This is a genomic window from Kluyvera genomosp. 3, from assembly GCF_011765685.1.
Classification (GTDB): Bacteria; Pseudomonadota; Gammaproteobacteria; order Enterobacterales; family Enterobacteriaceae; genus Kluyvera; species Kluyvera georgiana_A.
The window spans coordinates 1,372,259-1,429,078 of the sequence record NZ_CP050321.1; the positions used below are offsets into that span (position 1 = coordinate 1,372,259).

A 56,820-nucleotide genomic window follows, 5' to 3' on the forward strand; every position below is an offset into this window, starting at 1 on the left:
GGCGAAATGCACGGCGATGCCGCATTGGTTGAAAGCATCCGTAACGACCGCATGCCGGATAGCCCGCTGAAAGGTTCGGCGAATATTCTGGTGATGCCGAATATGGAAGCTGCGCGTATCAGCTATAACCTGCTGCGCGTTTCCAGTTCCGAAGGGGTGACCGTTGGGCCGGTGCTGATGGGGGTATCGAAACCGGTACATATCCTGACGCCGATCGCCTCCGTTCGCCGCATCGTCAACATGGTGGCGCTGGCGGTGGTTGAAGCCCAGACCCAGCCGCTGTAAAACAAAAAAGCCCCATTTTGGGGCTTTTTCGTGATGCCTGATGGCGCTTCGTTTATCAGGCTTACGAAAGCCAGTCTTTCACTTTGATAAATTCGCTCAGCGCCGCTTCCGGGCTGTTTTCATCCGGCTGGTAGTTATACTCCCAGCGCACCAGCGGCGGCATCGACATCAGAATCGACTCTGTGCGCCCGCCGGTTTGCAGGCCAAACAGCGTGCCTCTGTCCCACACCAGATTAAATTCAACGTAGCGCCCGCGACGGTAGAGCTGGAAATCACGCTCGCGTTCGCCGTAGGCGATATCTTTACGACGCTCGACGATCGGCAGATAGGCGTCGGTAAAACCTTTCCCCACCGCCTGCATAAAGCCAAAGCAGTGATCGAAGTCTGGCGTATTCAGATCGTCAAAGAACAGGCCGCCAATGCCGCGCTGCTCGTTACGGTGCTTAAGATAGAAGTAGTCGTCGCACCACTTTTTGTAGCGCGGGTAGACGTCGTCGCCAAACGGCTGACACAGGTCGCGTGCGACGGTGTGCCAGTGCACGGCGTCTTCGTTAAAGCCGTAGTAGGGGGTTAAATCGAAACCGCCGCCGAACCACCACACCGGCTCTGCACCGGGCTTTTCAGCAATAAAAAAGCGCACGTTGGCGTGGCTGGTTGGCACATACGGATTGCGCGGATGGATAACCAGCGAGACGCCCATCGCTTCGAAGCTACGTCCTGCCAGCTCCGGACGGTGCGCCGTGGCGGAAGCGGGCATGGCGTCGCCGTGTACGTGGGAGAAATTCACGCCCGCTTGCTCAAACAGTGCACCGTCGCGCAACACTCGGCTGCGGCCACCGCCGCCGGCTTCACGCTGCCAGCTATCTTCAATAAATGCGCTGCCATCGAGCTGCTCAAGCTGCCGACAAATATCGTCCTGTAGCCCGAGCAGAAAGGCTTTGACCTGCTCTACGTTAATCTTCATCAGCGGCGCTTCGCGTGGGCTTTCTGGTTATCGAACCAGTGGAAGTAGCTGATGATGCCAGAAGCAATGGCATCGGCTATTTTCTGGCGAAACGCGGCGGTACCCAGCAGTTTTTCTTCCGCCGGGTTGGTGATAAACGAGGTTTCCACCAGCACCGACGGGATCGACGGCGACTTCAGCACCACGAACGCGGCTTGTTCAGTGCTGCGGCTGTGCAGCTTATGCACGGGCTTGATTTTCTTCAGCACGTGCGAGCCGAGCGTGAGGCTGTTTTTGATGGTATCGGTTTGCACCAGATCGAACAGCACCTGCTGGAGCAGATGGTCTTTATCCTTGGCCTTTTTACCCGCCAGTTCATCGGCGGCGTTTTCACGGTCTGACAGATATTTTGCCATGGCGCTACTGGCCCCGCGGTTGGAGAGGGCAAACACCGACGCCCCCGCAGCGGACGGATTGGTAAAACCATCGGCGTGGATCGACATAAACAGGTCCGCGCCGTGCTTGTGGGCAATCTCAACCCGATCGTACAGCGGAATAAAGGTGTCGCCTGAACGTGTCAGTTTGGCGTCGATACCGTTTTTCTGCAAAATGGCGCGCACGTTTTTAGCAATCGCCAGTACGACGTGCTTTTCTTTGGAACCGTTGTGGCCAATTGCGCCGGTATCAATACCGCCGTGGCCTGGGTCCAACATGACCAGTCGGCGATTCGAAGACTTTTTCGCCGGTTTGCTGTGACCATTGCTGGTTTTTAATGTTGTGTCTTTCGCGGCTGCCTGAGACGCGATTCCCGACAGCGTGAGCGCAGCCAATCCGGCTTTTAGCACCTGACGGCGCGAAGTCAGTATTTTTAAAGGTTTAAACGTGCTCATTCCGGCCTGAGTTGTAAAAACAAGAATCTGTATGTTATATCGTATCGCGATTTTGGTTACGACTGTTCGCGATGAGAATTGTTTTACTTTTCATTTCAATACGTGTCTGTACCTTATTATGCCATTTTTTTCACTGTGCCGCGTCAGATATTGGCTAAATTGGCCGTTCACGCCATAATCACTGTTTTTAAACCTGAAAAGGTGGGTAATACCATGGAGATACGCGTTTTTCGCCAGTCGGACTTTGAAGAGGTCATCACCCTGTGGGAGCGATGCGATCTGCTGCGACCATGGAACGACCCGGAAATGGATATTGAACGGAAGGTGAATCATGACGTCAGCCTGTTTCTGGTGGCGGAAGTGAACGGCGAAGTGGTTGGCACCATTATGGGCGGCTACGACGGCCATCGCGGCTCGGCCTACTATCTCGGCGTGCACCCGGAGTATCGCGGGCGCGGCATTGCCAACGCATTGCTCAACCGCCTTGAGAAAAAACTCATTGCTCGCGGCTGCCCGAAAATCCAGATTATGGTGCGCGAAGAAAACGACGTGGTGCTGGGCATGTACGAGCGCCTGGGCTATGAACACGCCGATGCCCAAAGCTTAGGAAAGCGCCTGATCGAAGATGAAGAGTACTGATTTCTCGCCCGCTGATTACGATGCGCAGGGTCGCCTGCGCTTGCCATTTCTGTTCTGGTGCCTGCTGTTGTTGCAAGCGCGGACGTGGGTATTGTTCCTGATGGCGGGGGCCTCCCGCGATCAGGGCGATGCGTTACTGAATTTGTTCTACCCCGACCACAGTCTCTTCTGGATTGGCCTGCTGCCCGGCGTACCGGCGGTGCTGGCGTTTTTGCTAAGCGGACGGCGACATGTCTACCCGCGTTTATGGCGTCTCCTTCATCCGGCGTTAGTTGTGGCCCAGTTGATCCTCCTGTTTTGGCAGCCGTGGTTGTGGCTCAGCGGTGAAGCCGTCTCTGGCGTTGGAGTAAGCCTGCTGGTTCTCGATATTTATGCTCTGTGGTGGCTGCTGAGCAACCGACGTTTACGCGCCTGTTTTCGTGATGTCACAGATTGAACGGCACTTTTTGTGTTTACTGGACTCCAATAGGCCTGACTTGAATTTATAGGAAGTAGGAATGAAATCGCTGCGTTTACTCTTGTGTGCACTGCCGCTGGCGCTGACCGGCTGTTCAACGTTGTCTTCGGTTAACTGGTCGGCGGCCTATCCGTGGAACTGGTTTGGATCTTCTGCAGGCGTGACTGAGCAGGGCGTTGGCGGCATTACCGGCACCACGGCGCTGAGCGAGCAGGCGATTAGCGACGCACTCGGCAGCGATTACCGCCTGCGTAGCGGCATGAAGGCGCATGACGGCAACATCGTCCGCTATTTTGAAGCGCTGCGTGGCGACAAGGTGGCAATGGTCATCAACGGTGACAGCGGTACCGTCAGTCGTGTTGATGTGCTGGATGACGGCATTGTCGCCGCCGACGGGGCGAAGGTCGGCACGGCCTTCAATACGCTCTACGACAAAGCGTATGGTCACTGCCAGGCCGCAAGCGGAGACGAGAGTAACGTCGTGGAATGTAAAGCGAAAGACAGCCAGCACATTAGCTATCAGTTCTCCGGCACCTGGCAGGGGCCGCAGGGCCTCATGCCACCTGACGACGCGCTGAAAAACTGGACGCTATCGAAAATCATCTGGCGACGCTAAATTTGATGTTGAATTGACCCGCTGCGGTGAAAAGCGGGTACAATATGTGAGGTTTTTCTATGCCACGACGTCGTGGCATTTTATTTTCAGGAGGAGCGATGTCTCAGGTTCAGAGCGGCATTTTGCCGGAACATTGCCGCGCGGCGATTTGGATTGAAGCCAATGTGAAAGGGGACGTTAACGCCCTGCGTGCCGGCAGCAAAATTTTTGCCGAAAAGCTGGCGGCGTTCCAGGATAAATTCCCGGAAGCGCATTTAGGCGCGGTAGTTGCGTTTGGCCACGACACATGGCGCGAGCTGAGTGGCGGCGTGGGTGCTGAGGAACTGAAAGATTTTCCTCAGTATGGCAAGGGGCTGGCGCCTTCCACGCAGTTTGACGTACTGATCCACATCCTCTCTCTGCGTCATGACGTGAACTTCTCCGTGGCCCAGGCCGCGCTGGCCGCTTTTGGCGACTCGCTGGACGTGCAGGAAGAAGTACACGGCTTCCGTTGGGTTGAAGAACGCGACCTGAGCGGCTTTGTTGACGGCACTGAAAACCCGGCCGGTGAAGAAACCCGTCGTGAAGTGGCGGTGATCAAAGACGGCGTCGACGCGGGCGGCAGCTATGTTTTCGTGCAGCGCTGGGAGCACAACCTCAAGCAGCTTAACCGCATGAGCGTGCCGGATCAGGAAATGATGATTGGCCGTACCAAAGAAGCCAACGAAGAGATCGACGGCGACGATCGTCCGGAAACCTCGCACCTGACTCGCGTAGACCTGAAAGAAGATGGTAAAGGACTGAAGATTGTGCGTCAGAGCCTGCCGTACGGCACGGCCAGCGGTACGCACGGCCTGTACTTCTGCGCTTACTGCGCGCGTTTGCACAATATTGAACAGCAGTTGCTGAGCATGTTTGGCGATACCGACGGTAAGCGTGACGCAATGCTGCGCTTTACTAAGCCGGTGACCGGTGGGTATTACTTTGCGCCTTCGCTGGATAAGCTGGTGGCGTTGTAATTCAGAGCCGCCCCTCACCCTAACCCTCTCCCCATGGGGGAGAGGGGACCGTTTGATGCGGTTTGATGTAACGAAACTGATGGTCAGGCTCGTTTTTCACCCTCTCCCTCTCAGGGAGAGGGCCGGGGTGAGGGTAATTGCGACACCAGAGCCTCCAGAATCTGCGCCAACACAGCCTCTTCATTGTCTATCAATTCGTTATTCCAGAATCTCAGCACTCTCCATCCTTGTCGCTCAAGCCACGCTGTTCTCCGCGCATCGTACCCGCTTCTTTCATCATGCTGCCCCCCATCCAACTCGACGGCAAGATGTGCCGCACAGCAGGCAAAATCAAGAATAAACGGCCCAACCGGATGCTGGCGGCGAAACTTAAACCGCGCAAATCGGCGATCCCGCAATTGATACCATAACCGGCGTTCCTCTGGTGTCAGCCTTTGTCTGAGCTGACGAGCAAAACCAAACGTATTCTCCATATCTGGCACTTTGCCCGCATGTTTGCGCTTTGTCAGAATGCAGTTACGATTCTGGAATTGTGCTCCAGAAAGTCGCATTCGCCGCTTATTCCCTTTTCAACTTCCAAATCACTAAACGGTATATAAAACCGTTACTCCTTTAGTACCCGTTATAAATACACTGATGCTCAGAAAGTCCTCACACTATAGGGTGCGCAATGGCGATTAAGTTACTGAAAAAAGGATACCTGACACTGGCGGCATCTGTGCTGCTGATGGCTCAGGCGCAGGCGACGGAACTGTTGAACAGCTCCTATGACGTTTCCCGCGAGCTGTTTGCCGCCCTGAATACGCCGTTTGAGCAGCAGTGGGCGCAGGAGAATGGGGGGGACAAACTGACAATCAAGCAGTCCCATGCCGGTTCTTCCAAACAGGCGCTGGCAATTCTGCAGGGCTTAAAAGCAGACGTTGTAACTTATAACCAGGTAACCGACGTGCAGATTCTGCATGACAAGGGCAACCTGATTCCGGCGGACTGGCAGGCGCGTTTGCCGAATAACAGCTCGCCGTTCTATTCGACCATGGCGTTCCTGGTACGTAAGGGCAACCCGAAGAATATCCACAGCTGGAATGATCTGGTGCGCCCGGACGTGAAGCTGATTTTCCCGAACCCGAAAACCTCCGGTAACGCGCGCTATACCTACCTGGCGGCGTGGGGCGCGGCGGATCAAGCTGACGGTGGCGATAAAGCGAAAACCGAGCAGTTTATGACCCAGTTCCTGAAAAACGTCGAAGTGTTTGATACCGGCGGCCGTGGCGCAACCACCACTTTCGTGGAGCGTGGTCTGGGCGATGTGCTGATCACTTTCGAATCCGAAGTGAACAACATCCGCAAACAGTATGAAGCACAGGGCTTTGAAGTGGTGGTGCCAAAGGTCAATATTCTTGCGGAGTTCCCGGTGGCATGGGTGGATAAAAACGTGAAGGCCAACGGTACCGAGAAGGCGGCGAAGGCTTACCTGAATTATCTGTACAGCCCGCAGGCGCAGACCATCATCACCGATTACTACTACCGCGTGAATAACCCGCAGGTGATGGACAAGCTGAAAGATAAATTCCCGCAAACAGAACTGTTCCGCGTGGAGGACAAGTTTGGTGCCTGGCCGGAAGTGATGAAGACGCACTTCGCCAGCGGTGGCGAGTTAGACAAGCTGTTGGCGGCGGGGCGTAAGTAATGTTTGCTGTTTCCTCCAGGCGTGTGCTGCCGGGCTTTACCTTAAGCCTCGGCACCAGTCTGCTGTTTGTCTGTTTGATTCTGTTACTGCCGCTCAGCGCGCTGGTGATGCAGCTCGCTGAGATGAGCTGGTCGCAATACTGGGAGGTGATCAGCAACCCGCAGGTGGTCGCCGCCTATAAGGTGACGCTGTTGTCGGCATTTGTCGCCTCTATCTTTAACGGCGTATTTGGTTTGCTGATGGCGTGGATTTTAACGCGCTACCGTTTTCCTGGCCGCACGTTGCTGGATGCCTTGATGGACCTGCCCTTCGCGCTGCCGACGGCAGTGGCTGGCCTGACGTTAGCATCGCTGTTCTCGGTGAACGGTTTGTACGGCGAATGGCTGGCGAAGTTTGATATCAAGGTGACCTATACCTGGATCGGCATCGCGGTGGCAATGGCGTTTACCAGTATCCCGTTCGTGGTGCGTACCGTGCAGCCCGTGCTGGAGGAATTAGGCCCGGAGTATGAAGAAGCGGCAGAAACCCTGGGCGCAACGCGTTGGCAGAGCTTCCGTAAAGTGGTGCTGCCGGAGCTGTCTCCGGCGCTGTTGGCGGGCGTGGCGCTGTCCTTTACGCGTAGCCTCGGCGAGTTTGGCGCGGTGATATTTATCGCTGGCAACATCGCATGGAAGACGGAAGTGACCTCGCTGATGATCTTTATTCGCCTGCAGGAGTTTGATTATCCGGCGGCGAGTGCGATTGCTTCGGTGATCCTTGCAGCCTCTCTGCTGCTGTTGTTCACCATCAATACTTTGCAAAGTCGCTTTGGTCGGCGTGTGGTAGGTCATTAATGGCGGAAGTGACTCAATTGAAGCGTTATGACGCGCCCCGCTTTAACTGGGGCAAATGGTTTCTGATTGGTACCGGGGTACTGGTTTCGGCCCTTATCCTGCTGGTGCCGATGATTTATATCTTCATCCAGGCGTTCAGCAAAGGATTAATGCCGGTATTACAAAACCTGGCCGATCCGGACATGCTGCACGCCATCTGGCTGACGGTGATGATTGCGCTGATTACCGTGCCGGTAAACCTGGTATTCGGCGTGCTGCTCGCCTGGCTGGTGACGCGTTTTGACTTCCCGGGCCGTCAGTTGCTGCTGACGCTGCTGGACATCCCGTTTGCGGTCTCGCCGGTCGTGGCGGGTCTGGTGTATCTGCTGTTTTACGGCTCCAACGGTCCGCTCGGCGGCTGGCTGGAAGCACACAACCTGCAAATTATGTTTGCCTGGCCGGGCATGGTGCTGGTGACCATCTTCGTCACCTGTCCGTTTGTGGTTCGCGAGCTGGTCCCGGTGATGCTCAGCCAGGGTAGTCAGGAAGATGAAGCGGCGATTCTGCTTGGTGCGTCCGGCTGGCAAATGTTCAGACGCGTAACGTTACCGAATATTCGCTGGGCGCTGCTGTACGGCGTGGTGTTGACCAACGCTCGCGCTATCGGCGAGTTCGGCGCGGTATCGGTGGTTTCCGGCTCAATTCGCGGCGAGACGCTTTCGTTACCGTTACAGATTGAACTGCTTGAACAGGATTACAACGCCGTCGGTTCCTTTACCGCGGCGGCGCTGCTGACCCTGATGGCGATTCTGACGTTGTTTTTAAAGAGTGCGTTGCAGTGGCGTTTGCATAATCAAGAAAAACGCGCGCAACAGGAGGGAAATCATGAGCATTGAGATTGCCAATATTAAGAAATCTTTTGGTCGCACCCAGGTGCTGAATGATATCTCTCTGGATATCCCTTCCGGCCAGATGGTCGCGCTGTTGGGGCCCTCTGGCTCCGGGAAAACCACGCTGCTGCGTATTATCGCCGGGCTGGAGCACCAGACCAGTGGGCACATCCGTTTCCACGGCACTGACGTCAGTCGCTTGCATGCGCGCGATCGTAAGGTGGGTTTCGTGTTCCAGCACTATGCGCTGTTCCGCCATATGACGGTGTTTGACAACATTGCTTTCGGTTTGACGGTGCTGCCGCGTCGTGAACGACCCAATGCCGCCACCATTAAAGCGAAAGTGACCAAACTGCTGGAGATGGTGCAACTGGCGCACCTTGCCGATCGCTATCCGGCGCAGCTTTCCGGCGGGCAAAAGCAGCGTGTGGCGCTGGCTCGCGCGTTGGCGGTGGAGCCACAAATTTTACTGCTCGATGAACCGTTCGGCGCGCTGGATGCGCAGGTGCGTAAAGAGCTGCGTCGCTGGCTGCGTCAGCTGCATGAAGAGCTGAAATTCACCAGCGTGTTCGTCACCCACGACCAGGAAGAGGCGATGGAAGTTGCCAACCGCGTGGTGGTGATGAGCCAGGGCAATATTGAACAAGCCGACGAGCCGGATCAGGTATGGCGCGAGCCAGCTACGCGCTTCGTGCTGGAGTTTATGGGCGAAGTGAACCGTCTGCAGGGTATCGTGCGCGGCGGGCAGTTCCACGTTGGCGCGCACCGCTGGCCGCTAGGCTACACGCCATCTTATCAGGGGCCCGTGGATCTGTTCCTGCGTCCGTGGGAAGTGGATGTCAGCCGCCGTACCAGCCTCGATTCGCCGCTGCCAGTGCAGGTGCTGGAAGCCAGCCCGAAAGGGCACTACACCCAATTAGTCGTGCAGCCGCTGGGGTGGTATCACGATCCGCTAACCGTGGTGATGCGCGGTGACGACGCGCCGCTGCGCGGCGAGCGTCTGTTTGTCGGCTTACAGAACGCGCGTTTGTATCATGGTGACGAGCGGATCGAATCCCATGAGACGCTTGCTCTGGCCGAAACGGCCTGATAGCTTAATCGCACGTGGTTTTGCCGGGGGGCGCTACGCTTGCCCGGCCGACGGCCCGGTACGCAAAACGCTGCCGGGTTTTTTATTGGACAGCAGAAGTGAATACATTAGAACAAACGATCGGCAACACGCCGCTGGTCAAATTACAGCGTCTGGGGCCGGAAAACGGCAGCGAAATCTGGATCAAACTGGAAGGTAACAACCCGGCAGGGTCGGTAAAAGACCGCGCGGCGCTGTCGATGATCGTCGAGGCGGAAAAGCGTGGTGAAATTAAACCGGGCGACGTACTGATTGAAGCCACCAGCGGAAATACCGGTATTGCACTGGCGATGATTGCCGCGCTGAAAGGCTACCGCATGAAGCTGCTGATGCCGGATAACATGAGCCAGGAACGCCGTGCGGCGATGCGTGCTTACGGCGCCGAATTGATTCTGGTGACCAAAGAACAGGGGATGGAAGGCGCCCGCGATTTAGCGCTGGAGATGGCCCAACGCGGTGAAGGCAAGCTGTTGGATCAGTTCAACAATCCGGACAACCCGTACGCACACTACACCACCACCGGCCCGGAAATCTGGCAGCAAACAGAAGGGCGTATCACCCATTTTGTTTCCAGCATGGGCACCACCGGCACCATTACCGGCGTGTCGCGTTTTCTGCGCGAACAGGAGAAAGCGGTCACCATCGTTGGCCTACAGCCGGAAGAGGGCAGCAGCATTCCGGGCATTCGCCGCTGGCCTGCCGAGTATATGCCAGGGATTTTCAACGCCAGCCTGGTGGACCAGGTGCTGGATATTCACCAGAACGACGCGGAAAATACCATGCGCGCGCTGGCGGTAAAAGAAGGGGTGTTCTGCGGCGTCAGTTCCGGTGGCGCGGTTGCCGGCGCGATTCGCGTAGCGGAACAGAATCCGGGAGCTGTGGTGGTAGCGATCATCTGCGATCGCGGCGATCGCTACCTGTCTACCGGCGTGTTTGGCGAAGAGCACTTCAGCCAGGGGGCGGGGATCTAAACCGCAGGACTATCCAGCAGGTCGGTGCCGTAGGAGTTGTCTACCGTGCACAGCCAACGCCCTTCCTGCTGGCGAAACACGTAGGTCGCACGGCGCGTGACCTGTGTCGTGCCCCCTTCGGCGAGCGGGATATCTAACCGCGTTTCCATAATCACCAGCGCGTTATCGCCCCCTTCAATAATCTCCATACGACCCTGCGTTACCACCAGTCGATGCTGAAAGTAATCAGCGATGGCGATAAACGCTTTGCGGATGTTTTCCTTGCCGCTGACTACCATCCCCGGCTTGACGACCAGGGTGGCGTCGTCGGCATAGTATTCCATCAACGTGGCGTAGTCTTCCTGCGAGATGGCGCGGTCGCAGGCTTCGATAACGGCTCTTAGCGATGATGCTGGCATGTATTCTCCTTATAACCGTGTGCGATCCCGGTGGCGCTGCGCCGTAGACGAACTGGAGGGCGATTGGGTCAGCTTATCAAGGAATTCCCACAGTTTCTGGTTCATTTCACGATAATCATGGGTACGCATCTCATCTACTGAGCGAATGAATGGCTTGCCTTTGGCCTCAGCCAACTCCTGTTCAGAGTGTTGAATCAGCCCTTCAACCGCCTCAGCGGTAAATTCCATATGGCACTGGAAGCCGTACACCTTATCGCCATATTGTACGATCTGACGTGGACAGCCATCACTTTCGGCCAGAATGACCGTTCCGGCGGCTAAGCCCGGCATGTCGTTATGCCAGTGGCCGACGATGAGCGGTGAGCCAAAGTGGCTGAACAGCGGGTGCTGTTGGCCTGCTGCGGTGAGGGTAATCGGGTAGTGACCAATCTCTTTTTCCGGGCTCTGACAAACGGCTGCGCCTAGCGCTTCACCAATCAGCTGCGAACCCAGGCAGATGCCGACGACGGTGCGCCCGGCGTCTATCGCCTGACGAATCAACCGCTGCTCGGCTTGTGAATCAAAGTAGGGGCACTCGGCAAGCGTAGTACGTGGCGACTGAGGTCCGCCGAACACCACCAGCATATCAAAGCCGTCAGCGTTGTCGGGGACACTTTCATACCGATAGACGTGAGTCCAGCTAACGTCGTGGCCGCGAGACTCGGCCCAGGGGAGGTAAGCGCCTGCGGATTCAAACGATTCGTGAAGCACAAAATGGACGCGCATGGATGTTCTCCTGTCAGAGGCTAAGCGCATGATAAATATCGGCCGCCAGACGATTGATGTCGTTGTCGTTAAGGGTTGAAAGGGTGATACGCAGGCCGTGCGCGGGCGCGTTGACGCCAAACGCTTCACCTTCGCGGACCAGCCAGCCAGCTTTTGCCAGCGCAAACGCTGTACGCTGACTGGGGGTTGCAAGCGGTAGCCATAGGTTCAGGCCGTCCCCCTGAAGCACGCCGTCTACACCGTGGCGGCCCAGTGCCTCAGCCAGTTTCTGCTGTTGGCCAGCATAAAACAGGCGGGATTCGGTGAGAGTACGTTGGTAGGCTTCGTCCGTCAGGCAGGCGTAAACCAGATCCTGTAACAGATGGCTGACCCATTGGCTACCGGCGTTAAGCCGTAGTCTTAGCCTGGCTGACGTGGCCGGGTCGCTGGCGACAAAAGCCAGCCGCAGGTCCGGGCCTAACGTTTTAGACATTGAGCGAACCACGGCCCAGTGCTGGGTTTGCGGCGTGAGTACCGGATGCCAGGCCGCGGACGACAGCAGCGCAAAGTGGTCATCGACAATAACCAGTACCTGCGGGTAGCGACTCAGCACCTGCTGGATAGCGGCGGCGCGAGCGGCGCTCAGGCTGTAGCCTGTGGGGTTGTGGGCGCGTGGCGTTAAAATCACCGCGCGCGCGCCTTTGGCGAGCGCCAGTTCAAGCTTTTCCGCCACCAGTCCTTCGCCATCAATCTCTACCGGGCTGGCATTAAAACCGCTGTAGCGCAGCATGCTAATGCTGCTGAGAAAGCAGGGGTCTTCCACAACCACGCTGTCGCCGGGGAGCAAGTGCGCGCAGAGCAGGCGCTCAATGGCATCCACCGCGCCGTTGGTCAGGTCGATATCGCCGGCGGCGGGCATGGCATCCTGCATCCATTCCAGCGCCCAGTCATACAGCGCTGGAGACACCGGCGCATCACCGTAAAGGCGTGGCGTGCGGCTGATGTGCGAAAGATAACGCGCCAGGTCAGGTAATCTGGTCGTCGCCGGATTGCCGCTGGAAAGATCGGTGAGCGGCGTATGCGGATTCCCACCTTCCAGTGCCGTTGGCGCAGGTGTCTCTTTCACAACGGTGCCGTTGCGTCCCAGGCTTAGCGCCAGTCCTGAGGTCACCAGCCGTTTGTAGGCAGACGCCACCGTATTACGGTTTACCCCCAGTCTTGCAGCCAGTTCCCTGACCGGCGGCAGCGTTTCACCCTTCGCCAGTTGGCCGCTGGTGATATGCTGACGAATACTGTCAAAGATTTCGTTGGCGCTTTTTCCGTCGATCATTATTGACCTATGACAAAATGAAATTTAGCATATGACGATAATAGTGAGGCGCTCGCCCGCTGTCCAGAGTCATGAGGAGAAGGAGATGGGGCAGGATAGTGAAATACAGTCGGTGCTCTTCAACGATACGCACCGCGCGCTGCAAACGGATATCGTTGCGGTGCAGTCTCTGGTGGTTTACGGCAGCGTCGGCAACAGCATTGCCGTTCCGGCCATAAAAGCGCATGGCCTACGGGTCACCGCGGTGCCAACGGTGCTGTTCAGCAACACGCCGCATTACGAGACGTTCTACGGTGGAATTATTCCCGGCGAATGGTTTGGCGGTTATCTCACCGCACTGAATGAACGTGACGCGTTGCGCGAGCTGAAGGCCGTGACCACCGGCTATATGGGCAGCGCTGAGCAGATTGCGCTGCTAGCGCAGTGGCTGAAAATGGTGAAGATCACGCATCCGGATATCTGCATTCTGGTCGACCCGGTAATTGGCGATGTCGACAGCGGGATGTATGTGAAGGCAGAAATTCCAGAGGCCTATCGTACGCACCTGTTGCCGCTGGCGCAGGGGCTAACGCCGAACGTATTCGAGCTGGAAATGCTCAGCGGTAAGCCCTGTGGCACGTTGAATGAGGCGATTGCGGCGGCGCAATCGCTGTTATCTGAGACGCTAAAATGGGTGGTGATCACCAGCGCGCCGGGCCAGACGACAGAAAATATTACGGTGGCGGTAGTGACCGCGGAATCTACGGCCATCATTGATCATCCACGTCTGGAAACGGACTTAAAAGGCACTGGCGATCTGTTCTGCGCCGAGCTGATTAGCGGCATTGTGCAGAAAAAAACGCTGTCCGATGCCGCCCATGATGCGGCACAGCGGGTGCTTGAGGTGATGAGCTGGACGCAGAAATGCGGCTGCGATGAATTAATTCTGCCGCCGGCAGAGGAGGTGCGATGAAGAGCTACCGTCTGGTTATTCGCCATAACGGGCGTCTGGTGGGCCATTTTGATACCAGTGGGCAAAATGCGCTGGAGGATGCCTGCGTCGCGCGTGCGATGTTCGGCGTCACCGGTGGTTATCAATGTGAGCTGCAGGTGTCCGATTCCGAACGTCGGATACTGGAAAGTGGCCCGGAGGGGATGAAAATCCTGATGCGCGAGCCGTGCTTTCGTCCGGTGACCTCGCAGCTGTAATTGGTAAGCCGGATAAGGCGCTTGCGCCGCCATCCGGCAATCGTATGGCATATTGCCTGATGGCGCTGCGCTTATCAGGCCTACAGGCAAAAAAAATGGCGCCAATCGGCGCCATTTTTATATGCGGTTAAGAATTACTTCTTAATGCGAATCACCGGAGTTTCACCCACGGTAACGCTACCGGAAAGCTTGGTCAGCTCTTTGATCTCGTCCATGTTGGAGATAACAACCGGCGTCAGGGTAGACTTGGCTTTCTCTTCCAGCAGCGGCAGATCGAACTCGATAACGGTGTCGCCAACTTTCACGCGCTGGCCTTCTTCCGCGATACGTTTGAAACCTTCGCCTTTCAGTTCAACGGTGTCGATACCGAAGTGAACGAACAGCTCGATGCCGCTATCGGATTCGATAGAGAAAGCGTGGTTGGTTTCAAAGATTTTACCGATGGTGCCGTCAACCGGCGCAACCATTTTGTTGCCGGTCGGTTTGATAGCAATGCCATCACCAACGATTTTCTCAGCAAACACTACATCCGGTACGTCTTCGATGTTGACGATTTCACCAGAGAGCGGTGCAATGATCTCAATGGTTCCGGTGTCTTTTTTATCATCAGAAACCAGAGATTTCAGTTTATCGAACAAACCCATGATCTTCTCCTAAGCAGTAATTTGGGCCGCGTCTCGTGGATTAGCAGATTGTTTTTTCTTCAATGAACTTGTTAACCAACGCCAGTAATTCGTCTGTTGTTGGTTGCGCAAGTGCTTGCTCTGCTAATACCTTCGCATCTTCGAAGTTCGTGTTACGGATAATCTTCTTAATGCGCGGGATAGAAATGGCGCTCATAGAGAATTCGTCCAGACCCATCCCCAGCAACAGAAGTGTAGCACGTTCGTCGCCTGCAAGCTCACCACACATGCCAGTCCATTTGCCTTCAGCATGAGAAGCATCAATAACTTGCTTGATCAAGTTGAGGACAGACGGCGACATTGGCTGGTAAAGATGTGAAATCATATCATTACCACGGTCAACTGCCAGAGTATACTGCGTTAAATCATTGGTGCCGATACTAAAGAAATCAACTTCTTTGGCTAAATGACGCGCAATTGTCGCCGCCGCCGGTGTTTCCACCATCACGCCGATTTCGATTGACTCGTCAAACGCTTTACCTTCGTCACGCAGTTCCTGTTTGTAGATCTCGATCTCTTTCTTCAGTGCACGCACTTCTTCAACGGAGATGATCATCGGGAACATGATGCGCAGCTTACCGAAAGCGGAAGCACGCAGGATGGCGCGTACCTGGTCACGCAGGATCTCTTTACGATCCATCGCGATACGCACGGCACGCCAGCCCAGGAACGGGTTCTCTTCTTTCGGGAAGTTCATGTACGGCAGCTCTTTATCGCCGCCGATATCCATGGTACGGACAATCACCGCCTGAGAGCCACAGGCTTCAGCAACGGCTTTGTACGCAGCAAACTGTTCTTCTTCAGTTGGCAGCGCGTCGCGGTCCATGAACAGGAATTCGGTGCGGTACAGACCAACACCTTCAGCGCCGTTACGCTCAGCACCGTCGATATCACGCACGGTACCGATGTTGGCACAAACTTCAACCTGGTGGCCATCAAGGGTGATTGCCGGCAGATCTTTCAGTTTTGCCAGTTCGGCTTTCTCAGAAGCAACCTGCTCCTGAACGGCACGAAGCTTGTCAATTTCTTCGTTGGTTGGGTTGACGTAAACCACGTTGTTTACGGCATCCAGAATCAGATAGTCGCCATTTTTCACCTGAGTGGTGACGCTACCGGTACCCACGATCGCTGGCAGTTCCAGGGAACGCGCCATGATGGAAGTGTGGGAAGTACGGCCACCGACGTCAGTGATGAAACCCAGCACCTTTTTCAGGTTCAGCTGTGCGGTTTCTGACGGCGTCAGGTCAGCGGCAACCAGGATAACTTCGTCCTGAATCGCGCTCAGGTCAATAATCGCCAGACCCAGGATGTTGCGCAGCAGGCGCTTACCGATGTCACGTACGTCAGCCGCACGTTCTTTCAGGTATTCATCATCCAGTTCTTCCAGGGCAGTCGCCTGACCTTCGATAACTTCATGCGCAGCCGCGTCAGCCGTCATGTTCTTATCTTTAATCAGGGCTATGATTTCCTGCTCCAGCTCCTCATCTTCGAGCAGCATGATATGCCCTTCGAAGATGGCTTCTTTTTCTTCACCGAAAGTTTCGCCAGCTTTAGTTTTGATAGCTTCGAGCTGCGCGGACGCCTTAGCGCGACCGTTCAGAAAACGCTCAACTTCCTGCTCAACCTTATCGGCAGAAATTTTCTTCCGGTCGATGACAATTTCATCTTCTTTCAGCAGCAATGCTTTACCGAAAGCGATACCCGGGGATGCTAAAATGCCTGAAATCATAACCCTACCTTACTTGTGACTGATATTTAAAAGAACTCGTTGAACTTACTCGAGTTCAGCCATCAGTTTAACCAGATGCTCAACTGCTTTCTGCTCGTCTTCACCTTCTGCGGACAGGGTGACAACAGTACCCTGAGTCAGGCCCAGAGTTTGCAGTTTGAACAGGCTTTTCGCGCTAGCGCTTTTGCCGTTGGAAGTCACAGTGATCTCAGAAGTGAAGCCTTTCGCTTCTTTAACAAACTGAGCAGCAGGGCGGGTATGCAGACCGTTCGGAGCGGTAATGGTAACTTCTTGCTGGAACATTATATTTCCCCAACTTATAGGTTTAGTGTTGTGGAACTAAAGTCTAGCCTGGTGGCTACACTTTAGCCTGTATTACTCAATTCAAGCGACGTCCACAAAATCAGCACTACCATCGGCGACAAACCTTCCGACGCAGACGCTTCTGGCCTTTGACGTTTCGCTTATCATTAAACATTATGCCGCGAAAGCAGGATTTGAACCAAATCATAAAATCGATTCAGCACAGGAAAAGCTGTAATGAATAATTTCGCGGCTCAAAATAAATATGATGGTTAAATACCAGACCTACGGAGGTGAAGCAATGCCAGGGGGGGTAAAAGTTTGACGTGCACCACAAAAAAGCACCCAAAAGGGTGCTTTTTTACACAATTTTAACGCGCTGGCATTACTGTTGCAGTTCTTTCTCAGTGAAGAGATCTGCGAACAACGCCGTGCTCAAATAGCGTTCACCCGAAGATGGTAGGATAACCACAATATTCTTATTGGTAAAGGTTTCATCTTCCTGGAGTTTCAGCGCTGCGGCAACCGCTGCACCTGAAGAGATCCCGGCCAGAATACCTTCTTCTTCCATCAGGCGACGCGCGGTGGAGATCGCTTCTTCATTGGTAATTGAGACGACTTTATCGATCAGCTTCAGATCGAGGTTGCCCGGGATGAAACCAGCGCCGATCCCCTGGATCTTATGCGGGCCTGGCTTCAGCTCTTCACCGGCCAGCGCCTGAGCGATAACCGGGGAGTCGGTAGGTTCAACGGCGACGGAAATCAGATCCGTTTTGCCTTTTGTGCCTTTAATATAGCGAGACACGCCGGTCAGCGTACCGCCGGTGCCCACGCCTGCAATGAAAACGTCAACCTGTCCGTCGGTATCTTCCCAGATTTCCGGGCCGGTGGTTTTTTCGTGAATTTCCGGGTTAGCCGGGTTGCTGAACTGTTGCAGCAGCAGATATTTTTCCGGGTTACTGGCGACGATTTCTTCCGCTTTCTGAATCGCGCCTTTCATCCCTTTCGCGCCTTCAGTCAGCACCAGGTTCGCGCCCAGCGCTTTCAGCAGCTTACGGCGTTCGATACTCATGGTTTCCGGCATGGTCAGCGTCAGTTTGTAACCGCGAGCGGCAGCGACATAGGCCAGAGCGATACCGGTGTTACCGCTGGTCGGTTCAACCAGCTCGATACCCGGTTTCAGTACACCGCGTTTTTCGGCATCCCAAATCATATTGGCACCGATACGGCATTTGACGCTGAAGCTCGGGTTACGTGATTCAACCTTCGCCAGGATGCGCCCGTTACCGATGCGGTTCAGTCGTACCAGCGGCGTATGACCGATAGTCAGGGAGTTATCTTCAAAAATCTTACTCATGGCCTGTCCTTAACTGTATGAAATTTGGGGTACTGGACCAGCATACCTGCTTAAAGATTCTGCGGAAGTAAGGATTTCGCATATCTATATACTGAAGGGAAATAATGGCAAGCGGGATGGAATAAGACAAGGTATAAGCCCCATCCATGTGGATGAGGCATGATATGCGTTAGCCCTGAGTCGCGGAGATCGGCGCTGGCGAGGTGCGGCCATAGCGTCCTTTACCGAGCACCTGAATGCCGATAAGCGTAATCACCCAGGCAATGACGCCCATCACCAGGTAGGTTTTGGCGAAGCCGTAGCGATCGTAGAGCATTCCGGCAATGGGGTTGATGAGCGCAATACCTAAGTAGTTAAAGCAGCCGAGCACCATATAAACGGTACCGGTTAAGCGCTTATCGAAGTAGAGGGAGAGATATTTAAAGATGGATACCAGCAGCAGCGCCATTTCCAGACCGTAGAAGGGTTTAATAATGGCAATCATCCACGCGTGGGTTGCCAGTGCGGAAACAATCAGCCGCAGTCCAATCACAAAACCCGCTAACAGGAGACCGTTGCGCGCGCCGACTTTATTAATCAGCCAGGGAATAGAAAACATAAGAATGAATTCGACGGCGGATTGAACTGAACCCATATAACCGAGCATCGCGTTACCCTGTTTATGGTCGGCAAAGAAGCTGACAAAATAACGCGGGAACTGCTGTTCGGCGCTCTGCATCATCCAGATAATTCCGCCGTAAAAGAGCATCAGGATCCAGAATCCACTTTGGGTAAAGAGCATTTTAACGTCAGTTTTATTGACCGGCGCTTTTTGCCCGGCGTTCACTGCCTGCCAGTCGATACCTTCGCCCTGCGTTTTTAGCATGCCGAGCAGCATAAGCAGCACTACGCAGGCCAGCGATGTGACGCAGAAATTGTAGCTCGGCGACAGGTTAAACAGCTGCCCGGCAAACAGCGATGCCACTGCCCAGCCCATCGAACCCCACATCCGCACGCGGCCAAACTCAAAAGACCAGGCGCGGCTGTAGCGGTCGGCGTAGGATTCAAATACCAGCACCCCCGCCAGATACGCGAAGGAAAGATACAGCGCGCCAACCAGCATACCGGCAATCAGATTAAAACCGAGCAGCGGTTGATAGACCCAGATGAAAAAGGGAGCCGCCAGCACCGAAGCAAGGGTCACGATGACCAGCAGGTGTTTGCCGAGGCCGAGCTTATCCATGATATAGCCGCAAACGGGCTTCATCGCCAGCGCAAACAGGGCGTTGATTGACAGGACAAAGCCAATCTTTTCACTGTTCAGACCGACGTTATCGGCCAGCCAGATTGCCAGAAATGACCAGCTGGTGGACCATGCAAAATAGAAAACAAACAGACAGAGGCTTATTCTGATATAAGCCTGCTTATTTATCGTGCTGACCATATAATTCCACTCCATCGCGAAATGATGGCGCTACGTTAGCCCGAATAAGCGTCGCTGACTTTTATCTGATTGCCACCCTTCGGCCAGCCTGTCGTTTTTATCCTCAGAAGCTGTGTTGGCCCTCACAGAATGAAAATGACGCTTTTTCAAGCGCTGTCTGAGGACAATAAAACTCAATTTTCAGCCGTGATTTTTAAATTATTTCCCTTTAAAAATAAGGTGTTTGACAAGTTAATCGCCGGCAGTTTAATTTCGCTACTCTGACGATAGCTCAGGAAATGGCCATGCAAACTTTGCATCAATCCCGCGTATTCAATCGCCCCGGCGATCGTGTTTGCGTGCAATATTGGTTGCCAGGCATCGCTTACCCCGAGCACGATCACGATTATCACGAAATACTCTTTTTGCTCTCCGGGACGATGACCCATATCGTCAACGGCTACCCCTGGTTTATGCACGCGGGCTCTTTTATGGCGCTGCGTGCTGACGATCGTCACGCTTTTACTGAAATGCGGGAAACCTGCGCTATTAACCTGTTGCATGTTCCGCTGGGAGAGTTGAACTGGTTTAAAAGTCGTACTGCGCTGCTGTTTGAGGAACCAGAGCCACAGTTATGGTATATGGCGGTCCCCGAGTGGCTGAAGGTAGTGGGGGAGATTAACGCATTTGCCTGCACTGAGATGGGGGAGTGCAACGAGAGTGAGATGCTGCGTAGCGCGCAGCAGGAAACTTTCCTGCTGCGGCTGCTGAGCCAGTTGCCGGGTTATCGCCAGAAAACGAATGCGAAACTCAGCGTGGAGGAACGGTTATGCCTTGCGCTTTCATGGATAGAGTGTCACTGGCAGTCCAGAGTAGAGTGGGCGACGCTGGCGGAACGTTATTCACTGACGTTACGCACCTTTCAGCGCCGTTTTAAACAGCGAACCGGGATGACGCCGCAGCAGTATTTAATCGCCCTACGGCTGCGTCACGCCCGATTTTTAATGCAGCAAGACGTTCTCTCGCTGCGGGATATTGCCGAATACTGTCACTTCTACGATGCCAGTCACCTGAGCAACTGCCTGAAACAGCAGGCGCTTACTTCCACATCGCGTGTTTATCGCGATAGCAGTCGACCCACATTGCCGTCGCGCCGCAGATAGCTACCGGGATGATCACCAGGTTAAGCACCGGAATTAAGGTGAACAGGCTGGTCAGCGCGCCAAACTGCATGTTGGTGACCTTACGCGTGCGCAGCGCTTCACGCATGGTTTTAAACGGCACCTTATGGTTATCGAACGGGTAGTCACAGTACTGAATCGCCAGCATCCACGCGCTGAACAGGAACCACAGCACCGGTGCGACCGTCTGACCAATGCCCGGAATGAAATAGAGCAATAGCAACACAACGGCGCGCGGCAGATACCACGCCAGCTTCTGCCATTCACGTTTCATGATGCGCGGCAGGTCTTTCATAATACCGACAATACCGGTATCCGGCGGAGTTGCGCCGGTTAAGCGCGCTTCCAGCTGCTCGGCCAGCAGGCCATTAAACGGTGCGGCTATCCAGTTGGCGATAGTAGAAAAGAAGTAGCCGAAGACCAGCAAAATCGAAATCACGATAACCGGCCAAAGCAGATAGCTCAGCCACTGCAGCCAGTCGGGAATACGCCCCATCAGCGAGGGGATCCAGCTCTCCAGCTTGCTGAACAGCCACCAGAAGGCGCCGCCCATCAGCACAATATTGACCAACAGCGGTAAGATGACGAATCGGCGAATGCCCGGCAAGCCGATCAGTTTCCAGCCCTGAGAGAAATAGTAAACGCCGCTACGTGCGGCAGGGGTGGACGATGAAACCATGGTCAGATGAAGCTCCTTTGTCTGACTACATTAAAAGACGACACTATATTAGCGAGTTGTTGGACAATGACCAGTTAAGAAATGTTCGAAAAACAAGCAAAAAGTACGATTTAATTCATCTTTATGCGGTGAATGTCATGTGTACACTTGCACTTGACGTGATGGGCAAATACTCTTAGTGAGTAAATGTTTGCCGTGGTGGCAAGGTGTTAGAACAACAGAGAATATAATGATGCAGGATTTGCGTCTGATATTAATCATTGTTGGCGCGATCGCCATACTCGCTTTACTGGTTCATGGTTTCTGGACGAGCCGTAAAGAACGTTCCTCGATGTTCCGCGATCGCCCAATCAAGCGTATGAAGTCTCGTGATGCCGACGATGAGTCGGAAGATGACTTTGATGACAATGTTGAAGGCGTGGGTGAAGTTCGTGTCCACAAGGTCAATCACGCCCCTGGGGTTGCCGGGGAGCATGAAGCACCTCGTCACGCGCCCCAACACCAGTACCAGCCGCCTTACGAGCGTCAGGCGCCTCAGCCTGCGCGCGTGCAGGAGCCGGTACAGCAGCCGCCCGTGCAACAGCCGCATCAGCCTGCTCAGCACGCGCCGGTTCCACCGCCGCAGCCTGTGCAGCCGCAACAGCCTGTGCGCCCTCCGGTTGTTGAACAGCCCCAGCACGCGCCGGTACAGCAACCGCAGCCGGTTGCTCAGCAGCCCGTTGCGCCACAGCCCGCTCAGCCAGTAGAAGCGCCAGCGCCGCAGCCGGTACAGCAGCCTGAGCCGGTCGCTCAGCCCGCGCCGGAACCTGCTCAGCCGGTCAAGCCAGAGCGTAAAGAGACGGTGATCGTGATGAACGTATCCGCTCACCAGGGCTCGCACATTAACGGTGAGTTGTTGCTCAACAGCATTCAACAGGCCGGATTTAAGTTTGGCGACATGAACATCTTCCACCGCCACCTTAGCCCGGATGGGAGCGGCCCGGCATTGTTTAGCCTGGCAAATATGCTCAAACCCGGTACCTTTGATCCGGACAACATGAGCGATATGCAGACCCCTGGCGTGACGATTTTCATGCAGGTGCCGGGCTACGGTGACGAGCTGCAAAACTTCAAGTTGATGCTCCAGTCGGCGCAGTACATTGCCGATGAAGTGGGCGGCGTGGTACTCGACGATCAGCGTCGTATGATGACTCCGCAAAAGCTGCGCGAGTATCAGGATCGTATTCGCGAAGTGAAAGACGCCAACGCCTGATAAGGTTCGTGCGTTTTCAATCCTTCCTGAACCCCCGCCTGTCGGGGGTTTTTTATCATTGATGGTGTGATATGCAACCAATAGAACAACGACTGAATGAACTGCGAGCGACGCTTCGCCATCATGAATACCTGTATCACGTGCTGGATGCGCCGGAACTGCCCGACGCCGAGTACGACCGCCTGATGCGCGAGCTGCGCGAGCTGGAGGCGCAGCACCCTGAGTTAGTTACCGCTGACTCACCGACCCAGCGCGTCGGTGCAGGGCCGCTGGCGGCCTTTAGTCAGATTCGCCACGAAGTGCCGATGCTGTCACTGGATAACGTTTTTGACGAAGAGAGCTTCCTGGCGTTTAACAAGCGCGTTAAGGATCGTCTGAATAGCAGCGATAAGCTGACCTGGTGCTGTGAACTGAAGCTCGATGGCCTGGCGGTGAGCATTCTCTATGAAAATGGCGTGCTGGTCAGCGCGGCGACGCGCGGCGACGGCACCACCGGGGAGGATATTACCTCTAACGTTCGTACTATCCGCGCTATTCCGCTGAAGCTGCACGGTGATAACATCCCGGCGCGTCTGGAAGTGCGCGGTGAAGTATTCCTGCCCCAGGCCGGGTTTGAAAAGATTAACGAAGAGGCGCGCCGTACCGGCAGCAAAGTGTTCGCTAACCCGCGCAACGCCGCCGCCGGTTCGCTGCGCCAGTTAGATCCGCGCATCACAGCGAAGCGACCGCTTACTTTCTTCTGCTACGGTGTGGGCGTACTGGAAGGCGGCGTGCTGCCGGATACCCATCTGGGGCGTTTGCTGCAGTTTAAAGCGTGGGGACTTCCGGTGAGCGACCGCGTGACGCTGTGCGACTCGCCGGAGGAAGTACTCGCTTACTATCATAAGGTTGAAGAAGATCGTCCGACGTTGGGTTTTGATATTGATGGCGTGGTGATTAAGGTCAACTCGCTGGCGCTGCAGGAACAGCTTGGTTTTGTCGCCCGTGCTCCGCGCTGGGCGGTGGCGTTCAAATTCCCGGCCCAGGAGCAGATGACCTTCGTGCGTGACGTCGAATTCCAGGTGGGGCGCACCGGGGCGATTACGCCAGTGGCGCGTCTGGAGCCGGTTCAGGTGGCGGGAGTGTTGGTCAGCAACGCAACGCTGCACAACGCCGATGAAATTGAGCGTCTGGGGCTGCGCATTGGCGATAAAGTGGTAATTCGTCGCGCCGGTGATGTGATCCCGCAGGTCGTCAACGTGGTGCTTTCTGAGCGTCCTGCCGAAACGCAGGAGATTGTTTTCCCGACCCATTGCCCGGTATGTAACTCCGACGTTGAACGCGTTGAAGGGGAAGCCGTGGCCCGCTGTACCGGCGGTCTGATCTGCGGCGCGCAGCGGAAAGAGGCGCTCAAGCATTTCGTCTCCCGACGCGCGCTCGACGTTGACGGCATGGGCGATAAAATCATCGACCAGCTGGTGGAGAAAGAGTACGTCCATACCCCTGCGGACCTGTTCACGTTGACGGCTGGTAAGCTTACCGGGCTGGATCGCATGGGGCCGAAATCGGCACAGAATGTGGTTAACGCGCTGGAAAAAGCCAAACAAACGACCTTCGCCCGTTTCCTCTATGGCTTAGGTATTCGCGAAGTGGGTGAGGCGACGGCCGCTGGGCTGGCTGGCTACTTTGGCACGCTGGAGGCGCTGGAAGCCGCATCCATTGAAGAGCTACAGAAGGTGCCGGATGTCGGTGTCGTGGTCGCTAACCACGTGTTTAACTTTTTTGCCGAAGCCAGCAACCGCGAAGTTATTCAGCAACTGTTAAAAGAAGGCGTCAACTGGCCTGCTCCGGTGGTGATCAATGCCGAAGAGATAGACAGCCCGTTCGCCGGTAAAACGGTGGTGCTGACCGGCAGCCTGAGCCAGATGTCCCGTGATGATGCCAAAGCGCGGTTGGTTGAACTCGGGGCTAAAGTCGCGGGCAGCGTATCGAAGAAAACCGACCTGGTGATTGCCGGTGAAGCGGCGGGCTCTAAGCTTGCCAAAGCGCAGGAACTGGGCATTGCGGTGATTGATGAGGCCGAAATGCTGCGGCTGCTGGGAGTCTAAGGTGGATAAAGCGCAGCTGGTTGAGATTGCTAATACCGAGATGCCATTCGGTAAGTATAAAGGCCGACGTTTAATCGACGTTCCGGAAGAGTATCTGCTGTGGTTTGCCCGCAAAGATCAGTTTCCGGCGGGCCATCTTGGTGAACTGATGCAGCTCACGCTGTTGATTAAAACCGAGGGGTTGAGCCAACTGGTGCAACCCCTCAAGCGCTAACTTTACACGCGGGCCTGTTCTTTGGCCTGCAGTTTTTCCGTCTGCGCTTTATAGCGGCGCGCGAGCACCGCGCAGGTCATCAGCTGAATCTGGTGGAAGATCATCAGCGGCAGCACCATCATTCCCAGCACCGACGTCGGGAAGAGAATATTGGCCATCGGGATACCGTTGGCCAGACTCTTTTTCGAACCGCAGAAGACAATCGTGATTTCATCCGCTTTATTGAAGCCCATCCGCCGAGCGACCACGGTGTTAATCAGGATCACCAGCGCCAGCAGCACGATACTCACAATCACAATAAACAGCAGTGAACCCACGCCCACTTTATGCCAGATACCGTTGACGACCGCTTCGCTGAAAGCGGAGTAGACCACCAGCAAAATGGAGGTCTGGTCGGTTTTGGCGATCCATTTCTTATGCTTTGTCACGAAGGCGGCGGTCCACGGGCGGGACAGGTGGCCGAGAACAAACGGCAGCAGCAGTTGCAGCATAATTTTGCCGACCTGCTCAAGGCTGCCGCCTGCGCCGTGGACGTTCATCACCAGGCCAACCAACAGCGGCGAGAGGAAGATCCCCAGCAGGCTGGAAGCCGAAGCCGAACATACCGCAGCGGCGACGTTACCGCCCGCCAGCGAGGTAAAGGCGATTGCCGACTGCACGGTGGCAGGCAGAATGCACAGGTACAGGAAGCCCGCGTAGAGCTGTGGGTCGACGTTAACAGGCGCCCACCAGGCAAACAGCACGCCCAGCACCGGAAAGACCACAAAGGTGCTGCACATCACCCACAGATGCAGACGCCAGTGGCTGCCGCCGGCGATAATCGACTCACGCGACAATTTGGCGCCGTGCATAAAGAACAGCAGCGCGATGGCGGCGGTGGTCAGATTTTCGAAAAACGGCACAAAATCGCCGCGCGCCGGGAAGAAGGTGGCGAGCAGGACAACGGCGATAAGGGTTAGCGTAAACGGGTCTAAAACGCGAAAAAGTTTCATAAAGACTCCTGAAGATCGATGCAGACATTTTGCTTTTTTATTTTTGAGAAATAAAATTGATTTATTGCATCCATTGATGAAAAAAACAGATGAATTACTCGCTGCGTCAGTTAAAGGTGTTTGTTACGGTTGCCCGGGCCAAAAGCTTCAGCCGAGCCGGGGAGATCATTGGCCTCAGCCAGTCGGCGGTGAGTCATAGCGTTAAGGAGCTGGAACATCAGACCGGCGTGCGTTTGCTCGACCGCACCACGCGTGAGGTGGTGCTGACCGAGGCCGGGCAGCAGCTGGCGCAGCGGCTTGAACGCCAGCTGGATGAGTTGCACAGTACGCTGCGTGAAGCCGGGCGGATTGGCCAACAGCTCAGTGGGACAGTGCGCGTAGCGGCAAGCCAGACCATATCCGCACACCTCATTCCGCAGTGTATTGCCGAGAGCAATCTGCGCTATCCCGAGATTCGCTTTGTGCTGCACGACCGCCCTCAACAGTGGGTACTGGAAAGTATTCGTCAGGGGGACGTGGATTTTGGCATCGTTATCGATCCTGGCGTGGTAGGGGATTTGCAGTGCGAAACGGTACTGTCGGAGCCTTTTTTTCTACTTTGTCGACGCGATCATTCATTTGCGGATTTGCCGTACGTTAGCTGGCAGGCGCTGCAAGCGGCAAAGCTGGTGCTTCAGGACTACGCGTCAGGCAGCCGAATGTTGATTGATGCCGCGCTGCGCCTGCACGATATTGAGGCGGATATCGTGCAGGAGATTGGTCACCCGGCGACGTTGTTCCCGATGGTGACGGCGGGCATTGGGATTAGCATTATTCCCGCGCTGGCATTGCCGCTTCCGGAAGGCAGCCCGCTGGTGGTGAAAAGGCTGGCGCCTGGCGTTGAGCGCCAGTTAATGCTGGTACGGCGGAAAAACCGTTCGCTCTCCACCGCCGCGCAGGCGTTGTGGGATGTGGTACGCGAACAAAGCCAGCGCCTGACGGATGAACGCCAGCAGGATCCGCTGTATCAGACGTAGATGTCGATCTGGTGCTCGTCGCTGGGTTTGTTGACATTGGCGATAGCAGTCACAGAGGCTTCTTGTTTTTCCTGCGCTTTTTCAGCTTGTTGGTTCTGCAGCTGCGCCAGCTGGGCTTCCAGCATGGTAATTTGCTCCTGAATCATTTCGGCCTGTTTCTGTTTTTCTTCGGCGCTGCCGTTGCCGTCGGCGATTTCTTTAAGCTGCTGGGTGAGTTTGACGATCTGCTGGGTAATGCGCGCCATTTGTGAGGCTGCGTCGTTACCGCTCGGCGCGGCGGTGCTGGTAGTGGTTTTCAGGGCTGGAATAGAGGTAGAGCTGATAACGGTCATGGTATACGCCTTATACGGGTAAATATAAGGAGTATCGGCAGAATATGGCTGAACTTGAATGGCTGAGGGCGGAGGTGCGAATCGTCCAGATTGCAGATAGCAAAAAAGCGCCTTTAGGGCGCTTTTTTACATTGGTGGGTCGTGCAGGATGACTCGCTTCGCTCGCCCTTCGGGCCGTCGCCGTAAACGGCTCCGTTGTCTCACTGCGTTCGACACGAACCTGCTGCAGGTTCGAATCTTCCAGATTGCAGATAGCAAAAAGGCGCCTTTAGGGCGCCTTTTTACATTGGTGGGTCGTGCAGGATTCGAACCTGCGACCAATTGATTAAAAGTCAACTGCTCTACCAACTGAGCTAACGACCCGAAGTGGTGGGTGATGACGGGATCGAACCGCCGACCCCCTCCTTGTAAGGGAGGTGCTCTCCCAGCTGAGCTAATCACCCCCGCTGTGTGGAGTCGCATTATAGGGAGAGTTGAAAATGAGTCAACGCCTTTTCTAAAGAATTTGTTCGTTCGTCGTAAAAATAAACAAAGCGATCGCAAAACGCGCTATGTTGTATGAATTATATGCAAAATCAGCAAAGCATGCGCTTGCGGTGGGAACAACCGAGTGGGAGTGCTAGAATATTGCCCACTTGTATTTCCGGGATTTGCCGGTTGTCGGCATCTTTATAAACGTAAGGCCATTTCATGAAAATCAAAACTCGCTTCGCGCCTAGCCCGACAGGCTATCTGCACGTCGGCGGCGCTCGTACTGCTCTTTATTCCTGGCTTTTTGCACGTAACCACGACGGTGAGTTTGTGCTGCGTATTGAAGACACCGATCTTGAGCGCTCAACGCCAGAAGCCATTGAAGCCATCATGGATGGAATGAACTGGCTGAATCTGGAGTGGGATGAAGGTCCGTACTATCAGACCAAGCGTTTCGATCGCTACAACGCGGTGATTGATGAAATGCTGGAAGCGGGCACTGCCTATAAATGTTACTGCTCCAAAGAACGTCTGGATGCGCTGCGCGAAGAGCAGATGGCTAACGGTGAAAAACCGCGTTACGACGGCCGTTGCCGCCATGGTCACGAACATCATGCTGCCGATGAGCCATGCGTGGTGCGTTTTGCTAACCCGCAAGAAGGTTCCGTTATTTTTGACGACCAGATCCGCGGCCCGATCGAATTCAGCAACCAGGAGCTGGACGATCTGATCATCCGCCGTACTGACGGTTCCCCGACCTACAACTTCTGTGTGGTGGTCGATGACTGGGATATGGAAATCACCCACGTAATCCGCGGTGAAGATCATATCAACAACACGCCGCGCCAGATCAACATCCTGAAAGCACTGAATGCGCCGGTACCGGTTTATGCGCACGTGTCGATGATCAACGGTGACGACGGCAAAAAACTGTCCAAGCGTCACGGCGCGGTCAGCGTGATGCAGTATCGTGATGACGGCTACCTGCCGGAAGCGCTGCTGAACTACCTGGTGCGTCTGGGCTGGTCCCACGGCGATCAGGAGATCTTCACTCGTGAAGAGATGATCGAGTTCTTCTCTCTGAATGCGGTCAGCAAATCTGCCAGCGCGTTCAATACTGATAAACTGCTGTGGCTGAACCATCACTACATCAATACGCTGGCGCCGGAATACGTGGCGACGCACCTGCAGTGGCACATCGAGCAGGAAAATATCGATACCCGCGTTGGACCGCAGCTGTGCGAGCTGGTGAAACTGCTGGGCGAGCGCTGCAAAACCCTGAAAGAGATGGCGCAAAGCTGCCGCTACTTCTACGAAGACTTTGCCGAGTTCGACGCCGATGCGGCGAAGAAACACCTGCGTCCGGTTGCGCGTCAGCCGCTGGAAGTGGTGCGCGATAAAATTGCCGCCATCACTGAGTGGACTGCGGAAAACGTTCACCACGCGATTCAGGCAACCGCCGATGAGCTGGAAGTGGGCATGGGTAAAGTGGGTATGCCGCTGCGCGTTGCGGTGACCGGGGCTGGGCAGTCGCCTGCGCTGGACGTCACCGTGCACGCAATTGGCAAATCTCGTAGTATCGAGCGCATCAACAAGGCGCTGGGTTTTATCGCTGAGCGTGAAAGCCAGCAGTAAAACGGCGTTGAGCAAGAAAAAAGCGGGGAAACCCGCTTTTTTTACGTCTCGTCCTGGCTTAGCCCTAGCCGGGAAAGAAATCCGCAAATGCCTTCACGCGCCAGCAAATGGTGCAGACGCTGCTGTTCCTGCGGCGTCATGTTCTGCAGGACGTCGGTAATTTGTCGCCACACCACCTCAGATTCATTTGTCGTGTAGCTGCGAGGCGGTTCTCCAAGCTGGCTTTGCGTGGTATGGCTACGCAGCGCTGGGGTATTGGCGAGGTAGTCCAGCACTTCAGGAGTGATAAAAATCAGGCGCGCGCGGCCGCCTTTAATGCCCGGCATGGGTTCGGTGTGCCAGCCTTGCTCGCGAATCCAACGGTTAACGGTTTGTCGGGTTATCCCTAAGCGCTCGGCGAGCTCTTCGGTCGACATTTTGGCAGGAAGTGTTTTCATCTCTTGCGTTTAACCACGGATTCCTAAACGTTGCAATAAACCGCTAATTCCTTCCCGGAGTAGCAGCGAGGTCAACTGTTTCTGTTCAGTTTCGGTCATCTCATCAACCAGCGTCAGCAGCAGCGTATGGAAGGGGTTATCGGAAATGTAGGGAGCAGGGGGCTCTGAAGCGCGCTGCGCGCTGTGGATAAACTCCACGACTTCATCGTTGACGTGGACGACCCTGGCTTTACCGCCTTGAACGCCGGGACGAGGAGACGTTTTCCAGCCTTCCTTACGCACCCATTTGTTAATGGTCTGGCGGCTATAGCCTGTCAGGTGGGCGATCTCCTCCGGCGTCATTCGTTCCTTGAGCATACTATTTCCTGAGTTGCTGTGTGGGAATTACAGGTTCATGTTATAGCATCGTTTTAGTGGAAAACGTGACATGCATAACTCCTGTTTGCGAGCAGGCGCGTAAACCGGCGCGTTTGTCTGCTTTTTCAGCGATTAGATGCCGTTAGCGAATTTTGCCGTTGACACTGTGCGAGGGAATTCATATTATGCCGCCCGTCAACTCGACAGCTTTACGTTGGGGCTATAGCTCAGCTGGGAGAGCGCTTGCATGGCATGCAAGAGGTCAGCGGTTCGATCCCGCTTAGCTCCACCAAAATTTGAAACCCTCGCCTGAAGGCGGGGGTTTTTTTCATCCTTGTTGTGTACAAAAATACAGCGATTTACGTTCAAAAGTCCGGTGTAGATCAGGATTTTATCGCTTAAACTTGCGCCAACAAATTCGCGACCATAATATTCAAAGAGTCAAATTACGTACGATAAAGGATATCGGCTGATACGCATGACGGTGATAAGGACTAACCCACTCAGGAAATTCTGCCTGGCTCTTTTATTGAGCCTGGTGGCTATTCCATTATCCAGATATATCTCTCCTACTGCTTTTTATGATGGGCATTCTGTATATCTGGCCTGGCTACCGCTTGGCGTAATGATTGCATTGATTATGCTTTTTGGCCGTCATGCTATCGCCCCATTAGCGATTGGTTTTACCGTCACTAACTATTGGCAATTGCATTTATCGCCCTTTTATTCATTAACGTTGCTATTCTGTCAGTTGGCCGCAGTATGCATCTCCTGCGTTATTCTACGCTATATGCATGGGCGTCGATGGCGACACGGTATTCCTATAAAAAACATTGGCTTAAATGTTTTCTGGTTGGGCTTTGCTACCCCAGTTATGGGCAAGGTTTTGATGTATATTACCGGTGAGATTATTGACATTCCGGAGTTAATGTACAGTTATTTTAATATAACATCCGTTATTTATTCTATTGTTGATATTCAGGGCCTGGTTTGTGCATCACTGATATTTACTCGTCTTTTTTATTACCCCTTCAGGATGTGCTTGAACCCACGTTATGCAAGGGCATTCTGGTATCGTAATATCGCTTGTTATACCAATCTTAGAAATAAGATATTTATTACCTGTTGGTTTATTAGCCTGATAGGTATGATGATATTTTTGTGTGCGCCGTTTGGCGATTATTATTTTGCGGGTTATCTGGTTCCGGCAATATTTATCTTTTTCTCTTTTGGCATCAGCCAGTTGGCTTACCCGCTTGTCGTCATGACCTGGACGGTTTCCGCCTTCCTGCTGGTGATGTACAACAAAAATTTCCTTCATGGCATACAAACCCAGTATTCGCTGGCTTTTATTCTGTCGTCGCTGATCTCCTTTACGGTGTGCCTGCTTTACTTGCTCCAGGTCTACCATCGCAGCCAGCGGCTGCAGGCCAAGTGGCAGGCGCAGGCCATGCAGGACCCGATAACTGGCTTACCGAACCTGCGTGCGCTGGAGGAGTATATGATGACGCCGCGCGCTGGCGCGATCAGCCTGTGTTGTCTGCACATTGGTAACCTCGACTTCCTCAGCCGTCACTATGGCATGATGATGCGTATGCATTGCAAACGCAGCGTCACGCATATCCTACAGCCGATGCTGTTCAGTGAAGAAAAGTTGTTCCAGCTGCCGGGTAATGAACTGCTGCTGGTGCTGAACGGTCCGGATACCGAGGCCCGGCTGAAGCATCTGATTAATTTTCTGAGCAATAAAGAGATCCACTGGAACAATGCGGTTCTGAACCTGGAATACGCGATCTCCTGGGCGCCGGTGAGCCCGCGGGATAAAAATATGCACCATATGCTGGGGCAACTGAGCTGGTTAGTGGAGCAGGCCGATGAAGGAAATCAAATCCTCAAGCTGGATAACGGTCACGTTGACGCTTTCGACCAAAGCAGCGAACAGGTTGTGCTGTTGAATCGGGTTAAAAACGCGCTGGACTGGGGCGGTTTTGTGCTTTACGCCCAGTCGATCAGAAAGCCTTCCGGCGAAGGTTACTACGAGATACTAAGCCGCCTCGTTGACGCTGACGGTATGGTGACGCCGGATAAATTCATCCCGGTCCTTGCGCAGTTCAACCTTAGCAAGCGCTTTGACATGCAGGTACTGGAGTATCTGTTCAGCTCGCTGGATGAACTTCCCGATAAGAATTTCTCGGTGAATCTGATGCCGTACACCTTGATGCAAAAGGGGAGCGCCGCCGAGATTATCGCGCTGTTCCGCCGTTATCACGTCGATGTTAAACGCATTATTATCGAGATTACCGAAGAGCAGGCTTTTTCCAACTCTGATGTCAGCGTTGCCAATATCCAGCAGTTGCGTCAGTTTGGCTGCCTGATTGCGATTGATGACTTCGGTACCGGCTACGCGAACTATGAGCGCCTGAAGCGTCTGGAAGCCGACATTATCAAGATAGATGGCTGCTTCGTACGTGATGTTTTAAACAACCCGATGGATGCGATGATTATTCGCTCTATCTGCGAGATGGCGAAGCTGCGGAATTTGTCCGTGGTGGCAGAATATGTCGAGACGGAAGAACAGCAACAGCTGCTGGAACGCCTTGGCGTGCACTATATGCAGGGCTACCTGATCGATAAACCGCGTCCGCTCTGGCAGCTTGAGAACAAAAAAAAGGACCTGTAACAACGTTACAGGTCCTGATGTTAGCGACGGAGAATTACAGAACCAGCGCGGCGATAGACGCAGACAGCACGCTCACCAGCGTAGAACCGTAAACCAGCTTCAGGCCGAAGCGAGAAACCACGTTACCCTGTTCTTCGTTCAGACCTTTAATCGCACCGGCGATGATACCGATGGAAGAGAAGTTGGCGAAGGAGACCAGGAACACGGAGATGATGCCAACCGCGCGCGGAGAGAGCTCAGCGGCGATTTTCTGCAGGTCCATCATGGCGACGAATTCATTGGAAACCAGTTTAGTTGCCATGATGCTGCCCACCTGCAGGGATTCACTTGCCGGTACACCCATGATCCATGCAACCGGATAGAAGATGTAGCCCAGAATGCCCTGGAAGGAGATGCTGTAGCCAAACCAGCCGGTCACGGTGGCGAACAGGGCGTTCAGTGCGGCGATCAGGGCGATAAAGCCGATCAGCATCGCAGCAACGATAATTGCCACTTTGAAACCTGCAAGAATGTATTCACCCAGCATTTCGAAGAAGCTTTGACCTTCGTGCAGGTTAGACATCTGAATGTTTTCTTCGCTGGCATCAACGCGGTACGGGTTGATCAGCGACAGGACGATAAAGGTGCTGAACATGTTCAGTACCAGCGCCGCGACAACGTACTTCGGCTCCAGCATGGTCATGTAGGCGCCAACGATAGACATAGACACGGTAGACATCGCCGTCGCCGCCATGGTGTACATGCGGTTACGGGACATTTTACCAAGGATGTCTTTATAGGCGATGAAGTTTTCAGACTGACCCAGAATCAGGGAGCTGACGGCGTTGAAAGACTCCAGTTTGCCCATGCCGTTGATTTTCGACAGCACGGTACCAATCGCACGAATGACGATAGGCAGTACGCGGATGTGCTGCAGGATACCGATCAGCGCAGAGATAAAGACGATCGGGCACAGTACTTTCAGGAAGAAGAAGGCCAGACCTTTATCGTTCATGCTACCGAAGACAAAGTTGGTCCCTTCGTTGGCGAAACCGAGAAGTTTTTCGAACATCTCGGAGAAGCCTTTCACAAAGCCCAGACCAATATCGGAGTTCAGGAAGAACCAGGCCAACAGCACTTCAATGACCAGTAGCTGGATAACATAACGAATGCGGATCTGTTTGCGGTTAGAACTGACCAGCAAGGCCAGGATCGCCACCACAACGAGCGCGAGAATAAAATGCAAGACGCGGTCCATATTTGCTCCAAACATGAGACGGGTTAAATTTTCGTGCACATTCTATGTAACATGGTTAAATAAAACGAGATCTGTCTCTCACTATATTCAGAACCTGTGAGCAAACTCAAAATTAGTGATCAAGCATGCATTTTTGTTATGTTGAGTAAATGTATGAAAAGTTTCCACGTTGTACTACTCTCTTCTTAAGCGTATACCAAACCTTCCCAACCTCCAGTCTGGCTATTGGTTCCGGCTATCAGAATAATCATTATCACCTTGCTTAAATGAACTTGATAATCATTCTCATTCTGTTAGCCTAAAACATAGCAAAGGCTATGTTTTTGAGGCAGAGAATGACAAACAGTCGCATTGAAACTAACAGCTGTCGTACCGCACGCCGTATGCGGCTGGCGCTGATGGGGCCGGCATTTATTGCTGCGATCGGCTATATCGATCCGGGCAACTTTGCGACCAACATTCAGGCGGGCGCCAGCTTTGGCTACCAGTTGCTGTGGGTGGTGGTGTGGGCAAACCTGATGGCGATGCTGATTCAGGTGCTTTCAGCGAAGCTGGGCATTGCTACCGGAAAAAACCTCGCGGAGCAGATTCGCGACCATTACCCACGACCGGTGGTCTGGTTCTACTGGGTGCAGGCGGAAATTATCGCCATGGCGACCGATCTGGCCGAGTTTATCGGTGCGGCGATCGGCTTTAAGCTGATCCTGGGCATTTCGCTGTTACAGGGCGCGGTGCTGACCGGGATTGCCACCTTTTTGATTCTGATGCTTCAGCGCCGCGGGCAAAAACCGTTGGAGAAAGTGATCGGCGGCCTGCTGCTATTCGTGGCGGCAGCGTATATTGTCGAGCTGGTGTTCTCTCAGCCCGAACTGGCGCCGCTGACTAAAGGTATGCTGTTACCGTCGTTACCCAATGGTGAAGCGGTTTATCTGGCTGCGGGCGTGCTGGGGGCAACCATCATGCCGCACGTTATTTATCTTCATTCATCGCTGACCCAGCATCTGCACGGCGGTAGCGCTAAAGAGCGCTATCAGGCCACCCGCTGGGACGTCGCTATCGCCATGACCATCGCCGGCTTCGTTAACCTGGCGATGATGGCGACAGCCGCTGCGGCCTTCCATTTTCACGGGCATACTGGCATTACCGATCTCGATCAGGCCTACCTGACGCTTGAACCGCTGCTCAGCCATGCGGCGGCGACGATCTTTGGCCTCAGCCTGATTGCCGCCGGCCTGTCTTCTACGGTGGTTGGTACGCTCGCCGGCCAGGTGGTGATGCAGGGCTTTATTCGCTTCCATATTCCACTGTGGTTCCGCCGGGCGGTCACCATGCTACCGTCGTTTATCGTCATTCTGATGGGGCTGGACCCAACGCGTATTCTGGTGATGAGCCAGGTGCTGCTGAGCTTTGGCATTGCGCTGGCGTTGGTTCCGCTGCTGATTTTCACCAGCGACCGCAAGCTGATGGGCGAACTGGTCAACACGCGGTGGATTAAACGCATCGGCTGGGCGATTGTTGCGGTGGTGGTGGCATTAAACGGCTGGTTGCTGCTGGGAACGCTGCTGAATTAATGGCCTGTTTACCGTGACCCGCGACAGGTCACGGTTTCTTTACCGTTTATTCGCTATGCTGCATTTTGCGTTTAACAGCAGCGATCCTTCATGAACTCTTTTGATCTCTCTTTTCTCAAATACCTTCAGGATAACAGCCCGCTCGCGGTTGATAGCGCGGTGCTGCGCTTTGGCAAAACGCTTTCCACCCTGAAGCGAACGATGAAAGAGCTTAACGAACTGCTGCCGGACGAAGCGCATCTCCACCAGGATAATGCATTTATTACGACCGGCATCACCTACAGTGATTACATCCAGTTTTTGCAGCGCGTACGTTTCAACCGTTATCTCACGACCGGTGAAGAGCGCGTTCAGGATCTGTTTGTTGCGCTCTGTCTGCACGATGTGGTCAATAAAAATGAGTACTATAAAAAGTTCTATGTCAGCGCCGGGACGGTGAAAAACGATAACCCGCTCATGCTCAACCGGGTGCAGGAAAGTGGGTTAACGCTGCTGAGCATACCGAGAAAGGGTTCGCAACTGGTGGGCGATGAATTCAGCCTGCGTCTGGCAGCCTGTATGTCGATTCTGAAAACCGTCGAGATTGGTACTGGTCATCAACTGATTGCGCATCAGGCCAACGAGCCTATCAATCGTTCCATTGCCGAGCAGTTTCTTCATGAGTGCGCGCAGGAGATCGGCCAGGCGGCGGCCTGTTATGAAAAGGTCATCAGCCCGGTGATTCACCTTGGCTACAATGGGCGGAAATATCTGCTGGTCTATCTCAGCCTGGCGCTACAGCGCATTCGTCGCGGACGGCGAATCAACGACAGCTCGGCGGCAGCATTCCTGACCACCTATCCCTATCGCGTGTTGGCGGAGAAAGATGAAAATGCCTGCCTGGATATGCTCATCGCCTCACTCACCTTTACCTGGCGTCCCTTTACGCTGTACGACGCGCGGCTGATCGGGCACGTTAAGCAGGCCTGCGAGGAGATGTCCCGCGGTCTGAATGCGACGATTCACAACCACCACGCCTGGTTTGCCGAAATTTACCATTTTATCTACGCGGCGATTGTGCAGAACAAACTGCGCCTGTGGTTTGACGATAAAAAGCTACACGATGTACAGCGCCGCTACCCCGACCTTTGGCAGCACGTCCAGCGTGCCCTGCGCGAAATAGAATCGTGTTGGCAGATGTCGTTTTCCGCGATTCATCTGGCGACCCTGGTGCTGATTATCAAAAAGCACGAACTGAAAAATCGGGTAGTGGGGGATGTGAAAAAACGCGTCATCATTGTGACCAACTCCTCAGAGAGTAAAGTGGGCTACTTCAAAGAGGTGCTGCTCTCGCGTTTTCACATTGAGGTGCTGGCCTGCGTCAACATCAACGAACTGGACCGGCTCCAGCAGCAGGATTTCGACCTGCTGATTGCCTTTACCAACAAAATTGCCAGTCACCTGCGTCACGCTCAACTCAGCTATGTGAAGGTGAATTTCTATCTGACGCAGGACGATTTTCAGCTGCTACGCGAGCATGGGCTAAGCCCGGCGCGCAAAAAAATACCCGTTGACGCGTTCGTGCAACAGGTACAGGGGATGAGTCCGCAGGCGCTAAAAGCCTTCCTTGAGCAGCAGTACGGCGACGTTTTTATTTAACCAGCGGCTGGCACACGCCACGACACCACACCGCTTGCAGTTCTTGCTGGTCGTCGAGCACCAGAATATCGGCATCTTTGCCCGGCGTCAGGCTACCTTTGCGATCCGCCACGCCCGCGAGTATGGCGGGGTTGAGGCAGGCTATCTGCGCCGCTGACACCCAGCCGTGCTCCAGCCGGCCAACCACGTTTTTGACGGAGTCGAGAAAACTCATTTCCAGCTTGCGGACTTCGGGCCAGTCTTCGGCGCTGATGGTGCGTGTGCAGCCGTGGCAATCGGTAATTTCCAGCGACTGCTGGCGGATACGAAATGTCTCCTGGCGCAGATAATGATGAAATTCGAAGCCTTCGGGAAAATCGACGTAACCAAGGCAATCGCTCATCATTACCAGCCGACGATCCTTTTTCAGCCGGTAGAGGATGTCGAAGACTTCCGGGCGCAGGGTAATTCCGCTTTGTTTTGCCACTTCGGCGTAGGTGTCTTCATAGTACATCAGTGCGCCTACCACGCCAGGCTCACGGTGGTGCAAGCCGCGCATGGCGCTGAAGGCGTGGGTAAAATGGCTCAAACCCGCGGTAATCGCCTCGCTGATTTCGTCAAACGTGGCATCCGTATGGCCCGCCGAAACGGTGACGCCGGATTGATGCAAATGACGAATCAATGCCAGTGCGCCGGGAAGTTCCGGGGCCAGCGTCATCAGGCGAACATGGCCGCGCGCGGCGCGTTGATAGCGTTCGAACCCGGCGATGCTGGGGGGCTGAACGCTGTCCAGACGCTGCATACCGATAAACTTCGGGTTGATATATGGGCCTTCCATATGGATACCTACCGCTTCAGCGCCGTCGGCGGGCGTGGCTTGCGCGATCCATTCGGCGGCGGTAGCCAGGCTTTGACACAAGAAATCCTCTGGCTGGGTGGCTGAGGTGGCAAGCCAGGCCGTCACGCCTGCATACACTAAATCTTCACTCATGGCGCGTAGCGAGTCCCGTTCACCTTTCCAGGCAAATGATCCTCGCCCCCAGCCGTGTACGTGAATATCGACAAACCCCGGCATCAGCATCGCATAGTGATAGTCGATGACGCGCCCGCGGGGTGTCTCATCGATGCCGGTAATTTTATCGCCGCAGATGTGAAGGTAGCCGGAGCGTATTCCGTCCGGCGTCACAATTCGCTGACTGGCGAGAGAGAGCAGGGCATCACTCACCATGGGCCTCCTGTACGCGTGCGGCGGTTTCCAGCGCTATCTCTGAGCACAGCCCGATGTAGTGCGAAGGGTCAATCAGCGCGTCAATTTCCGCCTCGCTGAAGTTCTGCTGAATCACCGGATCCTGGCGCAGCACCTCCCCGTAGGGAATACCTTCATGAGTGCTGCGCATGGCCAACTGGTAAACGCGCTCATGCGCCGCATCTTTGCCGAGCTTCGCCACCAGATGCATCATGATTTTTTCGCTATTGATGAGGCCGTGGGTCAATTGCACGTTCTGCTGCATCCGCTCGGGGTTGATTACCAGCGTGCGGGTCAGTTCCTCGGCGCGCATAACGATCTCGGCGATGCACTCCATGCTCTCCTGAATATTGCCATCAAAGATAAAGTAGGCCGAGCTATCTGCCTCGAAGGGGCGTGGGCTGACATACAGGCACGAGGTATGCACGGAATAAAGCTTTTGTGCGTTAGCGATAATGCCTTTCGCCAGTTTCGGGTTGACCTTTTGCGGCATGGTGCTGCTGCCGACGGTCCCTTTGGTAAAGGCTTCGGACACTTCGCCAAACTCTTCGCTTGAGGTCTGGTAAACCTCTTCGGCAATTTTGTGCAGGGTGGTGGCAAGCAGGCACAGGTTGCTGATGTACTCGGTGCGATACACGCGCGAGTTACGCGATGGAATGGCCATCGCGTGCATGCCTAAGGCTTTCGCTACGCTCTCCTGTACGCGTCGTCCGGTTTCTCCGGTCGCGTGAAACGCGCCGACGGCGCCCCCCATCATCACGGTGAAGACCCGTTTTTCCGCTTCTTGCATACGCTGCTGGGCGTTGAGTAACTCATCAATCCAGACGGCGGCTTTGTATCCCCAGGTGATCGGCAATGCATGTTTGCCGTGGGTGCGTCCGGCCATGAGCGTGGCGTGATGCTCGCGCGCCATATGGGCCAGATTGCGCAGAATGTCATCCACGAACCCCTGCAGCAGGACGTTGAACTGTTTTGCCAGATACAGCTGGGCCGTTTGCTGAATATTCTGCGTGGTGACGCCATAGTGCACATACTTGCCGCTTTCGCTGTCGCAGGCTTTAACCAGCACTTTGATCATCGGTACAAAGCCATGGCCAATTTCGCGTAACAGGCGTTCCATTTCCGCCAGGTCGATATTCTCAACCCGGCAGTTGGCGGCGATATTCGCCGCCGCGCTGGCCGGAATCATTCCATGTTCGGCCTGCGCCAGCGCCAGCGCGGCTTCAACATCCAGCCATGACTGCACTCGAGCCTGCTGACCGAGCAGTGCCTTCATGCCGCGGTCGTCAATGGTTTTACTTTTTGAATCATACAGTGCGCGCATTGCCGCCTCCTGGTTGTTTATTTCAAGCCGACAATACGGTCATCAACCGCGTTGCGAACAAATTCTACGTGTGGGCCAAAGACCACGTGCACATGGTTGCTGGAGGGAATAAAGGTTCCCAACGAGCCGGATTCTTTGAGGATATCCATGTTGATTTTCTTCTGATCCTGCAAATCGATGCGCAGACGAGAAACACAGTTTTCGACGCGTTTGATGTTATCCCGGCCGCCGAGACCTTCAATCACCATGGCGGCGACTTTGTCGTACTCTTTATTGTTCAGTAAGGTGCTATCGGCAATTTCACTTTCACGGCCCGGCGTTTTGATATCGAATTTACCGATTGCAAAACGGAACACGAAATAAAACACGACGAAGTTCACAATACCGAGAAGAATTAAATTTACCCAATGCGTATTTTCGTACATCAAGCCAAAAATGCCGAAGTCGAAAATGGTACCGCGAATATAACCGATGGAGACTTCCAGCATCTGTAGTGGGATAGTGAGTAACCCGCACAGCACCGCATAAACGATAAACAGTTTTGGTGCTATAAACAGGAAGGAGAATTCCAGTGGCTCGGTAATATTACCCAGCATGGCCGTGAGTACGACGGTGAGAATCATCCCTTTGGCAAATTTCTTGTTTTTGAAATAAGCCATATGATACATCGCCAGGCCGATGGCCGGCACGCGGAACAGGGTCGTCAACATCTGCGAGGAGGCCAGGTAGCTGGTCAACGTAGGCATATATTCTTGCCACGCAGGATGTGAAGGGCCCAGTTCAAAGAGGATCTTATTCATCGCAGGCAAAATGCCGACGTAGGTTTGCCCATCAATAAGGTAGGTACCGCCCGCGGCGGTGAAGCGCACGGTGGAGCTCAGGACGTGATGTAAACCGAACGGTATCAGCAGACGGTTAAGCGTCATGTAGATACCGGCACCAATGTCCGGCGCCATCATAATGGTTGAGACGGCGCGCATTCCGGCGGTGAAAAGATCCCAGATAAAGGGGATGATCAGCCCAACCGGAATCGCAAAGGCAATTGCCAGAATCGCCACTGATTTCTTGCCGCTGAAGAATGCAAAGGCCAGAGGCAACTGTAGTCGATAGAAGCGGTCGGTGATTTTGGCCGCCAGCAGGCCCGCGATAATACCGCCTAAGGCCTCGATTTTTAGCGTCTGGACGCCGAGCACCATGCCCTGGCCCACCAGTGAAAGATCTGCTTTCGCCAGGGTTCCCGCGAGCTTCAGATGAACGTGCATGGCAATCAGCAACGTTAAATAGGCGACGACCGAGGCAAATACCGCAATGCCTTTTTCTTTTTTCGACATGCCGTAGGCAACGCCCATCGCAAATAATAATGGAATATTATTAAAAACGACGCTGCTGATTAAACCCAGAGACGATAAAACAGCTTTAAAAATATCATTTCCCAGAAATGGGAGTTTATCGATCATATAGCTCTGGCCAAGCGCCGAGCTGATTCCCATTACCATCCCGACGGGAGCTAATACCGCGATAGGTAACAGTAGTGAACGACCGAATGTCTGAATTTCATTTTTAAAATTAGCATTCATGATGTTAATCCTGACGTGAAATATCTTGAGGATAAGATACTGGCAGGATTTTTTTGCTCAAGGGCAAATGCTGATAAATAAGAAGCGCAGGATTTGACCATAAAAAAAGAGCCCGTAGGCTCTTTGATTTGTTATTCAGGCATAGCGTGCTGTGCCTGAATAACCGAAATTAGTGGCGACCATGTCCGTGGCCGTGTCCATGACCGCGCCCGCGTCCACGATGGTCATCACGGTCGCCCCAACCGTCGCGATAGCCACGTTCGTAGGCTTTATTACGTTTATCCCAACCGCGGTGCCAGCCGTTGTCGTGGCGATACCAGTGTTTATGCCAGTAATCGCGGTCGCGCCAGCGGCCGCCATCCCAGTAGTTACCGTAATTATCGCGATCGCCAATTTGTAATTTTATGGATGGCAGCAGGGTGATTTCACCAGCATTAGCGAACATCGGGGCCGATGCTAACAACACTGCCGCCAGAATCAGTGACCTGAACATACTTCTCTCCTATACGATCGTGGCCAGAAAGGCCTGTTAACGCAATATTACAATTCGGTAAACACTCGAATTATTGGGTTAACTCTTAAACCGCCAGGAGAGAGCACTTTTTGCTAAAAACGCTGTTATTTTATGCTGCGCAAAATGGCATCAATTTCGGCACACTCTGTGGCGCTGAAATGACGGTTTGCCAGCATACCCACCGCATCGTCCAGCTGTGAAATTTTGCTGGCGCCAATCAGAACCGAGGTGACCGCCTGTTGACGCAGTACCCACGCCAGTGCCATCTGCGAGAGTTTTTGTCTACGCTGTTCCGCCAGTACGTTCAGTTGGCGAACGGCCTCAAGCTTGCTATCGGTGAGCTGTTCTGGCTTGAGGAAGATGCTACCGCTCGCGGCGCGAGAATCGGCGGGAATGCCGTTCAGGTAACGGTCGGTAAGCTGCCCACCGGCCAGCGGCGAGAAGGCGATACAGCCGACCCCTTCCTGCTGTAGCACATTCAACAGGCCGCTTTCCACCCCACGTTCCAGCATGGAGTACTTCGGCTGATGAATAAGGCAGGGGGTGCCCAGATCGTTGAGTATGTCAATTGCCTGCTGCGCGAGTTCCGCCGGGTAGTTGGAAAGCCCAACGTACAGCGCTTTGCCCTGACGGACGACGTGATCCAGCGCGCGCATGGTCTCCAGTAACGGCGTTTCAGGGTCCGGGCGATGGTGGTAGAAGATATCCACATACTCAAGTCCCATGCGCTTCAGACTCTGGTCAAGGCTGGAAATCAGATACTTACGTGAACCCCAGTCGCCGTAGGGACCGTCCCACATGGTGTATCCAGCCTTAGTGGAAATAATCAGTTCGTCGCGGTAAGGGCGAAAATCTTCACGCAGAATGCGGCCAAAGTTACTCTCAGCAGAGCCGGGAGGCGGTCCATAGTTATTGGCGAGATCGAAATGGGTAATACCCAGATCGAACGCGTGGCGCAGCAGCTGGCGGCTGTTCTCTACGCGGGTTTCATCGCCAAAGTTATGCCACAGCCCCAGTGAAACTACGGGAAGCTTGAGGCCGCTGTTGCCGCAGCGCTGAAACGTCATGGTCTCGTAACGCGCGCGACTTGCCTGATAAACCATTGTGTCCTCCAGAATATCCGCTTGTGTATACGCTTACACTAGCGAATGTCCATCGACTCGTACACAGCTGAAATCTGTAAAATTTGCTTTCCAGACGACTTTCTTATCAATACTGGACACGCTTAACACTTCTTCAATACTCAAAGAAATAACCGGCTGAAGGAGTGGCACCATGGCTTCGTCCTATACCGTGGCAGATTACCTGCTTGACCGTCTTGCTGACTGCGGCGTTGAGAGTCTGTTTGGCGTACCCGGAGACTACAATCTCCAGTTTCTTGACCACGTCATTGCTCACCGCACGCTTCGTTGGGTGGGCTGCGCCAACGAACTGAATGCCGCCTATGCCGCCGATGGCTACGCGCGAATGCAGGGCTGTGGTGCACTGCTCACCACCTACGGCGTGGGTGAACTGAGCGCGCTGAACGGCGTGGCCGGTAGCTTCGCCGAGCACGTTCCGGTGCTGCATATTGTCGGAGCGCCCTGTACCGGCGCACAGCAGCGTCGCGAATGTTTGCACCACACGTTAGGCGACGGCGACTTCGATCATTTCCGCCAGATGAGTGCGCCAATTTCCGTCGCCCAGGGCGTGCTGACGGCGCGCAACGCCTGCCAGGAGATCGACCGCGTGCTGCAGGCAGTGATGCACCATCGTCGACCGGGCTATCTGCTGCTCCCCGCCGATGTTGCCGCGTTGCCGACGGCGAAGCCTGTAAGCGCTCTCACCATAGCGCCCCTGGTATCGGATACGGCCCAACTTGAGGATTTTGTTAAACATGCGCGCGGCCTGCTGGAGGGATGTCTGCATGTGTCTTTGCTGGCGGACGTGCTGGCTCATCGATTTGGTCTCCAGGCGACGCTCAATCAGTGGATGCGTGCGCATCCCATTCCGCACGCCACGTTGTTGATGGGGAAAGGGCTGTTTGATGAACAACAGCCAGGGTTTGTCGGCACGTACAGCGGCGGGGCGAGCCTGCCGCAAACGCGTGAAGCGATTGAGGATGCCGAGGCGATCATCTGCGTCGGCACCTGTTTTACCGACACCATCACCGCAGGCTTTACTCACCGGATTGCGCCGGAAAAATCAATCGAGGTACAGCCGTTTTCCGCTCGCGTAGGCGCCCGTTGGTTTAGCGGTATTGACATGCAGGCGGCGGTGGATGCGCTAATAACGCTGAGTGAAGAGTTAGCCCCATGGCACACCGATGTCCGGCGGATATCCTCGCCGACGGTGCTCGACACCGGGCATCTGACCCAGCGTCACTTCTGGCAAACGCTGCAGAAATACCTGCAACCGCACGATATTGTGCTGGGCGATCAGGGGACGGCTGCCTTTGGTATCGCGGCATTAACGCTGCCCACCGGCGCCAATTTGCTGGTTCAGCCGCTGTGGGGATCGATTGGCTACACGCTACCCGCCGCATTCGGCGCACAAACGGCGTGCCCGGACCGGCGCGTGGTGCTGGTGGTGGGGGACGGTGCGGCGCAGTTAACCATTCAGGAGCTCGGCTCCATGCTGCGGGACGGGCAACGGCCGCTGATCCTGCTACTCAATAATGAGGGCTATACGGTTGAGCGTGCGATTCATGGGCCAGAGCAGCGCTATAACGAGATCAGCCTGTGGAACTGGACCCAACTGCCACAGGCACTGAACCTCGACAGCCAGGCCGAATGCTGGAAGGTGAGCAACGTCGTGCAGTTGAATGACGCGCTGGCGCGTGCTGCGCGCCGCGACAGGCTAATGCTGCTGGAGGTGATGCTCCCCAAAATGGACATCCCTCCGCTGCTTAAAGCCGTTACCGACGCGCTGGAGGCGCGAAATAGCGGCCGTTAATCCTTACGCTTACGCGGCACCATCATCGTGGGTTTCCCCGCCAGCAACAGCCAGGCGGGGAGCATCACGATACACAGTAGCGGCAACAGCGTGGTATCCGGTACGACCACCGCAGCCATAAACAGGCTGAGCCAGGCATCGCGGGTGACCACCAGCACTAATCCCATAATGGCGCAGGAAACGGTAATCGCGGCCGGCACCGCTTCAACGTGCGCATGCAGCATCAAACCCAGCGCCACGGCGACAAATACCGCCGGGAATATGCGCCCGCCGCGGAAACCGCAGGCGGCAGCGACGACCAGCGCCGCCAGTTTACTCAGTGCGAAAAGCATGTAGTCGCCTGCGCCGAAATTTTGCCCGGCAGTCAGCCGCTGCATTTCATCGAGCCCTTTAAACAGCGTTAACGGACCGCCAATCGTGCCGATAATCCCCAGCACAAATCCCCCAACGCCGAGAATCAGTACCGGATGTTTTAAACGGTGAACTAATCCATGCAGATGCGGCAGGCACCAGACGCCAATCATACCGATAGCGATGGCGATGATAGCCACTATCGCGCCGCTGAAAATATCGACGAGGCGCATCGTTTGATAATGCTCGATGGGCAGCGAGAACTGAGGGTGAAAGAACAGGCCGGTGGTCAACGCGCCGGCGGCGGCGGCCAACAGAGGGGCAAACAGGCGATCCCACAACGGCGCGTCGTTACTGCTGGTTAACGTCTGGGAAAAAATGAGCGCGGCGGCAACCGGTGTTCCGAACAGTGCGCCAATCGTCCCGGCGGCGGCGAGAATCGTCCAGTCAAGCGAGCTGACTCGTGGGAAGAAGCGCGCGCCCAGCGCCACGGCCAGCGCAATGTTGACCGACATAATCGGGTGTTCTGGCCCCAGGCTCACACCGCCCGCGAGCCCGAGGATCAAGGCGATCGCCAGCCCAGGCAGATGGGCGACGGGAACCGCGGCGCCGATCAGCGGCTCGCTGGCGGGATCCGGGCCGGCATGGCCTGGGCTATAGCGAATCACCAACCCGACGACAAGACCGGTCATCGTCAGCATCAGGATAATCCACAGCGACGAATTCATATCAATGCCGAGCGCATTCGGTAGGTTACTCCACAGAAGATGCTGGAGCACCGCAGCGATCTTCATCACCACGATCAAAATCAGGCTGGAGGCGACGCCAATCAATACCGCGGGGATGGAGAGCAACAACATCGTTCGGGCTCGCGGGTGGAGCATGGTGATATCCTTTTTGCTGAATACTGAGTTTACTTTGCATTTTCCTGAGCCAACGTTCAGCGCAAATGGTGCTGAAACGATACGGCTCTACAGGTTATCCCGTTCTGTACCAGTTAAAAAATACGCAAAAAATGTGACCTGGATCGATAATCCTGGGGCGCTCACGTCATCGCCATTGTTGTTGACGCGCCTTGAATTTACAGTGTGGCAAAGATTTATTCTGACTTTAGCGGAGCCGTAACGGAATGACAAAGTTTGCTTTAGTGGGTGATGTTGGGGGCACCAATGCGCGTCTGGCATTGTGCGATATTGCCAGCGGTGAGATTTCGCAGGCGAAGACCTATTCTGGCCTGGATTACCCAAGCCTGGAAGACGTGGTTCGCGTCTACCTCGACGAGCATAACGCGTCGGTGGAAGACGGCTGTATTGCCATTGCTTGCCCGATTACCGGCGACTGGGTGGCGATGACCAACCACACCTGGCAGTTCTCCATTGCGGAAATGAAAAAGAACCTTGGGTTCGCGCACCTGGAAATCATCAACGATTTCACCGCGGTCTCGATGGCGATCCCGATGCTGAAAAAAGAGCATCTGATTCAGTTTGGCGGCACCGAGCCGGTTGAAGGCAAGCCGATCGCCGTTTACGGCGCGGGAACCGGTCTTGGCGTGGCGCATCTGGTTCACGTCGACAAGCGCTGGGTTAGTCTGCCGGGCGAAGGCGGCCACGTTGACTTTGCGCCAAACAGCGAAGAAGAGGGGATTATCCTCGAAGTGCTGCGTGAGGAGATTGGCCACGTTTCCGCCGAGCGCGTGCTCTCCGGTCCTGGCCTGGTGAACTTGTACCGGGCTATTGTTAAGTCGGACAACCGGGTGCCGGAAAACTACAAGCCGAAAGACATAACCGAACGCGCGCTGGCAGACACCTGCACTGACTGTCGTCGCGCGCTGTCGCTGTTCTGCGTGATCATGGGCCGTTTCGGCGGCGATTTGGCGTTGACGCTGGGCACTTTCGGCGGCGTGTACATTGCGGGTGGCATTGTGCCGCGCTTCCTCGAGTTCTTTAAAGCCTCCGGCTTCCGCGGCGGTTTCGAAGACAAAGGTCGTTTCAAAGACTACGTACACCCGATCCCGGTGTATCTGATTATTCACGACAATCCGGGCCTGCTGGGTTCTGGCGCGCATCTGCGTCAGACGTTGGGTCAGGTGCTGTAATACACAAAGCCCGGGGCGTTCCCCGGGCTCTTTCTGCCGCCGATGTCCCGTCAGTGGCTACAAATGCATGATCTGCCGAAACTCTTTTACCTTACTGCGGCTCACCGGCACCTGAAACTCAAGGTCGCGCAGGCGCAGAATGTAGGTGTTATTAAACCACGGCTCTATCTCGCGAATTTTATTCAGGTTCACACAGAACGAACGATGGCAGCGAAAAAAGTGGCTACTCGGTAGCTTGCTGCAAAACTCGGTGATGTTCATCGGCATCACGTACGATTCGCGGCGGGTGTAGACGAAGGTCATCTTCTCGTGCGCTTCAGCGTAGTAGATATCGCTGATCGGCGTCACGATGATGCGCTCATCTTTCACCAGGTTGATGGTGTCGTTTTCACGCGGCGCGCTGGGGCTGCTGCTGACGATGCTCGATTGCTGCTGTTGCCAGGCCGCCTCCAGTTTTTGCAGCATGCTGACGATGCGTGATTCCTGGTACGGCTTCAGAATGTAGTCGAACGCTTCCAGCTCAAAGGCTTCTACCGCATGCTCTTTCCACGCGGTGATAAACACGATAAACGGCTTGTGGGCAAACTGACTGATGTTCTGCGCCAGCAGCACGCCATCCAGTGACGGAATGTTAATGTCGAGGAAGATTGCGTCCACTTTGTTGTGCTGCAAAAATTTCAGCACGTCCAGACCGTCGTCAAAGGTGCCGACAATCTCCATCTGACTGTGCTGCTGAATCAGCCAGGTTAGCTCCTGTTGCGCCAGGAATTCATCTTCGACAATGATGACTTTCATGGGGACTCCGGGTTAAGGCAATAATGTGGCAGTCGCCGGAACGGCCGTGCGCTGGTTTGGAATGTAGAACGCGATTTCGGTTCCTGGATCGAGGCGGCGGATATGCAAGCCCTCGCCGTAGAGCAGTTTAACCCGATGATGAACGTTCAGCAGGCCAATCTTATTGCCGGGCATTTCATTGGCTTCCACCCGCGCGATGACCTGAGGATCGATCCCCGGCCCGGTATCGCGCACGCCAATGCGCACGCGGTTGCCTGACTCGGCAATGCTGATGGTCACCACGCCTTTACCCTTACTGCGCTGAATACCGTGCACGATGGCATTCTCGACCAGCGGTTGGATCAGCAAGCTTGGAATCACGCAGTTCACCTCATCGTCAATATCGTAGATTACCGTCAGCTTGTCGCCAAAGCGCGCCTGCTCAATGGCGATATAGTCCTTAATCTGATACAGCTCCCGACGGATATCTATCTGCTCATCGTCTTTTAATTCAATGTTATAGCGCAGGTAGCGCGACAGATTAAAAATGAGCTGCCGCGCAGTGTCCGGATTGAGGCGAATGGATGATGAAATGGCGTTCAGCGCGTTGAACAAGAAATGGGGATTGATTTTACTCTGGAGCGCGCGCAGCTCTGCCTTATTTGCCATCTCGCGCAGCTGTTCGGCGCGGGAAACTTCCAGCTGCGTGGAGATAATCTGCGACAGCCCAATGGCCATCTCCTGCAACGACGAGGTGATCTGGTGCGCGTGGCAGTAGTAGATTTTCAGCGTACCGGTAATCACGCCTTTCTCCGACAGCGGGATCACCAGCATCGAGTGAATTTCCGGCGTGCGATAGGCTTCATCGTTGTTTTTTATGATGATTTCGCCGTTGTTAATCGCCTGACGGGTGACCGGGCTAATGGAGTCATCGTTATTGTGGTAGTTATCTTCCCCGACGCCGACATAGGCCAGCACGCGTTCGGTATTGGTGATAGCGACGGCGTCGGCGCGAATATCCTGACGAATGATGTCGCAAATCTGCCGCAGAGTGTCGCTGTTAATCTGGCGAAACAGCGGCAGCGTTTTATTGGCAATATCCAGCGCCAGCTTAGCCTGACGCGCGGCGCTGGCCTCTTTCTCGCCCTCTACGCTTTGCACCAGCAGGACAATAAAACCGATGCACACGCTGCCGGCAATCATCGGAATGCCGATCTTCGACACGATATCGACGCCGAGCGCGATGGTGGGCGCCCAAACGACCACCAGAATCATGGTCAGGGTTTCGCACAGCATGCCGCCGAGGATACCAATTTTCCAGTGCAGCTCTTTCGGTACCCGACGGTTAATCAACCCCGACAGGATCCCGGCGATAATACTGGTGATAAAACACGGCACGGCGGTAACGCCGCCTGCGTCAATCAGGTAACGGTGGATCCCGGCAATGACCCCGACGATGCCGCCAACCCACGGGCCAAACAGGATCCCGCCTGACATCACCGCGATAATACGAACGTTAACCAGCGAGCCTTCTACCGGCACGCCGGACCAGGTACTGAAGATGGCAAACATCGAGAAAATGACGGTAACGGCCAGCAGCTCTTTCGCCGTATGGGCCGTTTTGTGCAACAGTTCGCGGAACAGGCGGATGCGGATCAGAAAAAAGAGGCAAATCAGCATTAATGCGGCCCGGTCGTAGACCGCGAGCAGCATATCGAATATTTCGTGCATGGGGGCGCCGAATGTTTTCAGTAAAGTCTTATGATAAGTAACCCGGGGACAGATGACCAGCAGTACGCGGAATAGGGAAAAACCTTAATTTTAAAAGGGGATTGTAGGACAAACGTATTGAACAGGAAGAGATGGCCGCTTCAGGGAGGACTTGAACCACCTGCAATGAAAAGCAATAGATAATTTATTGTTACCATTGTGTTTTATGTCCATTGAATCCTTTATTTTAATAAATGATTCTTGTTTTCACTAGTTCCTCTTTTTACCGATACAACATTTTTTCGCTTACCCTCTCGACAGCGCTAATTTTTTCAGGTTATTTTCTGTTCATGCTACATCGGTGGCAGCGTCGCTCGAACGGTTCGGGCGCTAACGTAATCCTGAGGAACCTATGGCTGATTCCAGCTCTGAACGCCGTTTTACGCGTATCGATCGCTTACCCCCGTACGTTTTTAATATTACCGCTGAACTTAAAATGGCTGCGCGTCGGCGCGGCGAGGATATTATTGATTTCAGCATGGGGAACCCAGACGGCGCCACGCCAGCGCACATTGTTGAAAAACTCTGCACCGTGGCCCAACGCCCGGACACCCATGGATACTCGACCTCACGCGGTATTCCTCGCCTGCGCCGTGCTATTTCGCGCTGGTATCAGGACCGTTATGACGTTGAGATTGACCCGGAAAGCGAAGCGATTGTCACCATTGGTTCGAAAGAGGGGCTGGCGCACCTGATGCTGGCTACGCTCGATCACGGTGACACCGTGCTGGTGCCGAACCCAAGCTACCCCATCCATATTTACGGCGCGGTGATTGCTGGCGCGCAGGTGCGCTCCGTACCGCTGGTAGAAGGCGTCGATTTCTTTAACGAGCTGGAGCGTGCCATTCGCGAAAGCTACCCGAAACCGAAGATGATGATCCTTGGCTTCCCGTCGAACCCGACCGCTCAGTGCGTGGAGCTGGAGTTCTTCGAAAAGGTGGTCGCGCTGGCTAAACGCTATGACGTGCTGGTGGTACATGACCTGGCTTATGCGGATATCGTGTATGACGGCTGGAAAGCGCCGTCGATCATGCAGGTGCCCGGCGCGCGTGACGTCGCGGTAGAGTTCTTCACGCTCTCTAAGAGCTACAACATGGCGGGCTGGCGTATCGGCTTTATGGTCGGTAACAAGACGCTGGTTAACGCACTGGCGCGGATTAAGAGCTACCACGATTACGGTACCTTCACCCCGCTGCAGGTGGCGGCAATTGCCGCGCTGGAAGGGGATCAGCAGTGCGTACGAGATATCGCTGCGCAGTATAAGCGTCGCCGCGATGTGCTGGTGAAGGGGCTGCATGAAGCTGGCTGGATGGTTGAAATGCCGAAAGCGTCGATGTACGTGTGGGCCAAAATTCCGGAACACTACGCCGCGATGGGCTCCTTAGAGTTCGCGAAAAAGCTGCTGCAGGACGCCAAAGTGTGCGTTTCGCCGGGCATCGGTTTTGGTGACTACGGAGACACCCACGTACGTTTCGCGTTGATTGAGAACCGCGATCGCATTCGTCAGGCTGTGCGCGGGATTAAAGCCATGTTCCGCGCTGACGGCCTGCTGCCGTCAGAGCAAAAATCGGCGGGATAATTTTCCCGTCGCAGAAATGCAAACAGGAGCCAGATGGCTCCTGTTTTTTTTGCATTTTTATCGACTAGATCATCAGGGCAAACGTGCCGGCAAAAACGATGACCATAAAGGAAATGCCCATAAAGAAATATTTCACGACTCATCTCTCCGCGTATCTTTTTTCTACGCACTTATGAACGGTGGTGGTACTGCGAGCTGGTAACAACCAACGAAAAAAACGGACCTCTTTCGTGGCTGGCATCACCTCAGAATTCTGTGCTGTTGTGCTCCAGATGGCGCTAATGTACGCCTAAAAATTGGGGGATACAAGAGGGGTTTTTTTATTAATTTTTAGTTACTTACAACTGTCGTGATTCGGCGACACTTTAATTTCATACGGTAATAAATTTCATTTTGGCGACGCTTCGTTTGGCTCTGAACAGGGCTATAAACCCTATTGATTTTACGCCTATTTTTCTGGCGTTATTCCGAAAATGCTTTTCTCACTGAATGCCCGGCAGTGGTTGCAGGGGATTGAGAGGGCAAGCGCATTTTTGTTTTTTACTTTTTGTGCTGACTGTGAATACTTCAGCCACACGGATTTAATTTTCAGGAGTTTAAGATGATGAGACATCGCGTTAAGCGGGTAATGCTAATGACAACGGCCTGTATTTCGCTGTTGCTGGGGAGTGCGCCGCTGTATGCGCAGGCGAACGACGTTCAGCAAAAGCTGGCGGCGCTGGAGAAAAGCAGCGGGGGGCGGTTGGGAGTGGCGCTGATTGACACCGCCGATAACGCACAGACGCTCTACCGCGCCGATGAGCGCTTTGCCATGTGCAGCACCAGTAAGGTGATGGCGGCAGCGGCGGTGCTCAAGCAAAGTGAAACGCAAAAGAAGGTGTTGAGTCAGAAGGTTGAGATTAAATCTTCAGACCTGATTAACTACAATCCCATCGCTGAAAAACACGTCAACGGCACGATGACGCTGGCGGAATTGAGCGCCGCGGCGTTGCAGTACAGCGACAATACGGCCATGAACAAGCTGATTGCCCATCTCGGGGGGCCGGATAAAGTGACGGCGTTTGCCCGTGCGATTGGGGATAACACCTTCCGGCTCGATCGTACTGAGCCGACGCTCAACACCGCGATCCCCGGCGACCCGCGCGATACCACCACGCCATTAGCGATGGCGCAGACGCTTCGCAATCTGACGTTGGGCAGTGCCTTAGGTGAAACTCAGCGTGCGCAACTGGTGACGTGGCTGAAAGGCAATACCACCGGCGCTGCCAGCATTCAGGCTGGGCTACCCACATCGTGGGTTGTCGGGGATAAAACCGGCAGCGGTGATTATGGTACGACGAATGACATCGCCGTTATCTGGCCGGAAGGGCGTGCGCCGCTTATTCTGGTCACTTACTTCACCCAGCCAGAGCAGAAGGCAGAAAGTCGTCGTGACGTGCTCGCGGCTGCCGCGAAAATCGTCACCGACGGTTATTAATTCTAAAAAATGTGGAGCGCTCTGTCGCTCCACTTCCAATTTATGCTCCGGTGTTGACTATTCTCTTCGATGTTTTGGCTGCGACCTCTGTATGATAATTAATACTCATCTTTAATGCTGGGTGCTCGTCTTTTCAGGAAGAAAAACTTCCTGTCAAAATGATATATATTCTCGTCATGTCCATGAATTATTGATTTTAAAATAATACCACTAATAATTAATTGTACCGTCGAGTTTTTTTGTAGTAATTATCTGATTTACATTCGCAGAATTCCTGGTCCTTCCCCCGGAAGATTTTTTTCCGCTTTTCTTTTCCTTTAGTTCCAAATGGTTATTTTTTCATCCACCTTTAGAGGGATGAGAATATTCTTCACCTTCATATTTATAAAAATTTTCACTCAGAAAAGCATATTGACAATATTTAACCCCAATGAAATTATTCGATCACGGATAAGGAGGGGACAATGATGTCGCTCAATAATGATTGTGGAAGAATCAACTGTATGAGTTGCCCTTCTAACTGTGAAGTTAAGCCCAATACTTCGCTGCGGGTTTCATTTTGCCAGAACTATTGTTTTTGTACCTGGCCGGAAGCGAGTGGCTATTTTTCTCTCGGGATCATGGAAGGGATTCTTAAGCAAAGCTATAACTATCTGTACCTTGGGTGTATTTTTGTTGATTTTTCTATCAGCTATCTGCGTTGTTTTACCGATAAACGCTGGATTGATTATTTACGTGAAACAAAATTAAAGATTGTTATCGTTTGCGATAAATACCTCAAACCATTGGCAAATTATTGGTTTAAGCACTCCAAAGACATTTTTCTCATCATATATCAACAGGATAAATTAAGCATAGCCTGTGAGAAATTAAAGAAACGTTTTATCTATCAACGCGATGCTTTCTTTCGCGGAGAGGTGCTGTCGACGCTGGAATTTTCTGTGCTGAGCGGGCTGATCGCCGGCGAAGGCTGCAATCAGTTGGCCAGCGAACTCAATGTCGACATCCGAACGGTGTACGCCGCAAAGCGTCGAGCGGAAAAAAAAATGGGCGCAGATATTAATACGCTATTTCGGTTTTCGCACACTGTGTAAATGTGACTAAATAATCTATCTCTATATTTATAGCAATCACCTTGCGGTGAGGGAGGCCTGCACCATAAATATTCAAAATGAATAAAAAGTATCCCCAGAAAACCCTACGTTGACGCCATGGTTAACGCGTTTTTCTATTATTGAGAAAAATAACGTCTTGAAAAAATATTAAAACAGGCACTAACAGCGACATAAAAGGAAGAAGACAAGGAGTTTATTATGATGCCGATACCTTTAAAACCCAGGAAGTTAGCATTGTGTATCACTGTCGCATTGCTGGCGACGAATATCAGCATGAGTGCCGTGTATGCCAACACGCTAAATGCGAATAACACCCTCTATTACTACTCATCCGGTAATCCTAATGGCAACAACAGCGACTATACCAACTACGATGAAGTGGTTATCACGACTAATGCGATAGCGTCAACCAGCGGGCTGAAAGGCTGGGCTATTTACATGAACGGCGAAAATTACAAGTTTAACGATCTCACCGTTAACACTTCTGGGATGTTATCTGATGGCATCCATACCAAAAACGGCGGCGGTAACATCGTCATTGAAAATTACAATGCGATAACCAGTGCCTACAGTTCCGATGGTATCAACCTGGGACGAGAACTGTCGGCAAACTATTCTCGGGTGACGGTGAATAATGAAACCAATATTAAAGCGGCGGGAATGGGCGTTCGTGCTAACGCCTCGGTAAACAATGCGAATGCGGTGGCAACCATTACCCTTAATGGGCCAACAACCATTGAAACCACCTCCGCAGGCTCTACTGTTGCGGGCTATACCGTTTATGCAGGACAGGATACGGAAGCCAACTCTACGGCGGTGAAGGGGAAGGCGGAAATTTTCCTGAACGGAGATAGTACGCTTAAAACGGTGGGTAAGAACGCCCATGCGGTCTATGCTCGCGCAGCGGGTACCATTTCTCTGGGGAATGTGGATATTTCGGCGACGGGAGCAACGGCGAATGGACTGTTTGCTTCCTCGACGACGGCCGATCAGCTGGCCGCTATTTACCTGGCCAAAAATGCCACCATTAATGTTGCAACCGGTTCGGCAATATATGCGACTGGCGCTGAAGCGCGGGTGAAATCTTACGATCTCAACACCGCGACTGATGTGGCGGGCACCTATGTCGTTAATGGGGATATTGTCGCGGATAAGGGCGGGCAGATCCAACTGCATATGGCAGAGGATAGCGCGTTTACCGGTGTGACCAACTCTAACCAACTCCCCACCTCGGCAGCCGATGCCGGGACCATCGCGCTGACAATGGATGGCTCGCGTAGTCTCTGGACGATGACCGGCGATTCAGTGTTGTCATCACTGACGTTAAACAATGGCACAGTGGCATGGTCAGGCCCGTCGGCTGGAAATATCCTGACCGTGGCCGGGAACTACCACGGTGATAACGGTCTGCTGAAGCTCAATACGGTGCTCGGTGATGACAGTTCGGTTAGCGATAAACTGGTCGTTCAGGGCGATACCTCCGGAACCACACGCGTTGCCGTGGCTAATGCGGGCGGGAGTGGCGATAAGACGATTAATGGTATTGAAGTCATTCACGTCGACGGCGCTTCTGATGGCGATTTTGTGCAGGCCGGGCGCATTGTCGCAGGCAGCTATGAATACGCATTACGTCGCGGTGAAGGGACTGAATACAGTAACTGGTTCTTGATGAACGCACCGGCAACGCCAGAGCCCCCCGATCCTGAACAACCGGATCCTGAAAAACCGATACCCGAACCTCCCGCGCCTGAACAGCCGACGCTGCGTCCGGAAAGTGGTTCGTATATTGCTAACCTGGCCGCCGCTAACACGATGTTTACGACCCGGCTGCACGATCGTCTGGGCGATACGCAGTATATAGACATGCTGACGGGAGAAGTGAAAACGACCAGCCTGTGGATGCGTAATGTTGGGGGTCACACGCGTTTTAAAGATTCCAGCGGCCAATTGAGCACGCAAAGCAATCGCTACGTTTTGCAGTTGGGCGGCGATCTGGCGCAATGGAGTACCGACGGTCTGGATCGTTGGCATCTGGGTCTGATGGCGGGCTACGGTAACAATCAGAGCAACACGCGCTCTGATGTCAGTCGCTATCACTCTCGCGGTCAGGTGACGGGGTACAGCGTCGGGTTGTATGGAACCTGGTACGCCAATGATGAGAACAAAACCGGTACTTATCTGGACAGCTGGATCTTGTATAACTGGTTCAATAACAAGGTGTATGGCCAGGGATTAGCCAGCGAGAAATACGATTCCGATGGTATCACCGCCTCCGTTGAAGGTGGCTATAGCTTCCTGATGGGAGAGCGTAGCGACGGGCGTTCTACCTACTGGCTCCAGCCGAAAGCGCAACTCACGTGGATGGGGGTGAAGGCCGATACCCACACGGAAGCCAACGGTACGCGAGTAGAAGACAAAGGCGACGGTAATCTGCAAACGCGGTTGGGGATGAAGGCATTTATCAAAGGCCATAGCGCCGTGGATGAGGGGAAAGAGCGTGAATTCCAGCCTTTTGTTGAGGCTAACTGGATCTATAACACCCGGTCCTACGGTGTCGCCATGAATGGCGTCACGAACTATCAGGCTGGAACACGCAATATCGGCGAGCTGAAAGCCGGCGTTGAAGGCCAGATAGGCAAAAATCTGCATATCTGGGGAAATGTCGCTCAGCAGATTGGGGATAAAGGCTATAGCGATACACAGGGTATGCTGGGGATCAAATACGCATTCTGATGCATTTAACTACTGCTGATGTGCTGTGGTATCGAGAACGCTATGAATATTTACGCTGAAGAGTTGCGCATCATTATGGACGTCATCATGGATATCATCTTTTACGCACGAGAGGAGAATCG

The 56,820-nt window shown here is 54.1% G+C and carries 54 protein-coding genes, 3 tRNA genes and 1 other RNA gene (2 of these 58 only partly in view); 29 read left to right on the plus strand and 29 right to left on the minus strand.

The genetic code is table 11. The features are described 5' to 3' along the window. On the plus strand, positions 1-285 hold the final stretch of the coding sequence (gene maeB, locus GY169_RS06445; RefSeq protein ID WP_163446123.1) for an NADP-dependent oxaloacetate-decarboxylating malate dehydrogenase. It extends 1,995 nt beyond the left edge of the window; 285 of the gene's 2,280 nt are visible here — the last part of the coding sequence; its start codon lies beyond the left edge, outside the window; the stop codon is at positions 283-285. Between the two features lie 61 nt (positions 286-346). Here maeB and hemF read toward each other — a convergent pair whose 3' ends face one another. Then, positions 347-1,249, minus strand: a complete 903-nt coding sequence (hemF, locus tag GY169_RS06450) for an oxygen-dependent coproporphyrinogen oxidase (protein ID WP_167575275.1) — start codon at positions 1,247-1,249, stop codon at positions 347-349. Next, positions 1,249-2,118: an N-acetylmuramoyl-L-alanine amidase AmiA gene (gene amiA / locus GY169_RS06455; RefSeq protein WP_064543656.1), complete on the minus strand. Its 870-nt coding sequence runs from the start codon at positions 2,116-2,118 to the stop codon at positions 1,249-1,251. The genes hemF and amiA overlap by 1 nt, the downstream gene beginning before the upstream one ends. A 213-nt stretch (positions 2,119-2,331) precedes the next feature. Here amiA and GY169_RS06460 point away from each other — a divergent pair, with 213 nt between their 5' ends. The 4 genes from GY169_RS06460 (at position 2,332) to GY169_RS06475 (ending at position 4,828) form a co-directional block, all read left to right on the plus strand. Then, complete coding sequence (locus GY169_RS06460; protein ID WP_035891508.1) at positions 2,332-2,757, plus strand: GNAT family acetyltransferase; 426 nt, start codon at positions 2,332-2,334, stop codon at positions 2,755-2,757. Beyond that, positions 2,744-3,193, plus strand: a complete 450-nt coding sequence (locus tag GY169_RS06465; RefSeq protein WP_167575276.1) for a DUF2919 domain-containing protein — start codon at positions 2,744-2,746, stop codon at positions 3,191-3,193. Before GY169_RS06460 ends, GY169_RS06465 begins: the two co-directional genes overlap by 14 nt. Positions 3,194-3,254: 61 nt before the next feature. Next, a complete protein-coding gene (locus tag GY169_RS06470; RefSeq protein ID WP_064543660.1) occupies positions 3,255-3,830 on the plus strand; it encodes an RpoE-regulated lipoprotein in 576 nt (191 codons plus the stop codon). Positions 3,831-3,928: 98 nt separating this feature from the next. Continuing rightward, entirely contained in the window at positions 3,929-4,828 is a 900-nt protein-coding gene (locus GY169_RS06475; RefSeq protein ID WP_163446120.1) for a Dyp-type peroxidase, read from the plus strand. A 110-nt stretch (positions 4,829-4,938) separates the two neighbouring features. Here the strand turns inward: GY169_RS06475 and GY169_RS06480 are convergent, their stop codons facing one another. Beyond that, a complete protein-coding gene (locus GY169_RS06480; RefSeq protein ID WP_163446133.1) occupies positions 4,939-5,301 on the minus strand; it encodes an endonuclease domain-containing protein in 363 nt (120 codons plus the stop codon). 197 nt (positions 5,302-5,498) lie between these two features. On the opposite strand from GY169_RS06480, the gene GY169_RS06485 reads away from it, so the two are divergent. From GY169_RS06485 to cysM, 5 genes are all read left to right on the plus strand, one after another. After that, a complete protein-coding gene (locus tag GY169_RS06485) occupies positions 5,499-6,515 on the plus strand; it encodes a sulfate ABC transporter substrate-binding protein (protein WP_163446119.1) in 1,017 nt (338 codons plus the stop codon). Next, on the plus strand, positions 6,515-7,348 hold the full coding sequence (cysT, locus tag GY169_RS06490; RefSeq protein ID WP_065355867.1) for a sulfate/thiosulfate ABC transporter permease CysT: 834 nt from the start codon (positions 6,515-6,517) through the stop codon (positions 7,346-7,348). Before GY169_RS06485 ends, cysT begins: the two co-directional genes overlap by 1 nt. Then, positions 7,348-8,223: a sulfate/thiosulfate ABC transporter permease CysW gene (gene cysW, locus GY169_RS06495; RefSeq protein WP_163446118.1), complete on the plus strand. Its 876-nt coding sequence runs from the start codon at positions 7,348-7,350 to the stop codon at positions 8,221-8,223. Before cysT ends, cysW begins: the two co-directional genes overlap by 1 nt. Beyond that, a complete protein-coding gene (cysA, locus tag GY169_RS06500) occupies positions 8,213-9,307 on the plus strand; it encodes a sulfate/thiosulfate ABC transporter ATP-binding protein CysA (protein ID WP_163446117.1) in 1,095 nt (364 codons plus the stop codon). Before cysW ends, cysA begins: the two co-directional genes overlap by 11 nt. Positions 9,308-9,405: 98 nt before the next feature. After that, on the plus strand, positions 9,406-10,317 hold the full coding sequence (cysM, locus tag GY169_RS06505; RefSeq protein WP_163446116.1) for a cysteine synthase CysM: 912 nt from the start codon (positions 9,406-9,408) through the stop codon (positions 10,315-10,317). Here cysM and GY169_RS06510 read toward each other — a convergent pair. Genes GY169_RS06510 through ptsJ form a run of 3 tightly spaced genes read right to left on the minus strand, consistent with a single transcriptional unit; the run spans position 10,314 to position 12,789 of the window. Further along, on the minus strand, positions 10,314-10,715 hold the full coding sequence (locus tag GY169_RS06510) for a YybH family protein (RefSeq protein ID WP_163446115.1): 402 nt from the start codon (positions 10,713-10,715) through the stop codon (positions 10,314-10,316). The genes cysM and GY169_RS06510 overlap by 4 nt on opposite strands. Positions 10,716-10,724: 9 nt before the next feature. Beyond that, positions 10,725-11,480, minus strand: coding sequence for a type 1 glutamine amidotransferase (locus GY169_RS06515; protein ID WP_167575277.1), 756 nt, complete (start codon positions 11,478-11,480; stop codon positions 10,725-10,727). A 13-nt stretch (positions 11,481-11,493) separates the two neighbouring features. Continuing rightward, a complete protein-coding gene (gene ptsJ / locus GY169_RS06520) occupies positions 11,494-12,789 on the minus strand; it encodes a transcriptional regulator PtsJ (RefSeq protein ID WP_167575278.1) in 1,296 nt (431 codons plus the stop codon). 85 nt (positions 12,790-12,874) lie between these two features. Between ptsJ and pdxK the strand changes: the two genes are divergently transcribed. Together pdxK and GY169_RS06530 are read left to right on the plus strand one after the other, a co-directional pair. Next, a complete protein-coding gene (gene pdxK, locus GY169_RS06525) occupies positions 12,875-13,741 on the plus strand; it encodes a pyridoxine/pyridoxal/pyridoxamine kinase (RefSeq protein WP_167575279.1) in 867 nt (288 codons plus the stop codon). Beyond that, positions 13,738-13,977, plus strand: a complete 240-nt coding sequence (locus GY169_RS06530; protein WP_167575280.1) for a cytoplasmic protein — start codon at positions 13,738-13,740, stop codon at positions 13,975-13,977. Before pdxK ends, GY169_RS06530 begins: the two co-directional genes overlap by 4 nt. Positions 13,978-14,111: 134 nt before the next feature. Here the strand turns inward: GY169_RS06530 and crr are convergent, their stop codons facing one another. The 5 genes from crr to GY169_RS06555 all read right to left on the minus strand — a co-directional run bounded on the left by crr (position 14,112) and on the right by GY169_RS06555 (position 19,472). Then, complete coding sequence (gene crr / locus GY169_RS06535; RefSeq protein ID WP_065355860.1) at positions 14,112-14,621, minus strand: PTS glucose transporter subunit IIA; 510 nt, start codon at positions 14,619-14,621, stop codon at positions 14,112-14,114. Positions 14,622-14,661: 40 nt separating this feature from the next. After that, positions 14,662-16,389 (minus strand): phosphoenolpyruvate-protein phosphotransferase PtsI, encoded by a 1,728-nt coding sequence (ptsI, locus tag GY169_RS06540; RefSeq protein WP_167575281.1) that lies wholly within the window; start codon positions 16,387-16,389, stop codon positions 14,662-14,664. A 45-nt stretch (positions 16,390-16,434) separates the two neighbouring features. Continuing rightward, on the minus strand, positions 16,435-16,692 hold the full coding sequence (gene ptsH / locus GY169_RS06545; protein WP_002913505.1) for a phosphocarrier protein Hpr: 258 nt from the start codon (positions 16,690-16,692) through the stop codon (positions 16,435-16,437). Between the two features lie 385 nt (positions 16,693-17,077). Next, positions 17,078-18,049 (minus strand): cysteine synthase A, encoded by a 972-nt coding sequence (gene cysK / locus GY169_RS06550; protein ID WP_167575282.1) that lies wholly within the window; start codon positions 18,047-18,049, stop codon positions 17,078-17,080. A 169-nt stretch (positions 18,050-18,218) separates the two neighbouring features. Beyond that, on the minus strand, positions 18,219-19,472 hold the full coding sequence (locus GY169_RS06555) for an oligosaccharide MFS transporter (protein WP_164092351.1): 1,254 nt from the start codon (positions 19,470-19,472) through the stop codon (positions 18,219-18,221). 284 nt (positions 19,473-19,756) lie between these two features. On the opposite strand from GY169_RS06555, the gene GY169_RS06560 reads away from it, so the two are divergent. Next, positions 19,757-20,614, plus strand: a complete 858-nt coding sequence (locus GY169_RS06560) for a helix-turn-helix domain-containing protein (RefSeq protein WP_167575283.1) — start codon at positions 19,757-19,759, stop codon at positions 20,612-20,614. Here GY169_RS06560 and cysZ read toward each other — a convergent pair. After that, the gene (gene cysZ / locus GY169_RS06565; protein ID WP_065355855.1) at positions 20,550-21,311 is read right to left on the minus strand and encodes a sulfate transporter CysZ; all 762 of its coding nucleotides are present in this window, start codon (positions 21,309-21,311) and stop codon (positions 20,550-20,552) included. The two genes, GY169_RS06560 and cysZ, sit on opposite strands and share 65 nt — an antisense overlap. A gap of 229 nt (positions 21,312-21,540) precedes the next feature. On the opposite strand from cysZ, the gene zipA reads away from it, so the two are divergent. The 3 genes from zipA (at position 21,541) to GY169_RS06580 (ending at position 24,864) form a co-directional block, all read left to right on the plus strand. Beyond that, positions 21,541-22,563, plus strand: a complete 1,023-nt coding sequence (gene zipA, locus GY169_RS06570) for a cell division protein ZipA (protein WP_064543710.1) — start codon at positions 21,541-21,543, stop codon at positions 22,561-22,563. A 71-nt stretch (positions 22,564-22,634) separates the two neighbouring features. Beyond that, positions 22,635-24,650 carry an NAD-dependent DNA ligase LigA gene (gene ligA / locus GY169_RS06575; RefSeq protein WP_167575284.1) on the plus strand — a complete coding sequence of 672 codons (2,016 nt, stop codon included), beginning with the start codon at positions 22,635-22,637 and terminating at the stop codon, positions 24,648-24,650. A gap of 1 nt (position 24,651) precedes the next feature. Then, positions 24,652-24,864 carry a DUF3820 family protein gene (locus GY169_RS06580; RefSeq protein WP_163446104.1) on the plus strand — a complete coding sequence of 71 codons (213 nt, stop codon included), beginning with the start codon at positions 24,652-24,654 and terminating at the stop codon, positions 24,862-24,864. Between the two features lie 2 nt (positions 24,865-24,866). Here GY169_RS06580 and GY169_RS06585 read toward each other — a convergent pair whose 3' ends face one another. Beyond that, on the minus strand, positions 24,867-25,856 hold the full coding sequence (locus tag GY169_RS06585; protein ID WP_163446103.1) for a bile acid:sodium symporter family protein: 990 nt from the start codon (positions 25,854-25,856) through the stop codon (positions 24,867-24,869). A gap of 89 nt (positions 25,857-25,945) precedes the next feature. Between GY169_RS06585 and GY169_RS06590 the strand changes: the two genes are divergently transcribed. After that, complete coding sequence (locus GY169_RS06590; RefSeq protein WP_167575285.1) at positions 25,946-26,872, plus strand: LysR family transcriptional regulator; 927 nt, start codon at positions 25,946-25,948, stop codon at positions 26,870-26,872. Here GY169_RS06590 and GY169_RS06595 read toward each other — a convergent pair. The 4 genes from GY169_RS06595 to GY169_RS06610 all read right to left on the minus strand — a co-directional run bounded on the left by GY169_RS06595 (position 26,863) and on the right by GY169_RS06610 (position 27,647). Next, on the minus strand, positions 26,863-27,204 hold the full coding sequence (locus tag GY169_RS06595) for a FlxA-like family protein (protein WP_167575286.1): 342 nt from the start codon (positions 27,202-27,204) through the stop codon (positions 26,863-26,865). The two genes, GY169_RS06590 and GY169_RS06595, sit on opposite strands and share 10 nt — an antisense overlap. Positions 27,205-27,336: 132 nt before the next feature. After that, positions 27,337-27,462: non-coding RNA, RtT sRNA (locus GY169_RS06600), on the minus strand. Between the two features lie 29 nt (positions 27,463-27,491). Continuing rightward, positions 27,492-27,567: transfer RNA gene (locus tag GY169_RS06605), tRNA-Lys, on the minus strand. A 4-nt stretch (positions 27,568-27,571) separates the two neighbouring features. Next, positions 27,572-27,647: transfer RNA gene (locus tag GY169_RS06610), tRNA-Val, on the minus strand. A 247-nt stretch (positions 27,648-27,894) separates the two neighbouring features. Here GY169_RS06610 and gltX point away from each other — a divergent pair. Continuing rightward, positions 27,895-29,310, plus strand: a complete 1,416-nt coding sequence (gltX, locus tag GY169_RS06615; protein WP_163446100.1) for a glutamate--tRNA ligase — start codon at positions 27,895-27,897, stop codon at positions 29,308-29,310. A gap of 41 nt (positions 29,311-29,351) precedes the next feature. Here the strand turns inward: gltX and GY169_RS06620 are convergent, their stop codons facing one another. Continuing rightward, the gene (locus GY169_RS06620) at positions 29,352-29,747 is read right to left on the minus strand and encodes a YfeC-like transcriptional regulator (RefSeq protein WP_163446099.1); all 396 of its coding nucleotides are present in this window, start codon (positions 29,745-29,747) and stop codon (positions 29,352-29,354) included. A 9-nt stretch (positions 29,748-29,756) separates the two neighbouring features. Beyond that, entirely contained in the window at positions 29,757-30,104 is a 348-nt protein-coding gene (locus GY169_RS06625; protein ID WP_064543724.1) for a YfeC-like transcriptional regulator, read from the minus strand. Between the two features lie 216 nt (positions 30,105-30,320). Here GY169_RS06625 and GY169_RS06630 point away from each other — a divergent pair. Beyond that, positions 30,321-30,396 (plus strand) — tRNA-Ala (locus tag GY169_RS06630). A 186-nt stretch (positions 30,397-30,582) separates the two neighbouring features. Further along, positions 30,583-32,784, plus strand: coding sequence for an EAL domain-containing protein (locus GY169_RS06635; protein WP_167575287.1), 2,202 nt, complete (start codon positions 30,583-30,585; stop codon positions 32,782-32,784). Between the two features lie 34 nt (positions 32,785-32,818). On the opposite strand, the gene nupC is transcribed toward GY169_RS06635, so the two are convergent. Then, a complete protein-coding gene (gene nupC / locus GY169_RS06640; RefSeq protein ID WP_163446097.1) occupies positions 32,819-34,021 on the minus strand; it encodes a nucleoside permease NupC in 1,203 nt (400 codons plus the stop codon). 335 nt (positions 34,022-34,356) lie between these two features. On the opposite strand from nupC, the gene GY169_RS06645 reads away from it, so the two are divergent. Further along, entirely contained in the window at positions 34,357-35,592 is a 1,236-nt protein-coding gene (locus GY169_RS06645; protein ID WP_167575288.1) for an Nramp family divalent metal transporter, read from the plus strand. Between the two features lie 90 nt (positions 35,593-35,682). Continuing rightward, positions 35,683-37,230: a hypothetical protein gene (locus tag GY169_RS06650; RefSeq protein ID WP_167575289.1), complete on the plus strand. Its 1,548-nt coding sequence runs from the start codon at positions 35,683-35,685 to the stop codon at positions 37,228-37,230. On the opposite strand, the gene GY169_RS06655 is transcribed toward GY169_RS06650, so the two are convergent. The 5 genes from GY169_RS06655 to mgrA form a co-directional block, all read right to left on the minus strand. Beyond that, positions 37,223-38,437, minus strand: coding sequence for an N-acetylglucosamine-6-phosphate deacetylase (locus tag GY169_RS06655; RefSeq protein WP_223882147.1), 1,215 nt, complete (start codon positions 38,435-38,437; stop codon positions 37,223-37,225). The genes GY169_RS06650 and GY169_RS06655 overlap by 8 nt on opposite strands. Next, on the minus strand, positions 38,427-39,779 hold the full coding sequence (locus tag GY169_RS06660; protein ID WP_163446094.1) for an adenylosuccinate lyase family protein: 1,353 nt from the start codon (positions 39,777-39,779) through the stop codon (positions 38,427-38,429). Before GY169_RS06660 ends, GY169_RS06655 begins: the two co-directional genes overlap by 11 nt. A gap of 17 nt (positions 39,780-39,796) precedes the next feature. Then, positions 39,797-41,356 carry a PTS transporter subunit EIIC gene (locus GY169_RS06665; protein WP_167575290.1) on the minus strand — a complete coding sequence of 520 codons (1,560 nt, stop codon included), beginning with the start codon at positions 41,354-41,356 and terminating at the stop codon, positions 39,797-39,799. Positions 41,357-41,525: 169 nt separating this feature from the next. Beyond that, positions 41,526-41,849 carry a DUF2502 domain-containing protein gene (locus GY169_RS06670; protein WP_163449396.1) on the minus strand — a complete coding sequence of 108 codons (324 nt, stop codon included), beginning with the start codon at positions 41,847-41,849 and terminating at the stop codon, positions 41,526-41,528. A gap of 125 nt (positions 41,850-41,974) precedes the next feature. After that, positions 41,975-42,973, minus strand: a complete 999-nt coding sequence (gene mgrA / locus GY169_RS06675; RefSeq protein ID WP_167575291.1) for an L-glyceraldehyde 3-phosphate reductase — start codon at positions 42,971-42,973, stop codon at positions 41,975-41,977. A 172-nt stretch (positions 42,974-43,145) separates the two neighbouring features. Between mgrA and GY169_RS06680 the strand changes: the two genes are divergently transcribed. After that, entirely contained in the window at positions 43,146-44,804 is a 1,659-nt protein-coding gene (locus tag GY169_RS06680; RefSeq protein ID WP_167575292.1) for an alpha-keto acid decarboxylase family protein, read from the plus strand. On the opposite strand, the gene GY169_RS06685 is transcribed toward GY169_RS06680, so the two are convergent. Further along, entirely contained in the window at positions 44,801-46,039 is a 1,239-nt protein-coding gene (locus GY169_RS06685; RefSeq protein WP_167575293.1) for an ion channel protein, read from the minus strand. The genes GY169_RS06680 and GY169_RS06685 overlap by 4 nt on opposite strands. A 245-nt stretch (positions 46,040-46,284) precedes the next feature. Between GY169_RS06685 and glk the strand changes: the two genes are divergently transcribed. Beyond that, complete coding sequence (gene glk / locus GY169_RS06690; RefSeq protein WP_163449400.1) at positions 46,285-47,250, plus strand: glucokinase; 966 nt, start codon at positions 46,285-46,287, stop codon at positions 47,248-47,250. Positions 47,251-47,307: 57 nt separating this feature from the next. On the opposite strand, the gene GY169_RS06695 is transcribed toward glk, so the two are convergent. Together GY169_RS06695 and GY169_RS06700 are read right to left on the minus strand one after the other, a co-directional pair. After that, on the minus strand, positions 47,308-48,045 hold the full coding sequence (locus GY169_RS06695; protein WP_064543751.1) for a LytR/AlgR family response regulator transcription factor: 738 nt from the start codon (positions 48,043-48,045) through the stop codon (positions 47,308-47,310). Between the two features lie 12 nt (positions 48,046-48,057). Beyond that, positions 48,058-49,755, minus strand: coding sequence for a sensor histidine kinase (locus GY169_RS06700; protein ID WP_163449401.1), 1,698 nt, complete (start codon positions 49,753-49,755; stop codon positions 48,058-48,060). A gap of 391 nt (positions 49,756-50,146) precedes the next feature. Here GY169_RS06700 and alaC point away from each other — a divergent pair, with 391 nt between their 5' ends. Continuing rightward, complete coding sequence (alaC, locus tag GY169_RS06705) at positions 50,147-51,373, plus strand: alanine transaminase (protein WP_163449402.1); 1,227 nt, start codon at positions 50,147-50,149, stop codon at positions 51,371-51,373. A gap of 64 nt (positions 51,374-51,437) precedes the next feature. Here the strand turns inward: alaC and ypdK are convergent, their stop codons facing one another. After that, a complete protein-coding gene (gene ypdK, locus GY169_RS06710; protein ID WP_100249902.1) occupies positions 51,438-51,509 on the minus strand; it encodes a membrane protein YpdK in 72 nt (23 codons plus the stop codon). 465 nt (positions 51,510-51,974) lie between these two features. On the opposite strand from ypdK, the gene blaCTX-M reads away from it, so the two are divergent. The 4 genes from blaCTX-M to GY169_RS06730 form a co-directional block, all read left to right on the plus strand. Next, complete coding sequence (gene blaCTX-M, locus GY169_RS06715) at positions 51,975-52,850, plus strand: CTX-M family extended-spectrum class A beta-lactamase (protein WP_167575294.1); 876 nt, start codon at positions 51,975-51,977, stop codon at positions 52,848-52,850. A 464-nt stretch (positions 52,851-53,314) separates the two neighbouring features. Continuing rightward, positions 53,315-53,944, plus strand: a complete 630-nt coding sequence (locus tag GY169_RS06720; RefSeq protein WP_114267054.1) for a LuxR C-terminal-related transcriptional regulator — start codon at positions 53,315-53,317, stop codon at positions 53,942-53,944. A 255-nt stretch (positions 53,945-54,199) separates the two neighbouring features. Beyond that, positions 54,200-56,698 carry an autotransporter outer membrane beta-barrel domain-containing protein gene (locus GY169_RS06725; protein ID WP_317983353.1) on the plus strand — a complete coding sequence of 833 codons (2,499 nt, stop codon included), beginning with the start codon at positions 54,200-54,202 and terminating at the stop codon, positions 56,696-56,698. Positions 56,699-56,740: 42 nt separating this feature from the next. Next, positions 56,741-56,820 carry the beginning of a hypothetical protein gene (locus GY169_RS06730; RefSeq protein ID WP_167575295.1) on the plus strand. The gene runs 253 nt beyond the window's last position, so only the first 80 of its 333 coding nucleotides appear in the window; it begins with the start codon at positions 56,741-56,743; its stop codon lies off the right edge, out of view.

Bases quoted from the DNA above. Each gene is read 5' to 3' on its own strand.
- hemF (WP_167575275.1), bottom strand. From the start codon at position 1,249: ATGAAGATTAACGTAGAGCAGGTCAAAGCCTTTCTGCTCGGGCTACAG.
- amiA (WP_064543656.1), bottom strand. From the start codon at position 2,118: ATGAGCACGTTTAAACCTTTAAAAATACTGACTTCGCGCCGTCAGGTG.
- GY169_RS06460 (WP_035891508.1), top strand. From the start codon at position 2,332: ATGGAGATACGCGTTTTTCGCCAGTCGGACTTTGAAGAGGTCATCACC.
- GY169_RS06465 (WP_167575276.1), top strand. From the start codon at position 2,744: ATGAAGAGTACTGATTTCTCGCCCGCTGATTACGATGCGCAGGGTCGC.
- GY169_RS06470 (WP_064543660.1), top strand. From the start codon at position 3,255: ATGAAATCGCTGCGTTTACTCTTGTGTGCACTGCCGCTGGCGCTGACC.
- GY169_RS06475 (WP_163446120.1), top strand. From the start codon at position 3,929: ATGTCTCAGGTTCAGAGCGGCATTTTGCCGGAACATTGCCGCGCGGCG.
- GY169_RS06480 (WP_163446133.1), bottom strand. From the start codon at position 5,301: ATGGAGAATACGTTTGGTTTTGCTCGTCAGCTCAGACAAAGGCTGACA.
- GY169_RS06485 (WP_163446119.1), top strand. From the start codon at position 5,499: ATGGCGATTAAGTTACTGAAAAAAGGATACCTGACACTGGCGGCATCT.
- cysT (WP_065355867.1), top strand. From the start codon at position 6,515: ATGTTTGCTGTTTCCTCCAGGCGTGTGCTGCCGGGCTTTACCTTAAGC.
- cysW (WP_163446118.1), top strand. From the start codon at position 7,348: ATGGCGGAAGTGACTCAATTGAAGCGTTATGACGCGCCCCGCTTTAAC.
- cysA (WP_163446117.1), top strand. From the start codon at position 8,213: ATGAGCATTGAGATTGCCAATATTAAGAAATCTTTTGGTCGCACCCAG.
- GY169_RS06510 (WP_163446115.1), bottom strand. From the start codon at position 10,715: ATGCCAGCATCATCGCTAAGAGCCGTTATCGAAGCCTGCGACCGCGCC.
- GY169_RS06515 (WP_167575277.1), bottom strand. From the start codon at position 11,480: ATGCGCGTCCATTTTGTGCTTCACGAATCGTTTGAATCCGCAGGCGCT.
- ptsJ (WP_167575278.1), bottom strand. From the start codon at position 12,789: ATGATCGACGGAAAAAGCGCCAACGAAATCTTTGACAGTATTCGTCAG.
- pdxK (WP_167575279.1), top strand. From the start codon at position 12,875: ATGGGGCAGGATAGTGAAATACAGTCGGTGCTCTTCAACGATACGCAC.
- GY169_RS06530 (WP_167575280.1), top strand. From the start codon at position 13,738: ATGAAGAGCTACCGTCTGGTTATTCGCCATAACGGGCGTCTGGTGGGC.
- crr (WP_065355860.1), bottom strand. From the start codon at position 14,621: ATGGGTTTGTTCGATAAACTGAAATCTCTGGTTTCTGATGATAAAAAA.
- ptsI (WP_167575281.1), bottom strand. From the start codon at position 16,389: ATGATTTCAGGCATTTTAGCATCCCCGGGTATCGCTTTCGGTAAAGCA.
- ptsH (WP_002913505.1), bottom strand. From the start codon at position 16,692: ATGTTCCAGCAAGAAGTTACCATTACCGCTCCGAACGGTCTGCATACC.
- cysK (WP_167575282.1), bottom strand. From the start codon at position 18,049: ATGAGTAAGATTTTTGAAGATAACTCCCTGACTATCGGTCATACGCCG.
- GY169_RS06555 (WP_164092351.1), bottom strand. From the start codon at position 19,472: ATGGTCAGCACGATAAATAAGCAGGCTTATATCAGAATAAGCCTCTGT.
- GY169_RS06560 (WP_167575283.1), top strand. From the start codon at position 19,757: ATGCAAACTTTGCATCAATCCCGCGTATTCAATCGCCCCGGCGATCGT.
- cysZ (WP_065355855.1), bottom strand. From the start codon at position 21,311: ATGGTTTCATCGTCCACCCCTGCCGCACGTAGCGGCGTTTACTATTTC.
- zipA (WP_064543710.1), top strand. From the start codon at position 21,541: ATGATGCAGGATTTGCGTCTGATATTAATCATTGTTGGCGCGATCGCC.
- ligA (WP_167575284.1), top strand. From the start codon at position 22,635: ATGCAACCAATAGAACAACGACTGAATGAACTGCGAGCGACGCTTCGC.
- GY169_RS06585 (WP_163446103.1), bottom strand. From the start codon at position 25,856: ATGAAACTTTTTCGCGTTTTAGACCCGTTTACGCTAACCCTTATCGCC.
- GY169_RS06590 (WP_167575285.1), top strand. From the start codon at position 25,946: ATGAATTACTCGCTGCGTCAGTTAAAGGTGTTTGTTACGGTTGCCCGG.
- GY169_RS06595 (WP_167575286.1), bottom strand. From the start codon at position 27,204: ATGACCGTTATCAGCTCTACCTCTATTCCAGCCCTGAAAACCACTACC.
- gltX (WP_163446100.1), top strand. From the start codon at position 27,895: ATGAAAATCAAAACTCGCTTCGCGCCTAGCCCGACAGGCTATCTGCAC.
- GY169_RS06620 (WP_163446099.1), bottom strand. From the start codon at position 29,747: ATGAAAACACTTCCTGCCAAAATGTCGACCGAAGAGCTCGCCGAGCGC.
- GY169_RS06625 (WP_064543724.1), bottom strand. From the start codon at position 30,104: ATGCTCAAGGAACGAATGACGCCGGAGGAGATCGCCCACCTGACAGGC.
- GY169_RS06635 (WP_167575287.1), top strand. From the start codon at position 30,583: ATGACGGTGATAAGGACTAACCCACTCAGGAAATTCTGCCTGGCTCTT.
- nupC (WP_163446097.1), bottom strand. From the start codon at position 34,021: ATGGACCGCGTCTTGCATTTTATTCTCGCGCTCGTTGTGGTGGCGATC.
- GY169_RS06645 (WP_167575288.1), top strand. From the start codon at position 34,357: ATGACAAACAGTCGCATTGAAACTAACAGCTGTCGTACCGCACGCCGT.
- GY169_RS06650 (WP_167575289.1), top strand. From the start codon at position 35,683: ATGAACTCTTTTGATCTCTCTTTTCTCAAATACCTTCAGGATAACAGC.
- GY169_RS06655 (WP_223882147.1), bottom strand. From the start codon at position 38,437: ATGGTGAGTGATGCCCTGCTCTCTCTCGCCAGTCAGCGAATTGTGACG.
- GY169_RS06660 (WP_163446094.1), bottom strand. From the start codon at position 39,779: ATGCGCGCACTGTATGATTCAAAAAGTAAAACCATTGACGACCGCGGC.
- GY169_RS06665 (WP_167575290.1), bottom strand. From the start codon at position 41,356: ATGAATGCTAATTTTAAAAATGAAATTCAGACATTCGGTCGTTCACTA.
- GY169_RS06670 (WP_163449396.1), bottom strand. From the start codon at position 41,849: ATGTTCAGGTCACTGATTCTGGCGGCAGTGTTGTTAGCATCGGCCCCG.
- mgrA (WP_167575291.1), bottom strand. From the start codon at position 42,973: ATGGTTTATCAGGCAAGTCGCGCGCGTTACGAGACCATGACGTTTCAG.
- GY169_RS06680 (WP_167575292.1), top strand. From the start codon at position 43,146: ATGGCTTCGTCCTATACCGTGGCAGATTACCTGCTTGACCGTCTTGCT.
- GY169_RS06685 (WP_167575293.1), bottom strand. From the start codon at position 46,039: ATGCTCCACCCGCGAGCCCGAACGATGTTGTTGCTCTCCATCCCCGCG.
- glk (WP_163449400.1), top strand. From the start codon at position 46,285: ATGACAAAGTTTGCTTTAGTGGGTGATGTTGGGGGCACCAATGCGCGT.
- GY169_RS06695 (WP_064543751.1), bottom strand. From the start codon at position 48,045: ATGAAAGTCATCATTGTCGAAGATGAATTCCTGGCGCAACAGGAGCTA.
- GY169_RS06700 (WP_163449401.1), bottom strand. From the start codon at position 49,755: ATGCACGAAATATTCGATATGCTGCTCGCGGTCTACGACCGGGCCGCA.
- alaC (WP_163449402.1), top strand. From the start codon at position 50,147: ATGGCTGATTCCAGCTCTGAACGCCGTTTTACGCGTATCGATCGCTTA.
- blaCTX-M (WP_167575294.1), top strand. From the start codon at position 51,975: ATGATGAGACATCGCGTTAAGCGGGTAATGCTAATGACAACGGCCTGT.
- GY169_RS06720 (WP_114267054.1), top strand. From the start codon at position 53,315: ATGATGTCGCTCAATAATGATTGTGGAAGAATCAACTGTATGAGTTGC.